General features: G+C 63.8%; 47 protein-coding genes and 1 pseudogene (2 of these 48 running past the window's edge). 36 read left to right on the top strand and 12 right to left on the bottom strand.

Going from position 1 to position 57,671, the window contains the following annotated elements; genetic code table 11:
* The 7 genes from glgX to HB634_RS14000 form a co-directional block, all read left to right on the top strand.
* Positions 1 to 758, top strand: the 3' end of a protein-coding gene (glgX, locus tag HB634_RS14030) for a glycogen debranching protein GlgX (RefSeq protein WP_213948990.1). It extends 1,345 nt beyond the left edge of the window; the window shows 758 of its 2,103 coding nt (coding positions 1,346-2,103); its start codon lies beyond the left edge, outside the window; it ends in the stop codon at positions 756 to 758.
* A gap of 76 nt (positions 759 to 834) precedes the next feature.
* Positions 835 to 1,581, top strand: a complete 747-nt coding sequence (gene modA / locus HB634_RS14025; RefSeq protein WP_213948989.1) for a molybdate ABC transporter substrate-binding protein — start codon at positions 835 to 837, stop codon at positions 1,579 to 1,581.
* A gap of 6 nt (positions 1,582 to 1,587) precedes the next feature.
* Positions 1,588 to 2,262: a molybdate ABC transporter permease subunit gene (gene modB / locus HB634_RS14020; RefSeq protein ID WP_213948988.1), complete on the top strand. Its 675-nt coding sequence runs from the start codon at positions 1,588 to 1,590 to the stop codon at positions 2,260 to 2,262.
* Positions 2,259 to 2,930: an ATP-binding cassette domain-containing protein gene (locus HB634_RS14015; RefSeq protein WP_063573652.1), complete on the top strand. Its 672-nt coding sequence runs from the start codon at positions 2,259 to 2,261 to the stop codon at positions 2,928 to 2,930. The genes modB and HB634_RS14015 overlap by 4 nt, the downstream gene beginning before the upstream one ends.
* A 45-nt stretch (positions 2,931 to 2,975) precedes the next feature.
* Positions 2,976 to 3,920 carry a YbhN family protein gene (locus HB634_RS14010; RefSeq protein ID WP_213948987.1) on the top strand — a complete coding sequence of 315 codons (945 nt, stop codon included), beginning with the start codon at positions 2,976 to 2,978 and terminating at the stop codon, positions 3,918 to 3,920.
* Positions 3,917 to 5,062: a serine hydrolase gene (locus HB634_RS14005; protein ID WP_213948986.1), complete on the top strand. Its 1,146-nt coding sequence runs from the start codon at positions 3,917 to 3,919 to the stop codon at positions 5,060 to 5,062. Before HB634_RS14010 ends, HB634_RS14005 begins: the two co-directional genes overlap by 4 nt.
* A gap of 69 nt (positions 5,063 to 5,131) precedes the next feature.
* On the top strand, positions 5,132 to 5,608 hold the full coding sequence (locus tag HB634_RS14000) for a T6SS immunity protein Tdi1 domain-containing protein (protein WP_063573661.1): 477 nt from the start codon (positions 5,132 to 5,134) through the stop codon (positions 5,606 to 5,608).
* A 6-nt stretch (positions 5,609 to 5,614) separates the two neighbouring features.
* Here the strand turns inward: HB634_RS14000 and HB634_RS13995 are convergent, their stop codons facing one another.
* The 7 genes from HB634_RS13995 to HB634_RS13965 all read right to left on the bottom strand — a co-directional run bounded on the left by HB634_RS13995 (position 5,615) and on the right by HB634_RS13965 (position 10,370).
* On the bottom strand, positions 5,615 to 5,914 hold the full coding sequence (locus HB634_RS13995) for a type II toxin-antitoxin system RelE/ParE family toxin (protein ID WP_213948985.1): 300 nt from the start codon (positions 5,912 to 5,914) through the stop codon (positions 5,615 to 5,617).
* Positions 5,914 to 6,186: a YlcI/YnfO family protein gene (locus HB634_RS13990; protein WP_213948984.1), complete on the bottom strand. Its 273-nt coding sequence runs from the start codon at positions 6,184 to 6,186 to the stop codon at positions 5,914 to 5,916. The genes HB634_RS13995 and HB634_RS13990 overlap by 1 nt, the downstream gene beginning before the upstream one ends.
* Positions 6,187 to 6,286: 100 nt before the next feature.
* The gene (locus HB634_RS13985; RefSeq protein ID WP_213948983.1) at positions 6,287 to 7,549 is read right to left on the bottom strand and encodes an RNA polymerase sigma factor; all 1,263 of its coding nucleotides are present in this window, start codon (positions 7,547 to 7,549) and stop codon (positions 6,287 to 6,289) included.
* A gap of 52 nt (positions 7,550 to 7,601) precedes the next feature.
* Positions 7,602 to 8,372 carry a YciI family protein gene (locus HB634_RS13980; protein WP_213948982.1) on the bottom strand — a complete coding sequence of 257 codons (771 nt, stop codon included), beginning with the start codon at positions 8,370 to 8,372 and terminating at the stop codon, positions 7,602 to 7,604.
* Positions 8,373 to 8,384: 12 nt separating this feature from the next.
* Entirely contained in the window at positions 8,385 to 8,816 is a 432-nt protein-coding gene (locus HB634_RS13975; RefSeq protein WP_063572269.1) for a VOC family protein, read from the bottom strand.
* Positions 8,817 to 8,841: 25 nt separating this feature from the next.
* Positions 8,842 to 9,273, bottom strand: a complete 432-nt coding sequence (locus tag HB634_RS13970; protein WP_213948981.1) for a YciI family protein — start codon at positions 9,271 to 9,273, stop codon at positions 8,842 to 8,844.
* Between the two features lie 62 nt (positions 9,274 to 9,335).
* Positions 9,336 to 10,370 carry an HWE histidine kinase domain-containing protein gene (locus HB634_RS13965; RefSeq protein ID WP_213948980.1) on the bottom strand — a complete coding sequence of 345 codons (1,035 nt, stop codon included), beginning with the start codon at positions 10,368 to 10,370 and terminating at the stop codon, positions 9,336 to 9,338.
* A gap of 418 nt (positions 10,371 to 10,788) precedes the next feature.
* On the opposite strand from HB634_RS13965, the gene HB634_RS13960 reads away from it, so the two are divergent.
* The 4 genes from HB634_RS13960 (at position 10,789) to HB634_RS13945 (ending at position 21,144) form a co-directional block, all read left to right on the top strand.
* Positions 10,789 to 16,812 (top strand): alpha-2-macroglobulin, encoded by a 6,024-nt coding sequence (locus HB634_RS13960; RefSeq protein ID WP_213948979.1) that lies wholly within the window; start codon positions 10,789 to 10,791, stop codon positions 16,810 to 16,812.
* Positions 16,813 to 16,850: 38 nt separating this feature from the next.
* On the top strand, positions 16,851 to 19,217 hold the full coding sequence (gene pbpC, locus HB634_RS13955) for a penicillin-binding protein 1C (protein WP_213948978.1): 2,367 nt from the start codon (positions 16,851 to 16,853) through the stop codon (positions 19,215 to 19,217).
* A 147-nt stretch (positions 19,218 to 19,364) separates the two neighbouring features.
* Positions 19,365 to 20,687 carry a methyl-accepting chemotaxis protein gene (locus HB634_RS13950; RefSeq protein ID WP_213948977.1) on the top strand — a complete coding sequence of 441 codons (1,323 nt, stop codon included), beginning with the start codon at positions 19,365 to 19,367 and terminating at the stop codon, positions 20,685 to 20,687.
* Positions 20,688 to 20,718: 31 nt separating this feature from the next.
* Complete coding sequence (locus HB634_RS13945) at positions 20,719 to 21,144, top strand: VOC family protein (RefSeq protein WP_063570743.1); 426 nt, start codon at positions 20,719 to 20,721, stop codon at positions 21,142 to 21,144.
* Here the strand turns inward: HB634_RS13945 and HB634_RS13940 are convergent.
* Positions 21,141 to 21,896 carry a helix-turn-helix domain-containing protein gene (locus HB634_RS13940; protein WP_063570744.1) on the bottom strand — a complete coding sequence of 252 codons (756 nt, stop codon included), beginning with the start codon at positions 21,894 to 21,896 and terminating at the stop codon, positions 21,141 to 21,143. The two genes, HB634_RS13945 and HB634_RS13940, sit on opposite strands and share 4 nt — an antisense overlap.
* 330 nt (positions 21,897 to 22,226) lie before the next feature.
* On the opposite strand from HB634_RS13940, the gene HB634_RS13935 reads away from it, so the two are divergent.
* Positions 22,227 to 23,621, top strand: coding sequence for a sugar porter family MFS transporter (locus HB634_RS13935; protein WP_213948976.1), 1,395 nt, complete (start codon positions 22,227 to 22,229; stop codon positions 23,619 to 23,621).
* Between the two features lie 9 nt (positions 23,622 to 23,630).
* On the opposite strand, the gene norR is transcribed toward HB634_RS13935, so the two are convergent.
* Entirely contained in the window at positions 23,631 to 25,181 is a 1,551-nt protein-coding gene (gene norR, locus HB634_RS13930) for a nitric oxide reductase transcriptional regulator NorR (protein ID WP_213948975.1), read from the bottom strand.
* Positions 25,182 to 25,326: 145 nt separating this feature from the next.
* Between norR and hmpA the strand changes: the two genes are divergently transcribed.
* The 16 genes and pseudogenes from hmpA (at position 25,327) to HB634_RS13850 (ending at position 43,013) form a co-directional block, all read left to right on the top strand.
* Entirely contained in the window at positions 25,327 to 26,508 is a 1,182-nt protein-coding gene (gene hmpA, locus HB634_RS13925) for an NO-inducible flavohemoprotein (RefSeq protein WP_063570746.1), read from the top strand.
* 255 nt (positions 26,509 to 26,763) lie between these two features.
* Positions 26,764 to 27,315, top strand: coding sequence for a fimbrial protein (locus tag HB634_RS13920; RefSeq protein ID WP_063570747.1), 552 nt, complete (start codon positions 26,764 to 26,766; stop codon positions 27,313 to 27,315).
* Positions 27,316 to 27,368: 53 nt separating this feature from the next.
* Positions 27,369 to 28,112, top strand: a complete 744-nt coding sequence (locus tag HB634_RS13915; RefSeq protein WP_063570748.1) for a fimbria/pilus periplasmic chaperone — start codon at positions 27,369 to 27,371, stop codon at positions 28,110 to 28,112.
* A gap of 18 nt (positions 28,113 to 28,130) precedes the next feature.
* Positions 28,131 to 30,794: a fimbria/pilus outer membrane usher protein gene (locus HB634_RS13910; RefSeq protein WP_213948974.1), complete on the top strand. Its 2,664-nt coding sequence runs from the start codon at positions 28,131 to 28,133 to the stop codon at positions 30,792 to 30,794.
* A gap of 102 nt (positions 30,795 to 30,896) precedes the next feature.
* Positions 30,897 to 31,865 (top strand): P-type conjugative transfer ATPase TrbB, encoded by a 969-nt coding sequence (gene trbB, locus HB634_RS13905; RefSeq protein ID WP_213948973.1) that lies wholly within the window; start codon positions 30,897 to 30,899, stop codon positions 31,863 to 31,865.
* Between the two features lie 17 nt (positions 31,866 to 31,882).
* A complete protein-coding gene (locus tag HB634_RS13900; protein WP_213948972.1) occupies positions 31,883 to 32,275 on the top strand; it encodes a TrbC/VirB2 family protein in 393 nt (130 codons plus the stop codon).
* The gene (locus HB634_RS13895; protein ID WP_063573802.1) at positions 32,275 to 32,586 is read left to right on the top strand and encodes a conjugal transfer protein TrbD; all 312 of its coding nucleotides are present in this window, start codon (positions 32,275 to 32,277) and stop codon (positions 32,584 to 32,586) included. The genes HB634_RS13900 and HB634_RS13895 overlap by 1 nt, the downstream gene beginning before the upstream one ends.
* Complete coding sequence (locus tag HB634_RS13890; protein WP_213949131.1) at positions 32,586 to 35,114, top strand: VirB4 family type IV secretion/conjugal transfer ATPase; 2,529 nt, start codon at positions 32,586 to 32,588, stop codon at positions 35,112 to 35,114. The genes HB634_RS13895 and HB634_RS13890 overlap by 1 nt, the downstream gene beginning before the upstream one ends.
* A 2-nt stretch (positions 35,115 to 35,116) precedes the next feature.
* Positions 35,117 to 35,836 (top strand): VirB8/TrbF family protein, encoded by a 720-nt coding sequence (locus HB634_RS13885; RefSeq protein WP_063573664.1) that lies wholly within the window; start codon positions 35,117 to 35,119, stop codon positions 35,834 to 35,836.
* 10 nt (positions 35,837 to 35,846) lie between these two features.
* Positions 35,847 to 36,746: a P-type conjugative transfer protein TrbG gene (trbG, locus tag HB634_RS13880; protein ID WP_213948971.1), complete on the top strand. Its 900-nt coding sequence runs from the start codon at positions 35,847 to 35,849 to the stop codon at positions 36,744 to 36,746.
* Positions 36,743 to 37,150, top strand: a complete 408-nt coding sequence (locus HB634_RS13875; protein ID WP_213948970.1) for a hypothetical protein — start codon at positions 36,743 to 36,745, stop codon at positions 37,148 to 37,150. The genes trbG and HB634_RS13875 overlap by 4 nt, the downstream gene beginning before the upstream one ends.
* Positions 37,151 to 37,155: 5 nt before the next feature.
* On the top strand, positions 37,156 to 38,391 hold the full coding sequence (locus HB634_RS13870; RefSeq protein WP_255548586.1) for a TrbI/VirB10 family protein: 1,236 nt from the start codon (positions 37,156 to 37,158) through the stop codon (positions 38,389 to 38,391).
* A gap of 26 nt (positions 38,392 to 38,417) precedes the next feature.
* Complete coding sequence (locus tag HB634_RS13865) at positions 38,418 to 39,209, top strand: hypothetical protein (RefSeq protein ID WP_213948968.1); 792 nt, start codon at positions 38,418 to 38,420, stop codon at positions 39,207 to 39,209.
* A 74-nt stretch (positions 39,210 to 39,283) separates the two neighbouring features.
* Complete coding sequence (trbL, locus tag HB634_RS13860) at positions 39,284 to 41,551, top strand: P-type conjugative transfer protein TrbL (protein WP_213948967.1); 2,268 nt, start codon at positions 39,284 to 39,286, stop codon at positions 41,549 to 41,551.
* Positions 41,548 to 41,991, top strand: a pseudogene (locus HB634_RS13855) (hypothetical protein); the annotation flags it as partial. The gene trbL and the pseudogene HB634_RS13855, both read left to right, overlap by 4 nt.
* Positions 41,992 to 42,026: 35 nt before the next feature.
* Entirely contained in the window at positions 42,027 to 43,013 is a 987-nt protein-coding gene (locus tag HB634_RS13850; RefSeq protein ID WP_213948965.1) for a fimbrial protein, read from the top strand.
* 2 nt (positions 43,014 to 43,015) lie between these two features.
* Here the strand turns inward: HB634_RS13850 and HB634_RS13845 are convergent, their stop codons facing one another.
* Positions 43,016 to 46,126, bottom strand: a complete 3,111-nt coding sequence (locus HB634_RS13845) for a discoidin domain-containing protein (RefSeq protein WP_213948964.1) — start codon at positions 46,124 to 46,126, stop codon at positions 43,016 to 43,018.
* 105 nt (positions 46,127 to 46,231) lie between these two features.
* Here HB634_RS13845 and HB634_RS13840 point away from each other — a divergent pair, with 105 nt between their 5' ends.
* The gene (locus HB634_RS13840) at positions 46,232 to 46,774 is read left to right on the top strand and encodes a DUF2058 domain-containing protein (RefSeq protein WP_213948963.1); all 543 of its coding nucleotides are present in this window, start codon (positions 46,232 to 46,234) and stop codon (positions 46,772 to 46,774) included.
* A gap of 13 nt (positions 46,775 to 46,787) precedes the next feature.
* A complete protein-coding gene (locus tag HB634_RS13835) occupies positions 46,788 to 47,774 on the top strand; it encodes an NAD(P)-dependent oxidoreductase (RefSeq protein ID WP_213948962.1) in 987 nt (328 codons plus the stop codon).
* A gap of 88 nt (positions 47,775 to 47,862) precedes the next feature.
* Here HB634_RS13835 and HB634_RS13830 read toward each other — a convergent pair whose 3' ends face one another.
* A complete protein-coding gene (locus HB634_RS13830; protein WP_213948961.1) occupies positions 47,863 to 49,215 on the bottom strand; it encodes an MFS transporter in 1,353 nt (450 codons plus the stop codon).
* A gap of 154 nt (positions 49,216 to 49,369) precedes the next feature.
* Here HB634_RS13830 and cyoA point away from each other — a divergent pair, with 154 nt between their 5' ends.
* The 6 genes from cyoA to HB634_RS13800 all read left to right on the top strand — a co-directional run bounded on the left by cyoA (position 49,370) and on the right by HB634_RS13800 (position 55,318).
* Entirely contained in the window at positions 49,370 to 50,431 is a 1,062-nt protein-coding gene (gene cyoA, locus HB634_RS13825) for a ubiquinol oxidase subunit II (protein ID WP_213948960.1), read from the top strand.
* A 67-nt stretch (positions 50,432 to 50,498) separates the two neighbouring features.
* Positions 50,499 to 52,472 carry a cytochrome o ubiquinol oxidase subunit I gene (cyoB, locus tag HB634_RS13820; RefSeq protein ID WP_213949130.1) on the top strand — a complete coding sequence of 658 codons (1,974 nt, stop codon included), beginning with the start codon at positions 50,499 to 50,501 and terminating at the stop codon, positions 52,470 to 52,472.
* Positions 52,465 to 53,103 carry a cytochrome o ubiquinol oxidase subunit III gene (cyoC, locus tag HB634_RS13815; RefSeq protein ID WP_063573885.1) on the top strand — a complete coding sequence of 213 codons (639 nt, stop codon included), beginning with the start codon at positions 52,465 to 52,467 and terminating at the stop codon, positions 53,101 to 53,103. Before cyoB ends, cyoC begins: the two co-directional genes overlap by 8 nt.
* A complete protein-coding gene (cyoD, locus tag HB634_RS13810; protein WP_063573884.1) occupies positions 53,100 to 53,507 on the top strand; it encodes a cytochrome o ubiquinol oxidase subunit IV in 408 nt (135 codons plus the stop codon). Before cyoC ends, cyoD begins: the two co-directional genes overlap by 4 nt.
* A 2-nt stretch (positions 53,508 to 53,509) precedes the next feature.
* The gene (locus tag HB634_RS13805; protein WP_063573883.1) at positions 53,510 to 54,286 is read left to right on the top strand and encodes an SURF1 family protein; all 777 of its coding nucleotides are present in this window, start codon (positions 53,510 to 53,512) and stop codon (positions 54,284 to 54,286) included.
* 102 nt (positions 54,287 to 54,388) lie between these two features.
* Positions 54,389 to 55,318 (top strand): DUF535 family protein, encoded by a 930-nt coding sequence (locus HB634_RS13800; RefSeq protein WP_213948959.1) that lies wholly within the window; start codon positions 54,389 to 54,391, stop codon positions 55,316 to 55,318.
* Here HB634_RS13800 and HB634_RS13795 read toward each other — a convergent pair.
* Positions 55,315 to 57,671 carry the 3' portion of a TonB-dependent receptor gene (locus HB634_RS13795; RefSeq protein ID WP_213948958.1) on the bottom strand. It continues 124 nt past the right edge of the window, so 2,357 of the gene's 2,481 nt are visible here — the last part of the coding sequence; its start codon lies beyond the right edge, outside the window; its stop codon occupies positions 55,315 to 55,317. The two genes, HB634_RS13800 and HB634_RS13795, sit on opposite strands and share 4 nt — an antisense overlap.

Genomic DNA, 57,671 nt, shown 5'->3' with positions numbered 1-57,671 from the left:
ACGCGTCGCTCAACTTCATCACCGCGCACGATGGCTTCACCCTGCGCGACCTGGTCAGCTACAACGAGAAGCACAACGAGGCGAACGGCGAAAACAACCAGGACGGCTCCAGCAACAATCATTCGTTCAACCACGGTGCCGAAGGCAACACGAAGGACGCCGGCATCCGCGCCATGCGCCAGCGGCAATCGCGCAACCTCCTGGCTACGTTGTTCCTCGCCCAGGGCACGCCGATGCTGCTGGCCGGCGATGAGCGCGGCAACACGCAGCAGGGCAACAACAACGCCTACTGCCAGGACAACGAGATCAGCTGGATCGACTGGAGCGACGACCCGACCCAGGGTGGGCTCGCCACGGCGGTGCGCGAGCTGGTCGCTCTGCGCGACCGCTTCCCGATTCTGCGTCGGGGACGCTTCCTCGACGGTCGCTATGACGACGTGGCCGAGGTGCGCGATATCGTCTGGCTGAACCCCGGTGGTGGCGAGATGCAGCCGGCGCATTGGGATGATCCGCGTGCGCGCTCCATCGGCATCCTGCTCGATGGCCGCAGCCAGGCGTCCGGCGTCAGGGAGCGCGGCAGCGACCAGACCGTGCTGATCCTGATCAACGCATTCGACGGCGGCGTGGAGTTCACCCTGCCCGAGGGCGCCTGGACGGTGGCCTTTTCCACCGATCTCGATCTGGCGACTGACACACAGGCGGAGGATGGCAAGCTGATCGCGCCACCGCGCAGCTTCGTGGTGCTTGCGGCCGGATAGGACCTCACGTGTCGTCGTTGACCCTGCGCGGCGTGCGTCCCTATATTGCGGAACCCGCCGCCAAGGACCGACTCCCATGCGCCTTCGTCCGCTCGTTGCGCTTATTTTCCTGGTCGGTTCCGGCAGCGCCGCGGCGGCCGACCTCGTCGTCTCCGCCGCCTCCAGCCTGACCGACGCCTTCCAGGCCGTCGGCAAGGCGTATGAGGCGAAACATCCGGGGACCCACGTCGTGCTCAATTTCGCGGCCTCCGATGTCCTGCTTCGCCAGATCGCCAGCGGCGCGCCGGCCGATGTCTTTGCCTCCGCGGACGAGACCGCCATGGACAAGGCCGTGGCCGCCAAGGCGGTCGACCCGGCCAGCCGCCAGGATTTCGCCAGCAATCGCCTGGTCCTGATCGTGCCGAAGGGAGGCAAGCTGAGGGTGACCTCGCCGGTCGACCTCAAGGCGGACACCGTGAAGCGGGTGGCCTATGGGGATCCCGCCTCGGTACCCGTGGGCCGCTACACCAAGGCGGCGCTCGAGCAGCAGGGCCTGTGGGATGTCATCTCGGCCAAGGGTGTGCTGGCGCAGAACGTTCGCCAGAGCCTCGACTATGTCGCCCGCGGTGAGGTCGATGCCGGATTCGTGTTCGCCACCGACGCGACCATCATGAAGGACAAGGTCGAGGTCGCCGCCACGGTGCCGACACCCAAGCCGATCACCTACCCGATCGCCGTGGTCGTCGACTCCAAACAGGCGAAGGAAGCCGCTTCGTTCGAAGCCTTCGTCCAGTCGCCCGAAGGGCGCGGCATTCTCGCCGGGTTCGGCTTCCAGGCGCCCTGACGCCTCGTGGGCGCGATCTGGGTACCGCTCGCGCTCTCGCTCAAGGTCGCGCTGTGGGCGACCGCCATCAACCTCGTGCTCGGCGTCGCGGTGGCCTTCGGGCTGTCGCGGTGGCGATCGCGTGCGCGCGAGGTCGTCGATTCGATCCTGACCCTGCCTCTTGTCCTGCCGCCGACGGTGCTCGGCTATTACCTGCTCGTGCTGCTGGGCCGGCGCGGCGTCTTCGGCGCCTGGCTGGACCGGCTCGGCATCGAACTGGTGTTTACCTGGCAAGGAGCGGTGATCGCCTCGACCCTGGTCGCCTTTCCGCTCGTGCAGAAGGCGGCTCGAGCGGCGTTCGAGGCCGTGGACCCGCAACTGGAAAGCGCTGCGCGCGTACTCGGGCTGCGCGAGGCAGCCGTGTTCTTCCGCGTCTCGTTGCCCCTCGCGGCTCGGGGCATCACGGCCGGTGCCTTGCTGGCGTTCGCCCGGGCGCTCGGTGAATTCGGTGCCACGCTGATGATCGCCGGCAACCTGCCGGGCCGCACCCAGACCCTGTCGGTGGCGATCTACGCCGCGGTGCAATCGGGCGACGACACCACGGCGGGCCTGATGGTCGCCGTGACCTCGGCGACCTGCGTCATCGCCTTGCTGCTTGCCGGCTGGCTGGCGCCAGATCACCTGCGGCGGTCGCGGCCGTGAGCGTCGATATCGCGGTATGCAAGACGCTGCGCTCGGACGATCGTCACTTCGAGCTCGAGGTGGCGATCGTCTCGCAACACCGACGCGTCGTGCTGTTCGGTCCGTCGGGTTCCGGCAAGAGCCTGACCCTCCGCGCCGTGGCTGGCCTGCTCACGCCGGATTCGGGTCACGTACGCATCGACGGCCGCGTTCTCTACGACTCGGTTGCCCGGGTCGACCTGCCCACCCGGATGCGCGGTGTGGCCTACGTGTACCAGGATTACGCGCTGTTCCCCCACCTCACTGTGGCCCAGAACATCGGGTTCGGACTGGACCGCGGTTGGCTGAACCCGCGACGCCGCCAGCGCGACGAGCGCGTTCATCACTGGATCGACAGCTTCGAACTCGGAAATGTCGCCGACAGCTACCCATCGCGCATCTCGGGTGGACAGCGGCAGCGTGTCGCCCTGGCGCGAGCTCTCGCGACCGAGCCACGCATCGTCGTGCTCGACGAGCCCTTCGCGGCGCTCGATCCCGCGTTACGTGGCCGCATGCGCGCCGAACTGCTGGCCCTTCAGGCACGCCTCGATCTCCAGCTGATGGTGATTACCCATGACCCCGCCGATGTCGACGCCCTCGACGGCCACACGTTCGAAATCCGCGACGGCCGGGTGGTGCACGTGGGATGATGCCCGCCTTTCGTGAGTGACTACCCGGCGAGACAGGCGACCGCAGTGACGGCAGGGCACGACAAACAGGGCGGCAGGGTCTTCGTGACACGCGCCATCAAGTACCTGCTCACCGCCGCCATCGTTGCTGGCGCGATCTTCCTGCTGCATCGCTATATCGCGCGGATGGCCTGGAACGACGTGCTTGCCGCCATCGAACGTATCCCACGTTGGCACGTCGGTGGCTCGATCCTGGCGACCCTGGTCAGCTGGGCCTGCCTGACGGCCTATGACGTGTTTGCCGTCGAGACCGTGGTTCCCGGCAAGGTGTCGATGCGGATGAAGATCTTCTCCGGCGTGACCACGCATGCCGTCTGTAATGCGCTCGGCTTTCATGCGATTACCGGCACTGCATTGCGCTATCGCATGCTTTCCACCCAGGGTGTCGGTGCACCCGATGTCGCACGTGTGGTCGGCCTGGTCGGCTTTGCGGTGGGTTTGGGATTCGCTGCCGTCACCGCCATCGCCATGATGCTGGAGCCGGCCATCGCCCATGGCTGGGGTCGGTGGCTCGGGCTGGCGTTGATCATCCTCTTTGTTCTCCTGCTTCGCTGGCTGGCCGGCAAGCACGACGAACTGAAGATCTGGAAATTCACCACACCCGTGCCCTCGGTCCGTTCGGCCGGCGCGCAGATCGTCATCGGCGTGGTCGAAATGGTTGCCGCGATCACCGCGATGTACCTGTTGCTGCCGACCGACATCGCGGGAAACTTCCTCGACTTCGCGCCGATCTACGTCGGCGCCATCCTGGCCGGCATCGTCAGCAACACGCCCGGCGGTATTGGCGCCTTCGAGGCGATCACGCTTGCCGCCTTTCCGCAGGAGCAACGCGCGCAGGTGCTCGCCGCGTTGCTGGCCTACCGCGCGATCTATGGCCTGGGGCCCTTCGTGCTGGCGTCGCTCGCGCTTGGCGCCTATGAAGTGCGCCGGCGCACCAGGAAGGCCGCATGAAGTGCGTGCGTTGGGTCAGCCTCGCCGCTGCGGCCCTGCTGGCCGCGTGCGCCACGCCACACGCCCGTCGTACCGACGTGCTGTTCTGGAATCAACCGCAGCGTGAAGCGGCCTTCCGCGCGATGGAGACGCACTACGCCAGCAACGTCGTACGTCATGGCATCGCACACCCACTCCCTGCGGGCCTACCCATCCAGCCCCACTTCGTCGAGGGCGATACGCTCGACACTTACATGGCGGCACATCACGTCGCCGGCATCATGGTCCTGCAGGACGGCCGCGTGCGCCTGGAACGCTACGGCCTCGGCGCCACACCGGAAACCCGCTGGACCTCATTCTCCGTGGCCAAGTCGTTCACCTCGACCCTGGTGGGCGCGGCGTTACGCGATGGATCCCTTCACAGCCTCGACGACAAGGTCACCCGCTACATCCCCGAACTCGCCGCCGGCGCGTACCGCGACGTAACCGTGCGGCAGTTGCTGACGATGACCTCGGGGGTTCGCTGGAACGAGGATTACGTCGATCCCAGATCCGATGTCGCCATGATGTACGAAGGCGCGCGCCAACCCGGCGTGCCACTGCTCGTGTCCTACATGGCTGGGCTCCCTCGTGAATTCGCACCGGGTGAGCGCTGGGTCTACAAGACCGGCGAGACCGACCTGATCGGCATCCTCGTCACCCGCGCCACCGGCAAGACACTGGCCGCGTATCTCTCCGAGAAGATCTGGAAGCCATACGGCATGGCCTCGGATGCGCTCTGGCTGAAGGACGAGGTCGACGGTACCGAAGCGGGTGGCTCGGGCGTATCGGCAACGCTGGCGGACTACGCCCGCCTTGGGCAGTTCCTGCTCGACGGAGGGATCGCCGCCGGAAAGCCCGTGGTGGCGGAAGGCTGGATAGCCGACGCGACCCACAAGCACGCCGATTTCGGCGTACCCGGTCGCGGTTACGGCTATCAGTGGTGGACGTACGACAACGGCGCCTTCGCGGGTATCGGTATCTTCGGGCAGCTGCTCTATGTCGATCCCGCCCGCCATCTGGTGATCGCGCAGTTGGCCGCATGGCCGGTGGCCACGAACGATGAACAGGCCAGGGCGCGCACCGCCTTCGTCGACGCCGTCATCGCCGGTCTCGACCGCTGAAAGTACGCCTCCGGGGGAATGGGCTTAAAATCCCCGGACCCTCCCCCGATACGTACGAAGGCCAGCCCCATGGCGCTTACCTGGAACGACCTCATCTGCACGCCGGACAAGGAAGCGATCGACGCGCTCGCCGACTCCTGGAACTGGCTCATCGGTGACGCCTTCACGCCGCTGCTGTTCACGGCACTCGGCGACATGTTCTTCGAAGCCGACGCCGGCGGCATCTTCTGGCTGAACACAGGCACCGCTGAGGTCGAGCGCGTGGCCGACAACGTGCCCGAGTTCAACAACCTGCTTCGCGAAGAAGCTGCGGACGACTGGCTCCTTCCGGGACTCATCGAAGCCCTGCTCGAAGCAGGTAAGACCCGCGCGGAAGGCGAGTGCTACAGCTATGTCACGCTGCCGATCTTCGTGGAAGGCGAGTACACGGTCGAGAACCTGAATCCGGTCCCGGCGAAAGAACACTTCGAGCTCACCGGTTCCATCCTGCAACAGCTTGATGACCTGCCCGACGGCGCCAATGTCGATATCGAGGTCAAGCACTGAGACTCGTCAGTAGAGGAAATCATCCTCCCGCTGGTGACGAAGCGCGACGATGGTGACCCGGTTGCCGGTGATGTCGAAGAGTGCGACGTAACCCGTCGCACCGAACGATACGACGAGTTCACGCAGAAAGGGGTTGTCGGGCGAGGCCTTGCGGCACGTGAAAGGAAATGATTCGAGCAACGCAGAGGCGCGGACAATCGCATCGAGCGCTCGGTCGGCCAACGTCGCGTCGAGCTCGTCGATGAAGTCCATGAGCCGACGAAGGTCCGTTAGCGCGGCATCGGTGTAACGGACCTCGTAGCTCATTATTTGCCTTTCGCTTTTCGGGACCGGGCCAATCGCTCGGCGATCTCCTTATGTACATCGGCGGCGGCGTGATAGACGCCTGTGCGTGCCGCTTCGTCTCGTGAGGCAATGCCGCGAGCGATAAATTCGCTCTGCATCCTGCGGCGATCGATGGCTTCGGACATGGCAGTTTCAACAAACGACGAAAGGGTTTCGTCATTGCGAAGCACGCTCTCGGCCTGTTCGCGGAATGCCGGCTCTACGCGGATGGATGGGATGGTGGCGGACTTCATGGCGCCTCTCCTGCATTGCATTTGCGATGCAGCATAGCGTCTGCCGGCGGGCACTGCCAGCCCGGCCAGCTTCGGGCGTTCAGGTGCCGCTACATCCCACTTATTCGACGCATGCAGCCGCGCGCGCTTCCAGCAAAGTGCGCTCACGGTCGTTACGCGTCATGGCGGCGGCACGCAGGAATGCCTCGCGTGCCGCTGCGTAGCGACCGAGTCGAAACAGCAGGTCGCCCTGAACGCTGGGCAGGAGGTGGTAGTCCTTCATCGAAGGTTCGTCCACCAGTGTTTCGACGATATCCAGCGCGACCTCGGGTCCTTCGGCCATCGATACCGCCACGGCCCGGTTGAGTTCGACAACGGGCGAGGGCACGACCTCGACGAGTGCCGCGTAGAGCGCCGCAATGCGCGCCCAGTCGGTGTCCTCAGCGCGTGCCGCTCGCGCGTGACAGGCGGTGATAGCGGCCTGCAGGGCGTAGGGCCCCTTCGCGCCGCCAAGGCGCTCCGCCCGTTCAAGCGCCTTCAGTCCGAGGCCGATCAGCAAGCGATCCCAGCGACCGCGGTCCTGTTCCAGCAAGAGGATCGGTTCGCCGTCGGGACGCGTCCGTGCGCCGGCACGCGACGCGTGGATTTCCATCAGGGCGACCAGTCCGTGTACTTCGGCTTCGGCCGGCATCAGGCCGGCAAGGATGCGGCCCAGTCGCTGTGCCTCGGCGCACAGCGCCGGACGCATCCAGTCGCCGCCCGTCGTCGCCGCATAGCCTTCGTTGAATACGAGATAGACCACGCGAAGCACCGAGGCGAGGCGCTCCTTCAGCTCGTCCCCTCGGGGAACTTCGTAAGTCACCGATGCGTCGGCAAGGCTGCGCTTCGCGCGAACGATGCGCTGCGCGACGGTCGCTTCGGGAACCAGGAAGGCGCGTGCGATCTCGTCCGTGGTCAGGCCACCGAGCAGGCGCAGGGTGAGAGCGACCTGGGCCTCGATGGAGAGCACGGGATGGCAGGCCGTGAAGATCAGCCGCAGCATGTCATCGCCGATATCGTCGTCCAGGGCGTCGATCAGCGCGTCATCGGCCGATTCGAGCATGCCTTCCATGTCCTTGCCCAGGGCTTCCAGCTTGCGTCCGGCCATGCGTTCACGGCGAATGCGATCGATCGCGCGATGCTTTGCCGTCTGGGTCAGCCACGCACCCGGATTGTCGGGTACGCCGGCGGTGGGCCACTGCTCGAGGGCCACGACCAGGGCATCCTGGGCCAGTTCCTCGGCCAGCCCGACATCGCGAACCATCCGTGCGATGGTCGCGATCAATCGTGGCGATTCGATCTTCCAGATCGCGTCGATCGCGCGGTGAGCATCGCGGAGGGTCATGACGACGGATCAAACCACCCGTCGTCATGACGGGGCAAGCTGCGACGCCGCATCAGCTCAACGTGGCGAGCAGCTCCCGCATGGCATACAGCGGTCGGATTTCCAGGCGGGCGTCGTCGCCGTCGGGGAAGGGATAGGTCTGCGTCCAGGCAATGACCTCGTCGAGTGAGGCCACGCGCAGTACCCAGAATCCTGCAACCATTTCCTTGATTTCGGCGAACGGCCCGTCCATCACGGTGGCATGTCCCTTGCTGAAACGAACCCGCTTCGCATGCCGGCTGGATGACAGGCCGAAGCCGGCGATGAGAAAACCAGCCTCGTGGCCAGCCTTGTTTGCTTCCATCATCTTGCCGAGGACGTCCGGGCCCGGATCGAAGTCCGTTTCGCTACGCTCGTTGGCCTTGAGCATGACCATGTAGCGCGGCAGCTCCGAGTCGCCCTCGGCCGGGTTGCCGAAGCCGGACAGGCCGCCCGGGCAACCGAGGGGGCGTACTTCAACCTCGGCTCCGCCATGGGCGTCCTCGGCGGGCCACCCCGATACCCAGGCCACGGCCTGCTCCATCGAGTCGGCTTCGATGATGCTGAAACCAGCGACCAGCTCCTTCGTTTCGGGGAATGGGCCGTCGACCATCACGGGTTTGCGGCCATCCGCGAAATGGATGCGCACCCCGTCGCGGCTGGGCTTAAGACCCTCTCCCGCGAGGAAGCGGCCATCCGCTGCAAGCGTGTCGAGATGCTCGGCCATGGCGTCGACCAGATCGCGGCTGGGTGACGCCCCGGCTTCGCTGTCGGTGTCGGCCTTACGTACGATCAGAAAGCGCATGGGCTGCTCCGCTCAAGGATTCGGATGTTTCTCGGCACCGTTGATCATCCAGCTGGTGCCGAACTTGTCGGTGAACATGCCGAAACGCTCGGCCCAGAACGTCTCGGCGATCGGCATATGAACGTTTCCGCCGGCGGACAAGGCGGCGAACACGCGGTCCGCGTCGGACGCCTGATCGAAACCCAGGGCGATCGAGACACCATGCATCCCTGGGAACGGCATATGGGGCGGACAGTCCGAGGCCATCAACCACTGGTCACCGATCTGTAACCGGGCATGCATGACTTTCTCTTCGAAGTCTTTGGGCAAGGCGGGCTGCCCGGGCTGCGGCGGCATATCCTTGTATCGGCCCATCATGATGATCTTCGCGCCGAGCACCTTCGCATAAAACTCGAAGGCTTCTTCGCAGTTGCCGTTGAAACTGAGGTAGGGGGTAACGGTCATGGTGGTGTTCCTTCAGGAGGAGGGATCAGGACTTCGAGGCGACTTCCGCGTGCATGCGTTCCACCGTGGCGCGGGCTTCGGGTGTCAACGACTCTTCGCCGAAATCATCCATCTCGAACATGCGACGAATCTCAATCTCCGACTCGTCTCCTTCCATCGGGTTGGGGGCCCGTTTCATCCATTCGATGGCCTCGTCGAGTGAACGCGTCTGGATCAGCCAGTAACCGGCGACCAGTTCACGGGTCTCGGCAAAGGGGCCGTCGGTGACATCCCGCCGGTCGCCGGCGAAGCGGATGCGAGCACCGTCGCTGCTCGGGCGCAGCCCATCGGCGGCGAGGAGCACGCCCGCCTTAACCAGTTCCTCGTTGAACTTGATCATCGCCGTCATCAATGCCTCGCTGGGCATCTCGCCGGCTTCCGACGCCTTCGTCGCCTTGAGGATCACCATGAAACGCATGTGCCTTCTCCGTTGCCATGGCCGGGTCGCTCCCGGCCTTCATGACTACGTCGATTGTGCCCTCAGGGAATCGACACGGGCGTACGATTATTTTCAGCGGCGTGTCGCCAGGACCGCGCCGGCGCCTCGAAACAGCAACGGACACCGTCCTCCTCGAAGGCGATCGTCGCTTCCCCGCCCGCCTGGCAGGCCAGTACCCGCTCGATAAAGCGAATCCCGAAGCCCCGGTGGGCAGGGATGACCACGGGCGGGCCACCGCTCTCCTTCCAGGTCATACGCAGGCGTTCGGATGCGGCGTCGAATTGCCAGCACAGGTCCACCCGACCGGATGCGGTCGTCAGCGCCCCATATTTGGCCGCGTTGGTCAGCAACTCGTGCACGGCCATGGCAACGGCCACGGCGGTGGCTGAGGCGAGCATGAGGGGAGGGCCACCGATGGCGATGCGTGCGTTGCCCGGGTCGTGGGGAGCGATGGTGGCTTCCACGACACCGCGTAGCGCCACCTCCTCCCAGGCGTGGGTGACCAGCAGGTCGTGCGCCCCCGCCAGGGCCCGCAGCCGGCTCTCGAACGCAGCAAGGCATTCGGCCATCGGCCGGCCGCCGGTGAAGGTCTGCGTGGCCATGGCCTGGACCACGGCGAGCGTGTTCTTCACCCGGTGGCTCAGCTCGTTGACGAGGATCCGCTGAGCGCGTGCGGCATCGCGATGAGCCGTCACATCGATGCAGCTTCCCCAGTACCCGGCAAAGCGATCGTCCCGATAGAAGGGTTTGCCAGTGTCGAGGAGCCAGCGGTACTCGCCGTCGTATCGGCGAAGCCGGTATTCCATCGAGAACGGCTCACGTGCCTGGAAGGCGCCTCCATAGATGGACAGGCAACGTTGCAGGTCTTCAGGATGTACGCCTCCGGCCCATCCATCGCCCACTTCGTCGATCATCGGGCGGCCGGTGTACGTCAGCCAGGGCGTATTGAACCAGTCGCAGAGCTGGTCCGTACCCGCACGCCAGATCATGACGGGTGCAAAATCGGCGAGCTCGCGAAACTCGCCGTCGCTCGTGCTGAGGGCCCTCTCATAAGGACTCTTGGCCTCGTCGTACATCCCTTTTCCCCTTCGCTCGTCCCCGTGCAGGTCAACCATATCGCAAGTCGCAGGCGCGATGAATGTCTTTGGGCCGAACGCGTGAGATCGATCACGGCGCGGCAAATTCGGGGGAATTTTCCGATTTCTTCTATTGCGCATAGGCTCATACGTATCGGTTCCAGAGATCTCCCGACGGTCCGGTTGTCGGTTCCGGGCGTCCGTCTAAGTAGTCCTACTTAGTAACGCCCGCAAAACTCCCGAAGTCTGGCGCCGCCATGTCAGAATCCGGACGTCGCCGCGACAGGGGTCGCGCGCAACATCTCCTTGGGGACCAACGTCACACTGCCGGAACACCGCCTCGGGCGCGTGGCCGGCGTTGATGTATCCGCGGGCACGGCTTCGCGCCGTCACACGAATCAAAGGATCGGAAGGGAACATGGATCTGCTTCGTTTCATCGCGTCGTTACCCGTGCGCCTGCTGCGCGGCCTGCTCTGGCTGCTCGCGGGCGTCCTCCGGCCCATCTTCGGCAACATGTCCTGGTCCGCGCCCTCCTGGGTACCCGCGACCGGGCGAGCCGCTCGCCAGCATCCCCTGAAGTTCACGGGAACGATCGCCGGCGTGCTCATCGTCGCCGCAGCCGGGTGGTTCGGCTGGCACTGGTGGGAGAACCGACCCAAGCCGGTCGAGCCGAACCGGATCACTTTCGAGGCGCCGGCGCCGGACATCAGCGACTACGACCGTGCCCCCGTGAGCGTTCATCCCCTCACGGTGACGTTCTCCGCCTCGGCGGCAAAGCTCGAGTCGCTGGGCAAGCCCGTCACCGACGGCATCGCCATGGACCCGAAGCTTGCCGGTCAGTGGAGCTGGGAAAGCGACCGTGTGCTGAAGTTCGTCCCGGCCGCCGACTGGCCCGTGGGACGGAAGATCGAGGTCCGTTTCGACAAAGCCAAGGTGTTCGCGCCACACGTGCTGCTGGCGGACGATCACTTCGACGTTGCCACGGCACCCTTCACGGCGCGCGTGGTCAACGGCGAGTTCTACCAGGATCCACAGGATCCGACCAAGAAGAAGACCATCGTCCAGTTGGGCTTCAACTACCCGGTGGACCCGGCGCAACTGGAGAAGCGCCTGGCGCTCGATCTGCGCAATCGTGACGAGAAGCGCGGCGCGGAACTCAAGTTCAGCGTCACCTACGACGAGCATCACCTCAACGCTTTCGTTCACTCGCAGCCCCTGCAGCTCCCACGCGACGATGGCTCGGTGGGTCTCAAGATGGATGATGGCGTGCGCAGCAGCCGTGGGGGCGATGGCACCGAAAAGGCTCTCGAGACCGCGGTACGCGTGCCCGGCCTGTACAGCCTTACGCTCGATGAGGTCTCAGCCACGCTGGTCGACAACGCACGCTTCGAGCCGGAACAGGTCGTGGTGATGAACTTCGGCGGTCCGGTCAGCGATGCCGAGCTGACCAAGCATCTCCGCGCCTGGGTCGTTCCGCAGGACAACAAGCGCAGCTGGTCGACAAGCACCATCAGCGACAGCGATCTTCGTTCCTTTACCCAGCTCAAGCCGGAAGTCGTACCTACCGAGAACGACTGGTCGGCCGCGCAGAGCTTCCGCTATCACGCGCAGCCGGGCCAGCGCATCTACGTGCGGGTCGAGAAGGGCATGACCTCGTTCGGCGGCTATGTCATGGCCAAGCCGCGGGTGGACATCCTCAGCGTGCCCGACTATCCGCGCCTGCTTCGCTTCATGGCGGACGGCTCCCTGCTTTCGCTGAGCGGTGACAAGCGCATCTCCGTCGTCTCCCGGAACATGCCGGGGATGCGCGTCGAGGTCGGCCGGGTTCTTCCCGATCAGCTGCAACACCTGGTGTCGCTCAATTCGGGCAGCTACACCAAGCCCGAGATGTATGGGTTCACGTCTGACCATATCGTCGATCGTTTCGTGAAGAAGGTTTCCTTTCCAGACGAAGGCGCGGGCAAGGCCCACTACGAAGGCTTCGACCTCGGCCAGTACCTTGCTGCCGGCAAGCGCGGTGTGTTCCTGCTCAAGCTGTCCGGTTACGACGAAAAGGTCGATCAGGAAGCACGCGATCGCCGGGTCAAGGCGGCACGCGAAGCGGCAGCCCGTGACGCGGGTGCCGATGCCGACGCCGCAGCGGCTGATGCAGCGAAAGACGATGACGATACCGACCGCGTGCCATACGACTGGCCGAAGGACGAACGCCTCGTCGTGATCACCGATCTTGGCGTGATTGCCAAGAAGTCGATGGACGGTAGCCAGGACATCTTCGTGCAGTCCATTCGCACGGGCTCACCGGTGTCGGGTGCATCCGTTGCGGTGATCGCGAAGAACGGCAGCACACTGTTCACCCAGAACACCGGGGCGGACGGCAAGGCGCACTTCGCTAACCTCAAGGGCTTCACCCAGGAGAAGGCCCCGGCCATGTACGTCGTACGCCAGGGGGAGGATCTCTCCTTCCTGCCCGTGACCTCGTACGACCGCACGCTCGATTTCTCCCGTTTCGACATCGGCGGCGAACCCAACGCGCACAGCCAGGGTCAGCTGTCCGGCTACCTGTTCTCCGATCGTGGCATCTATCGGCCGGGCGACCTTTTCCACATTGGCATGATCGTGCGCGCGAACAGCTGGACGCGCAGCGTCGCCGGCATGCCCCTGATCGCCGAGGTGGTCGATCCCCGCGGCACGACGGTACGCCAGCAGACCATATCGATGGACGCCGCAGGTTTCGCCGAGCTCGACCACACCACGGCCGAGACCTCGCCGACCGGCAACTGGACCGTGAACCTATACATCGCCAAGGACGGCAAGCCGTACTCGCAGATCGGTAGTACCACGGTCCAGGTCAAGGAATTCCAGCCCGACCGCATGAAGGTGTCGGCGAAGCTCTCCACCGCGGTGACTGAGGGTTGGGTGAAGCCCGCGCAGCTGAAGGCGCTGGTCGACGTCCAGAATCTGTTCGGGACGCCCGCCGCGGACCGGCGCGTCGAGGGTTCGCTCACCTTGCGCCCGGCGTTCCCCTCTTTCCCCAGCTACAAGGACTATCACTTCTACGACGTGCGTCGTGCGAAGGAAGGCTTCGAGGAGAAGCTCGCCGACGCGAAGACCGACGACAAGGGGCACGCGGAGTTTGCACTAGACCTGTCCAAGTATGCCGACGCTACGTACCAGCTCTACTTCCTGGCCAAGGCCTATGAAGCCGAAGGCGGACGCAGCGTGGCCGCGGCTACGCAGGGCATGGTGTCGTCAAACGACTGGCTCGTCGGCTACAAGGCGGTCGACAACCTCGACTATGTGAGCCGAGACGCGAAACGCATCGTCAACCTGGTCGCCATCGATCCCACCGCGAAACGCATCGACTTAAAGGGTCTCAAGCAGGCTATCGTCGAAACGCGCTTCGTCTCCGTGCTGACCAAGCAGGACTCCGGGGTCTTCAAGTACGAGTCCAAAGCCCGTGAGACCACGGTATCGGAGACGCCACTGACCCTCCCGGCAGCGGGCCTCGACGTAACGCTTCCGACGGACAAGCCGGGCAATTTCGCGCTGGTACTGAAGAACGCCGAAGGCAAGGAAATCAATCGCGTCGCCTGGTCGGTGGCCGGCGAAGGCAACGTGTCGCGTTCGCTTGAACGCAATGCCGAGCTCCAGCTCACGCTGTCGAAGAAGGACTACGCACCGGGCGAGGCAGTGGATATCGCCATCCGCGCGCCGTATGCCGGTAGCGGCCTGATCACCATCGAGCGCGACAAGGTCTACGCTCACGCCTGGTTCCATGCCGATTCGACCAGCACCGTCCAGCACATCACGGTGCCGGCGGACTTCGAAGGCAACGGATACATCAACGTGCAGTACGTGCGCGACCCCTCCTCGGACGAGATTTTCATGAGCCCGCTGTCGTTCGGCGTGGTCCCGTTCTCGGTGAACATGGATGCCAGGCGCAACGTGCTGGCCGTCGAGTCGCCGCAGCTGGTCAAGCCTGGCGATACCGTCACCTTCCACGTGACCTCCACGACACCGACGCGCGCGGTTGTATTCGCCGTCGACGAGGGCATCCTGCAGGTGGCGCATTACAAGCTGGGCGATCCGCTGCAGTACTTCTTCCGCAAGCGCATGCTGGAAGTGTCCACGTCGCAGATCCTCGACCTGATCATCCCGGACTTCCAGAAGTTGATGACGATGGCCGCCCCCGGAGGCGATGCGGACGGTGCCATCGGCCGCCAACTCAATCCGTTCCGGCGAAAGCGGGACAAGCCGGTGGCGTACTGGTCCGGTATCGTCGACATCGACGGCTCGCGCGACCTCACATACAAGGTTCCCGACTACTTCAATGGCAAGCTGCGCGTCATGGCGGTCAGCGTCTCGCCGGAGAAAATCGGTACCTTCGAGGGAGCGACCACGGTACGTGGTGACTTCGTGCTCTCGCCCAATGTGCCGACGACGCTCGCGCCGGGTGACGAGGCAGAGATCAGTGTGGGTGTGGCCAACAACCTCACTGGCCTCGGTGGCAAGGACGTACCGGTCGGAGTGACCCTGAAGCTCGGCGCGCCATTGCAGATCGTCGGCGATGCGACGAAGACGCTGAGCCTCGGCGAGATGCGCGAAGGTGTGGCGATCTTCCGCGTGCGGGCCACGGACAAGCTGGGTTCGGGCAACATGACGTTCACTGCCGCCTTCAACGGTAAATCCGCGAAGCAGAGTGTGGACCTGTCCGTACGCCCCGCGTCGCCCCTGCGGACGGACCTCGCCTTCGGTCGGGTCGACGCGCACGGACGCGCCGACGTGACATCGCTACGCGACATGCACGATGAATACGCCAAGCGTGACGCTTCGTTTTCGACCGTACCTGTGGTGCTGGCGCGCGGCCTCGCCACGTATCTCGTCGACTTCCCGCATTACTGCACCGAGCAGGTGATCAGTGCCGCGATGCCGGCCCTGATCCTCGGCAAGCGAACGGAGTTCGGCGACGTCAAGCCGGCGCGCATGTCGGGTGACGAGACCGCACCAGCGGATCCGGTCGCTGCCCTGTTCGACGTGCTTCGTGCTCGTCAGAACGGCCAGGGTGGTTTCGGACTCTGGACGGCGACGCCAGACACACATGTGTTCGCGACGGACTACGCAGTTCATTACCTCATCGAAGCAGGCGACCACGGCGTGGCCGTGCCGGCGGATCTGCTGGCGTCGGCGGACAACGCCCTCCGCCAGATCGCTGCCGATGACAGTGGCGACACGCTGGTGGAAATGCGCCAGCGCGCTTACGCGATCTACCTGCTGACACGCCAGGGCAACGTCACCACGAATGACCTCGCCTCGGTGCAGCGTCGCCTGGAAGAGGTCTACCCGAAGCAGTGGCACGACGATCTCGCCGCCGCGTGGCTGGCCGCGTCCTACCAGATGCTTCATCAGGACAAGCTGGCCAACGACCTGATGTCGCGCCCGCGCAAGCTGCTCTCGCGCAAGCCGGCCGATGAGACCTACGACTACAGCGATTACTACGACACGCCCATCCGGGACGCATCGGTCCTTTACCTGCTTGCCAAGCACTTCCCGGAGCAGGCGAAGACCCTACCGCCGGAGACGATCGAGAACCTCGTACGCCCGCTGGCCAAGGGCCACTACAACACGCTTTCCTCCGGCATGATCATCATCGCGCTGGATGCCTGGGCCTCGCAGGCAGGCGGCGACGTGAGCAAGCTCTCGATCGGTGCGGTGGCGGCCAACGGCACGGTGACACCCATCGGCGTCGTGAAGGGGTCTTTGGTGGACGGCCACTGGTCGACCGGGGCGCAGCGCCTGCGTCTGGTCAATGACGCCGAAGCGACGGCCTGGTATGGCGTCGCGCAGACAGGATTCGATCGCAAGCCGTCCACGGATACGCGCAAGGATGGTCTGGAGATTACCCGCACGTATACGGACACCAAGGGCAAATCCGTCGACACGGTCAATACCGGCGACGAGATCGACGTGCACGTGAGGGTGCGCTCCACGACCGATCACGATGTGTTCGACGTCGCGATCGTCGACCTGCTGCCCGGTGGCTTCGAACCGGTGCTGGACACCGCGCCACCTGCCGATGCTGCGGAGGCGGCACCGTCTTCGGACGAGGCAACGTCGGACGCATCGGGCAACGGCGATGCCGATAGCGATGCCGAAGGCAATGGTGGCGCGGCCGATGGCGCCGATGACAACACACCTGCCTGGCATTCACCTATCGGCAACCCCGAGTCCACCTGGAAGCCCGAGTACGCGGATGTCCGCGAGGATCGCGTGGTGGTCTACGGCACGGCCAGTACCGACGTGCAGGAGTTCATCTACCGCATCAAGGCGACCAATGCCGGTAAGTTCGTGATTCCGCCCGCTCTGATCGAATCGCTCTACGACCGCGGCGTCCAGGCACGCGCCCCGGGCGGCGGCGCGATAACCGTCCAACGTAAACCGTAACGGGCCGACACGAAACCAAAGGCGTTTCCGTCGCACCGATGAACAGTCTTCACCGCTTCCGTCGCATCAAATGGCACAACGCCCTTGTGGCGTTGCTGCTGTTTGCCGCTTTACCCGTGGTGCTCAGATGCTGGCCACACGAACCGCTGCGCGCCTGGTTTCCCTCGTCCACGGCGGTCTACGATGCAGACGGACGCCTGCTCCGTCTTACGCTCGCCAGCGACGATCGTTACCGACTCTGGGTCCCGCTCGAAGACATGTCACCCGCCTTCGTCGATGGCGTGCTGCTGCATGAGGATCGCTGGTTCCGTTGGCATCCTGGCGTGAGTGCGTGGGGTCTCGTGCGCGGTGCCTGGGTGACGTATGCCAGGCATGGCAGTCGGCAGGGGGGCTCCACGATCACCATGCAGCTTGCCCGGCTGATCTGGCATCTCGACACGCGGAGTCCTCGAGGCAAACTGGTGCAGGCGATGCACGCCGTCCAGCTGGAGGCCCGCTATTCCAAACACGATATCCTCGAGGCCTACCTCAACGCCGCCCCCTATGGACGCAACGTGGAAGGCGTGGGCGCGGCCAGCCTTGCGTACTTCGGCAAGGCCCCGGCAAGACTAAGCCTGCCGGAAGCGTTGACGCTGGCGGTGATTCCGCAGGATCCGTCCCGGGGACTTCCGGGTGATGTCAACGGCAGCGCCGTCATCGGGACGGCGCTGAAGGCATCGCGCGATCGTCTCTTTAGCCGCTGGATCACGAAGCACCCAGCCGATGCCAACGCCGGACCTCTGTTCGACCTGCCGTTACGGCTACGCCCGCTATCGCGCCTGCCTTTCGAGGCGCCGCACTTCGTCGAGCAGGTACTTGCCGAGCGCCGTCTCGATGGCGACGACGACATGCGGATCACGACCACGCTCGATCTCGGGCTGCAACACAGTCTGGAACGACAGGTGCGCCAGTACGTGCAGCGCAGTGGCGACCGCGGCATCCGCAATGCCGCGGCGATCCTGATCGACACGCGCGACATGGGCGTCAAGGCGATGGTCGGTTCGGCCGACTACTTCGACTCATCAATCTTCGGGCAGGTGAACGGCACGCAGGCTAAGCGTTCGCCGGGCTCGACGTTGAAGCCCTTCATCTACGCCCTTGGCTTCGACCAGGGCCTTCTTCATCCCGAAACCGTACTCCGCGATGTGCCATCGGCGTTCGGCCCGTACACGCCGGAGAATTTTGACGGTCACTTCCTCGGCCCTGTAACGGCGACGCAGGCCCTGGTCCGTAGTCGCAACATTCCCGCGGTGCAGATCGCTGCCAGGCTCGCTAACCCGAATCTGTACCAGTTCCTGCACGACGCCGGCGTCTCACGCATGGCCAGCGAGAAACATTACGGACTGGCCCTCGTCCTCGGCGGCGGGGAAGTCACCATGCAGGAGCTCGGTGGCCTGTACGCCATGCTCGCCAACCGCGGCGAACTGCGCCCGCTGCGTACGCTTGCAGCCCAGCCGCGCACGAAGGGCACGAGGATGCTCAGCGAAGAAGCGAGTTTCATGGTCATGGACATGTTGCGCCAGAATCCGCGGCCGGATGACGCGGTGGCGGCCCAGCCTTCCCGGTTGCCGCTTTACTGGAAGACCGGCACGTCGTGGAGTTTCCGGGATGCGTGGACAGCCGGTAGCTTCGGTCCGTATGTCCTGGTGGTCTGGATAGGCAATTTCGACGGCAGCGGCAACCCCGCGTTCGTCGGCGTGGATGCGGCCGCGCCGCTGTTCTTCCGCATCGCCGACGCCCTGCGTGCCGAACGGCCGGGGCTGGCGGAACCGATCCGACGAAATCCGCCCAACCTCCGCCGTGTGCCGATTTGCCTGGCTAGCGGCGAACTTCCGAATGCATGGTGCCCCCAGGTGGGCAGTACCTGGTTCATTCCAGGCAAGTCGCCGATCCGCGTGAGCAACATCCATCGTCCCGTGGTGGTGGACAAGGACAGCGGGAAACCGGCCTGTCCACCCTACGATCCCGAACGTACGCGGACGGAGGTGTACGAGTACTGGCCGTCCGACCTGGCGCGCGTCTTCGCGCAGGCGGGCATGGCACGCCGCACGCCGCCACCGTTGCCGGATTGCCAGGGCGGTGGTCAGCTGGCCGGCGATCCGCCGAAGATCACGTCCCCGCTGAAGGGCAGTACCTATCAGATTCGCGTTTCCCGCCTGGGCAGCGAACGCATTACTTTCGCTGCGACGACGGATGCCGGCTCCCGGACGCTCTACTGGTTTGCCGACGACGCTTACCTGGGGAGCGTGGCGAGCGGCCAGCCGCTTATGTGGGCGCCCGAACGCACAGGACGTTTCCTCATTCGCGTCGTTGACGACCACGGGCGCACGGATTCACGTGACCTGACGATTGGCGCCGTCGAATAAACCAGATTCGTCAAAACCGCGATTTGTAGGAGCCGATTCATCGGCGATAGCCAGCAATCCGTACGCGAAATCGGCATCTCACTTACAGCTCTTCCCCGCAGGTGTCGATAACAATGATCGAACACCGTCATCGGGCAGGCAACGATCATGCGCATCGACATCGTCACACGTCTTCGCACGCTCTTCGGACATTCGCGAACGGATATGCGCGGAAAGATCGCTGCGATCGATCGCACCCAGGCCGTGATCGAGTTCGCGCTCGACGGCACCATCCTCGATGCGAACGCCAACTTCCTGGCAGCGCTCGGCTATGCGCGCGAGGACATCATCGGCAGGCATCACCGCATGTTCGTCGATCCATCGGAAGCAGGGAGCGCGGCCTATGCCGATTTCTGGGCGCGTCTCGGCAAGGGGGAGCCCGACGTCGGTCTCTATCGGCGGTTCGGGGCGAACGGGCGCGAGGTCTGGATCCAGGCGAGCTATAACCCGGTGCTCGATGGTCGCGGACGCCCGCTCAAGGTCGTGAAGTTCGCCACCGACGTGACCGAGCAGCGTCTGCGTGCCGCCGACATGGAAGGACGCCTCGCTGCCATCGACAAAGCCCAGGCCGTCATCAGTTTCAGTCTCGACGGCATCATCCTCGACGCCAACGACAACTTCCTTGCCACCATGGGCTACACGCGTGACGAAGTGATCGGCCAGCACCACCGGATGTTCGTCGATCGCGTGGACCGCGAAGGCGCCGAGTACCGGGCGTTCTGGGAGAAGCTCGGACGCGGCGAATACGATTCGTCGCTGTATCGCCGCGTCGATAGGCAAGGCCGCGAAGTGTGGATCCAGGGTAGCTACAACCCGATCCTCGACATGGCCGGGCGGCCGTTCAAGGTGGTGAAGTACGCCACCGACGTGTCGGCGCAGACGCGCGCCACGCGCGCACTTCATGCCTCTCTCACGGAGTTGGCCGACACCGTGCCAGCCATCGCCGAGCAAGCACGCGTGACGAATGCGCTGGCCAACGACGCGAGTCGTTCTGCCGCCGATGGCGGCGCCATGGTCGAAGCGGTCATCGCTACCATGGCGGCCATACAGGGCGGTGCACAGGACATCGCGGAGATCGTCAGCCTGATCGATTCGATCGCGTTCCAGACGAATATCCTGGCCCTGAACGCCGCCATCGAGGCGGCGCGCTCCGGAACCCATGGCAAGGGTTTCGCCGTCGTGGCCCAGGAGGTGCGCATGCTCTCGCAACGCAGTGCTGCGTCCGCTCGGGAGATCCGCAGCCTGATCGAGAGCACGCTCGACCGCGTTCGCGAAGGCAGTGAGCGAAGCGGGGAGGCCGGGGCCGCCATGGGTGACATCCTGACCGCGGTCAGCGCCTTGCTCGACCGCGTGTCGGACGTGGCGCAGGCAACGAACACACAGGCCCATGGTATCGACTCGGTTCGGCGCGCCGTGGCCGAACTGGCGTAACGTAGGGGCTCCCCGACGAGGAGCTCACGCCATGAACAGCACGATCGTTCCCTGCCTGCGATACCGGGACGCCCTGGAGGCTATCGATTTCCTCTGTTCCGCTTTCGGTTTCGAAAAACATGCCGTGTACGTCAACGCGGAGCATCAGCACATCGTCGATCATGCTCAGCTGACCTTCGGCGGCGGCATGATCATGCTCGGCTCGGCCCGCGACGACACGCCTTTCAGCCAGCACATGGTTCAGCCCGATGAAGTCGGCGGCCGCGAAACGCAGTGTCCCTGCGTCTTCGTGAGCGACGTGCGAGCGCACTATGAGACCGCCAGGTCCCGCGGTGCGCGTATCGTCGACGACTACGAAGAGAAGGAATACGGCGGCGCCGGTTACTCCGCCCGCGATCCCGAGGGTCACCTGTGGTACTTCGGCAGCTACGACCCGTGGGCTCCTCTGCCTGGTTAACCCCAGCGGCGGCCGTGTTCCACCATATACAGGCGGATTTCATCTTCGGCGATATCCGCCAACGCGCGCAGGCCTTCTTTCTGCGAGTCGTCGAGTCGTCGCGGCATGCGGTCGACAACGCACAGGGTCCCCAGGGCATGGCCGTCCGGACCCCGCAGGGGGCAACCCGCGTAGAAGCGGATATGCGGCTCACCGGCAAGCAGCGGGCTCGCGTTGAAGCGCGCGTCCTGCCGCGTATCTTCGACGGTGACCATGTCCTCGCCGAGAATGGCGTGGCTGCAGAACGCCAGGGCGCGAGGTGTTTCCCGCAGTTTCGTTCCCTGCGCCGACTTGAACCACTGACGCTTCGCGGTGAGCAGCGAAATAAACGAGACCGGGGTGCCTGCGATCAATAAGGCCAGCCGCGTGATGCGATCGAATGCCGGATCGGCGGGCGTGTCCAGCAAGCCCGTACGGCCGACCATACGTAGTCGCGCGGCTTCGTCGTGCGGTACCGGATAGTTCGGAGAGCGCTCGGCTCGTAACTCCTGCGGCATGCATTGGAGGGAGTCCGCGGACATCGCCGTGCGTTCCTCGAGCAGCGCGATGACCGCGCTCTGGCGCATACGGCGATGGCCGCCGGGCGTCTTCCAGGATTCGAGCGCGCCGCTTTCGATCCACTTCTGTGCGGTGCTTACGGAGATGCCAAGCAGGCGCGCGGCGTCGCGCGTGGTGAGGGTGGGATCGTCAATCGGGGAGCGGGAGGAAGACATGAGCAAGGCGGTTATGTGCGTAAGGATTAACAGATCGACGCTAACACAGGCCAATGCTTGTCACGCTTGGCAACGCTCGCGTGTTTCGGTGGTCAACGTCGGAAAATACACGCGGCGACGCGGCAATGACGCATGGTGAACAGGCCAGCGCGTTGAGGTTGCATCCATCATGAAGGCAGTCGCCGATCGCGATAGCCACTCTCAACGACTTTGCCGTTTTCGCGCATTTTCTTGCGGACTCACCCCGTGCCGACACATCGCATACGGGTCCGATACATGTCGAGGCATTCAATGCCTGGCATCTGCCTTTTCGTATAAGGAACCGATCCCATGGATGCCACCGTAAAACAGGAAGCGAAGGCCGCCCACCCGAAGGCGGCCATAGTCACCACGTGTATCCTCGCCGCCCTCGCCGGGCTGATGTTCGGCCTTGATATCGGTGTGATCTCGGGCGCGACCCAGTTCATCCAGGCCGACTTCAAGGTGTCGGACAGCATGGTGGAGTGGATCGTCAGTTCGATGATGTTGGGCGCGTGCGTCGGCGCGCTGGCCGCTGGTTGGATGTCCGCCACACTGGGCCGTAAGCGCTCACTGATGTTCGCTGGCGTGGTGTTCATCGGTGGCTCGCTGTTCTGCGCGGTCGCCGGGTCGCCAACGATTCTCATCGTGGCGCGCTGCGTACTGGGCGTGGCTATCGGCGTGGCGACGTTTACCGCGCCGTTGTACCTTGCCGAAGTGGCTCCGGAGAAAATTCGCGGTGCCATGATCTCCACCTACCAGCTGATGATCACCACGGGCATCCTTCTCGCCTTTCTCTCGGACACGGCCTTCAGCTCGACCGGTAACTGGCGCTGGATGCTCGGCATCATCGCCGCTCCGGGCGTACTTTTCCTGATCGGCCTGTTCTTCCTTCCCGACAGTCCGCGCTGGTTGCTCATGCGTGGCCGTCGCGAGGAAGCCCAGGTGGTGCTTGCGAAGCTGCGCGGCGACGAGGCGGTGGTAAAGCAGGAAATCGCCGCCATCGACGAACAGCTGAAGACCAAGCAGCACGGCTGGAGCATGTTCCGGGACAACGGCAACTTCCGTCGCTCGGTGGGCCTCGGCGTGCTGCTGCAGGCCATGCAGCAATTTACCGGCATGAACGTCGTGATGTACTACGCGCCGCGCATCTTCAAGGACATGGGTTACGACACCCACGCCCAGATGTGGTTCACCGCGGCGGTCGGCCTGACGAACGTGCTGGCAACCCTGATCGCCTTCGGTCTCGTCGATCGCCTGGGCCGCAAGCCGATCCTGTACGCCGGGTTCACCATCATGGCGATCGGCCTCGGTGTCGTCGGCACGATGATGGGACTCGGTATCCACTCGCGCGGCGAGCAGTTCTTTACGGTCGGCATGCTGCTGCTCTTCATCGTCGGCTTCGCGATGTCGGCCGGTCCGTTGATCTGGACACTGTGTTCGGAGGTTCAGCCACTTAAGGGGCGCGATTTCGGTATCGCTGCCTCCACGTTTACGAACTGGGCCACCAACTGGGTGGTCGGCGTGACCTTCCTCAGTCTGCTCAGCGGCATCGGCAATGCGCAGACCTTCTGGCTCTATGGCGGACTCAACGCGCTGTTCATCGTTTTCACTTTCTTGCTGGTGCCGGAGACGAAGGGCGTGACGCTGGAGCAGATCGAGAGCAACCTGATGAGCGGCAAACCGCTGCGCCGGATCGGTCGGTAAACCTGGGGCCTATCTCGGGATGCCGAGCCGGGCTGCGGATCGTCGCAGGTTGGCACGGTCCATCCCGAGCTCTCGCGCCGTGGCCGCCCAGTTGTTGTCGTTCCGACGGAGACTGCGTTCGATGACCGAGCGCTCGTAGCGATCGAGATCGGCGCGGAGTGACAGGCCGGTGATCTGATCGGTGCTCTCGGGTACCGCGACCGGCACAGTCTTCGCTACGGGCAAGTCGAGGTCGGACGCCGACAACGTCAGCGCACGTGCCTTGCTCCCTTGCCGCGACAGCGCCTTCAGTGCGCTACGGCCGATGGTGTGTTCGAGCTCACGCACGTTTCCCGGCCACGTCCAGGCGAGCAGGGCGGCTTGCGCGTCACTGGCCAGCCGGAGGCCTGTCAGACCGAGTCGGCCTCGATTCTCTTCGAGAAACGTACCGGCCAGAAGCAACACGTCGTTACCACGCTCCCGCAACGCTGGCACACGTAGTGGATAGACGCTGATGCGGTGGTAGAAGTCCGCACGGCAGCGGCCGGCCCGCACTTCATCGGCAAGATCGCGGTTGCTCGCGGCAATGATTCGTACGTTTACCCGGTGCTCGCGATCGGACCCGACCCGCTGCAGCTGGCCGCTCTGCATCACGCGAAGCAGTGTGGCCTGCGCCGCGAGGGAGAGGTCGGCGACTTCGTCGAGAAACAACGTGCCGTGGTCGGCGAGCTCGAACTTGCCGCGGCGGTCGGTCGTTGCGCCGGAGAAGGCACCGCGCACGTGCCCGAACAACTCGCTCTCCACCAGATGCTCGGGAAGCGCAGCGCAGTTGACCGCTATCAGCGGCCGGTCGGCGCGCGGCGAGGCCGCATGGATGGCCTGCGCCACCAGTTCCTTGCCGACGCCCGTCTCGCCGCGGATCAGTACGGTGAGGTCGCTGCCGGCGACGGTGGCGATGTCGTCGACCAGCCGCCGAAAGGCCGGGCTGCGGCCAGCAAGCGCGCGGCCGGGCACTTGCCCGGCCGCTAGCCGGAAACCTTCGGCGCGGGCACGCTCGTGCTCGGCGGAGCGCTGCAGGCCGCGCATCCGCTCAGCCACCGAAACCGTGGCAGCGGCAAGACTGGCAAAGGCGCGCACGGTAGTGAGGTCGGACGGTCCGAAGCGACCTGCCTCCAGCGCATCGACGGTCACCAGACCCCAGGGCTTACCGTCGATCACCAGGGGGCAGCCCATGCAGTCATGCACGTCGAGCGGCAAATGAGCCTCCACCAGGCCGTCGTAAGGATCGGGCAGGGGGCTATCGGGCGGGAACAGGGTCGGACCTTCCTGCGCGAGCAAGGCGGCGAACCGGGGATGGTCCGCCACGACGAAGCGACGGCCGAGCGTGTCCTCGGTGAGTCCGTCGACCGCCAGGGGTACGAGCTCGCGACCCTCGAGACGGAGCAGGGCGCTGGCGTCGCAAGGCACGAGTAAGCGCAAGGTATCGAGAAGTCGCCGGTAGCGCTCGGCCTCGGGAATCTCCCTGGAGAGATCGTCGACCAGCGGCAGCAGGGCATCGAGTTCAGGACGAGCTGCAGTCATATCGACCTCGCAAGGGTCGAAGTGACCCGGTCTCGGAGCGGGTCACTTCGACCCTTCGCTATTCTAACTCTATGAACTTTAAACAATGTCAGAACTGGCATGGGATGTGAATAAAGAGGACATACCCAAAACCAGAGGCAGTCCCATGATTTCCGCCGAACACCGCGCCATCGTCCGCTCCACCGTGCCCCTGCTCGAGCAGGGCGGCGAGGCGCTCACGACGCACTTCTATCGCATCCTCCTCGACGAGCATCCGGAGGTGCGTCCCTTCTTCAACCAGGCCAACCAGGCCACAGGCGAGCAGCCGCGCGCGCTGGCCAACGGCGTGCTGATGTACGCACGGCACATCGACAAGCTCGAAGCCCTCGGCGACCTCGTCGGCGCGATCATCAGCAAGCACGTGTCGCTGAGGATTCGCCGCGAGCACTATCCGGTCGTCGGTGCCTCCTTGCTGCGTGCCATCCGCGAGGTATTGGGCGCCGACATCGCCACGGACGCGGTGCTCGAGGCCTGGGGCGTCGCCTACCAGCAGCTGGCCGATATCCTCGGCGATGCCGAAGAAGTCATCTATGACCGCGTGGCGTCGAGCCCGGGTGGCTGGCGCGACGGGCGGACCTTCGTCGTCGCGCACAAGGTGCAGGAGAGCGACGAAATCACCTCGTTCCACTTCGTTCCGGAAGACGGCGGTGCTGTCATCGCTCATGCGCCGGGCCAGTACATCGGCCTGCGCGTCCTCGTGGGCAACCAGGATGCGCGCCGTAACTACTCGTTGTCGGCCGCGTCGAATGAAAAGGGCTACCGGATAAGCGTCAAGCGGGTAACCGGTGGCCTGGTGTCCAACCACCTGCATGACCACATCCAGGTAGGCGACACGGTTGAACTCTTTCCGCCCTCGGGCCACTTCGTGCTCGAGCATAACGACCGCGCACTCGTGCTCATCAGCGGTGGTGTCGGCATCACGCCGACGTTGGCCATGCTGCAGGCCGCGCTGGCGACGGAACGCCCGATTCACTTCATCCATTCGGCGCGTCATGGCGGCGTGCATGCCTTTCGAGATGTCATCGACAACCTCGCGGCGGAGCATTCCAGGCTTCGCCGGTACTACTGCTACGAGGCGCCGCGCAAGGGTGACGCCGAACCCGACGCGACCGGTTTCCTCGACAAGGACCTTCTCGCTGCGTGGCTGCCGGCCATCGACACGATGGACGCCTACTACCTGGGGCCGAAGCCTTTCATGAAGGCCGTGCGGCGGGCACTGCGCGACCTGGGCGTGCCCGATGCCCGGGCGAAGTACGAGTTCTTCGGGCCGGCCTCTTCGCTCGACTGACGCTTACCACGTGAGTGCCGCCGCGTCTTGAGAACGATCCCCAAACGGACGCGGTGGCGCCCTCACTCAACGTAAGAAAACCTTACTTTTGAGTAATCTTCCATATGGATCGAAGGGTAACTCCTACAAACTTCTACTGGCGCTCGCGTTGGTCGAGCTCGGCTGCGTGATGCGCGGGGATGACCCCGTGTCTCCCTGACGCCGGCGGCCGCTTCGGCCGTCGATCAACACAAAAAACAGTAAAAGGTTAATTGGATGAACCTCAAGGCAACACTTTCCGCCCTGCTCTTCGCGGGTCTGGCCGCACCGTCGGCCTTCGCCGCTTCGGACGGTACGATCACCTTCGACGGTGAGATCACCAACGTCTCCTGCAGCGTCAGTGGTGAGGGCGGCGTCGGTCCGGACTTCACCGTCTCCCTGGCCGGCGTAGACGGTTCGAAGTTCACGGGCATCGGCACGCGCGTCGGTGAGACCGGTTTCCGTATCTATATCGGCAAGACCGGTGAAACAACCTGCACCGATACCACCAAGGTGTGGGCCTCGTTCGATCCGGACAGCACGCTGACCGACATCAACACGGGCATGGTGAAAGTCACCAGTGGTACGGCGACGGGCGTGCAGTTCCGCCTCCTTAATGAAAACCTGGCACCCATCGACATCTGGGGCGACCAGCAGGTCGTGAAGAAGGTCGTCGACAACAATCAGGCGATTCTCGCCCACGTCGTGGCCTTCGAGCAGATCGCCGCATCGGTCGGCCCGGGTAAGGCGGGTGGTTCGGTGAAGTACACGATCCGCTTCGAACCGTAAGCAAGACGTCGGTCGCCGTGCTCGATTGGCGACCGACCTGCCCAGAGAACGTTATGAAAAAACACTTCCATCACCGCTCGCGGTGGCTTTGCCTTGCCCTGGTGTTACTCGGCGTCGCCATGAATAGCGCGCCGGCCTTGGCCAGCGTGGTCATGAGTGGCACCCGTTTCGTTTATCGCGAAGGCGAAAAGGAGATCACCATCAAAGTGAGCAACGTGGGCAAGCTCCCCGCGCTCACCCAGGCCTGGCTCGATGACGGCGACGCCAATGCGAAGCCGGAGACGGTGGATGTGCCATTCAACGTGACGCCGCCGATCGCGCGTGTCGAAGCAGGAAAGTCGCAGACCTTACGTCTGGCCTACACCGGCGGCGAACTTGCCGCCGATCGGGAGTCGCAGTTCTGGCTCAACATCCTCGAGGTGCCACCGAAGGCGGAAGAAGTCGATGAGGGCGGTCAGATGCAGCTCGCCTTTCGTTACCGTCTGAAACTCTTCTACCGGCCGAAGGGCCTGGCGGGTTCGCCCGATTCAGCGGCGGCCGGGCTGGTCTGGAAGGCTCCCGGTAGTGGCGGAATCTCCGTCGGCAACGACAGTGCGTTCCACGTCACCGTCAACGACCTGAAGCTCACGATCGACGGGAAAGTGGTGGAAGCAGAACCCTTCGCCCTCGAGCCGCACGGTGTCTACACCGTACCGATGAAAGCAGCTGTCGAGAAAGGGAGTCGTGTCGAGATCGCTTTCCAGACGATCAACGACTACGGCGGATTCGTGAAACACACGGCCACGCTCGGCCACTGATCAGACGCGGGAAGGATCATGAACGAACTCTCAAGGACAACCCCTCGCGTCACGGGGACTCGCCCGTTCGTCCGCCATCCCTTGGTGCTGGCGCTCGCGCTGGCGCTTCCGAGCGCTGCCGACGCAGCCATCGATCCGGTCGGTCCCGACCCTCTTCCCGCGTCGCTTGAGCCGCAGGCCGTGTTCAACGCCGATTTCATTCACTCCTTGTCGTCCGACGTGGACCTTTCGCGCTTCGAGCGCGGCAATGTCACTCTCGCTGGTATCTATCGACCGCAGATCCAGGTGAACGGCCAGCCGGTGCCGGGATCGCGTAATGTCATCTTCCGTCAGGTCGCGGACAGCACCAGTGCGCAGCCTTGCCTGAATCGGGAGATGCTTGTCGCCTTTGGTCTGGATATCGACAAGCTGCGGGCCCGCAGCGAAAACACGGCCCTTCGGCCACTCGACGACACCCTTCTCTGCGGCAATCTGGACGCCGCGGTCCCCGATGCCACCGTGGACTTCGACGATGCGGAGCAGATCCTGCACATCACCGTACCGCAGGTGTTCATGGCAAGCCATGCGCGCGGCTACGTGAGTCCCGACCTGTGGGATGCGGGAGAGGCGGCGTTGATGATCGGTTACAACGCAAATACCTTCCAGCTGCGCTCGAATGGCAGGCGATCGACGTCGACCTTCGTCGGCGTGAACGCCGGAGCAAACGTCGCTGGCTGGCGCCTGCGTCACAACGGTTCGATGAGCGTGACCGAGGGCAAGCGGAGCTGGCAGAACACGCTGACCTACGCGCAGCACGACCTGACGGACGCGCGTGCCCAGTTGACCGTGGGTGAGAGCTACACCAGCGGGGAGATCCTCGACAGCGTCCGCATTCGCGGTGTTTCGATCGCGAGCGATCAGCGCATGTTGCCCGCCTCCCAACGAGGGTACGCGCCGGTCATCCGCGGTGTCGCCGAGAGCAACGCACAGGTGACGGTGCGCCAGAATGGCTACGTCATTGCCAGCACCACGGTCGCTCCGGGTGCGTTCCAGCTCGACGATCTGTATCCCACGGGGTACGGCAGCGATCTCGAGGTGGTGATTACCGAAGCTGATGGCCGCACCAAGACCATCGTGGTGCCGTACACGTCCGTGCCACAGATGCTCCGCGAAGGCACGACGCGATTCGCCGTTGCCGCCGGCCAGGTGTCGGAGACGAGTCTCGTCGCCACACCGTTCGTTTTTCAGGCGACGGTCCAGCGCGGCGTTACGACGAACAGCACGCTATACGGCGGCACAACCGCGTCGAACAGCTACGTCGCCGGACTGCTCGGGGCTGCGGTCAATCTGCCTTTCGGTGCTGTCTCCCTGGATGTCACCGGGTCACGCGCCGCGTTCCGCGCGGCGGGCGTGCGTCGGGGCATCAGTACACGCGTTCGCTACAGTCGGAGCGTCAACACCACCGGGACAAACATCGGCGTCTCTGCCTACCGTTTCTCCACTCGCGACTTCCTCGGGGTCACCGACGCAGCCACCTTGCGCGAGCGCTTTCGTCGCGGCGAGAACGGAACGCGGATCGGGGGCGAGCGTAGCCGCTTCGATCTGACGGTGGCCCAGGCGCTGGGTGAAGGTCGTCTGGTCGCCACTGGGTCGCTGGTCGATTACTGGGGGGATCGCTCGCGCGGCCTCAACTTCTCGCTCGGTTATGGCAACAGCTGGCGCGCGGTGTCTTACAACGTATCGGTTCAACGCTCCCGCGTCGGCGACGCGTTCGGGGGCCGCATCGATGGCCGCCGCAGCGATGGAACCGACACGACGATCTATCTGTCGCTCTCGGTCCCCCTGGGTAGTCAGTCGCGCTCGCCGAATCTCAACGTCAGCCACAACCGTTCCGATGACGGACGTCGCACGACGCTGGCTTCGGTCAATGGCGTGATCGACAACGCGCGTGACCTTACCTACAACCTGTCCGGCAGCCGCTCAGAGCTTCCGGGGCGGGGTGCCAACCAGGGTGGCAACGCCAGTCTTTCCTACCGTGCACCCGCCGGTGTCTACCGCGTTGGCGTGGGTCACAGCGGCAGCACGTCCCAGTACTCGCTCGGCGCCACGGGCGCACTTGTGGCCCATCGCGATGGGATCACCCTTGCGCAGGAGCTCGGCGAGACGAACGCGATCGTCCACGCCCCGGGAGCGGCCGGTGCGCGCATCGACAATCACGGCGGCGCCCGCCTCGATCGGCGCGGCAATGCCGTGGTGCGCGGCCTGCAGCCCTACCAGCTGAACACGGTCTCCATCAATCCGGCCGGCGCCTCGCAGGACGTCGAGCTCGAGAGCACGAGCGAGAGCGTCGCGCCGCGCGCGGGCGCATTTGCGCGACTCGACTACCGCACGACCGTCTCGCAGGCCCTGCTGATCCGGGCATCGCGCGTGAGCGGAGAGCCGCTTCCCTTTGGCGCATCGGTGACCGATAGCCATGGCCAGGTGGTTGGCGTCGTCGGGCAGGGAAGCAAGATATTCACGCGGGGTGTCGCGGCAGGATCGCGCCTCACCGTGCGCTGGGGCGAGGGTCCGCCCACCGCCTGCTACGTCGACGTGCCGCAGTCGCTGGAGAGCACGACCTTGCACGGGATGCATCGCTCTCTTCGTACCACATGCATCGGTGCCGACTCTGCAGCGGCTGTCCCACTGAAGAAGGCCGCCTAGGCCTCGATAGCACCAAGTACGGGTCGCGGAGGCGCCCGTTGTCGACGTATCGCCGGTAGGGACCATGACGGTCGCGCCGGTGCCGGAGTGATCGCAATACACATGGAACAGGGACCCCCTTCCGGCGTATCCGCCGTGGTGAAGGAGCGCGCGCGAGAGAAACTAATGCGCGATCTCGGCGACGCCTTCCTGGATGCCTTCAATGATCCGAAGACCGTCGAGATCATGCTCAATGCGGACACCCGCCTGTGGCAAGAGCGGCTGGGTGAGGGCATGCGTTGCATCGGCAGCATGCGCCCGAGCCAGTCAGAAGCGGTGATCAAGACGACGGCCGGCTATTACGGCAAGGAAATAACCCGCGCGAACCCGGTGCTGGAGTCGGAGTTTCCCTTGGATGGATCGCGTTTTGCTGCGCAGCTTCCGCCCATCGTAAGTGGGCCGACCTTCGCCTTGCGGAAGAAGGCGGTGTCGATCTTCACGCTGGCGGACTACGTGGCGGCGGGTGTGATTAGCGAAGAGCACCGCGACGTGCTCATGAACGCTGTTCTCGGACACCGGAACATTCTTGTTATCGGCGGTACCGGATCGGGCAAGACCACGCTTATCAACGCGCTCATCCGCGAGATGGTCGAGGCGGATGCCAGCGAGCGCGTCTTCATTATCGAAGACACGGGAGAGATCCAGTGTTCGGCTGAGAACTTCGTGCAGTACCGGACCTCGTTCGAAGTCAGCATGACGCAGCTGTTACGCACGTCGTTACGCATGCGGCCGGATCGCATTCTCGTCGGTGAGGTGCGTGGGCCGGAAGCGCTGGATCTCCTCATGGCGTGGAATACCGGCCATGAAGGTGGCGCGGCGACGCTTCATGCCAACGACGCGCGGGCAGGGCTGTCACGGCTGTCGATGCTTATCAGCATGCATCGCGATGCGCCACGGCCCATAGAGCCGTTGATCGGCGAGGCCGTGCATTTGCTTGTCCATATTTCGCGAACCCCCAATGGCCGCCGCGTCCAGGAAGTCGTAGCCGTCGAAGGTTATGAGGATGGGCGGTATGTGCTTCGTAATCTTTGAAGGCTTAGGAAATGTCTATGAAAACTGCAATTCGATCCTTCGGCTGGGTGAAGGGTCTTTCTCAGTCGCTGCGCCTGATCGTGCTCGCCGTCGCCGTAACCCTCTTTCCAGATTCGGCCCTCGCTGTCGGCGAGGCGCTTCCATATGAAGCTGGAATCAACGTCCTTATAGTGTCTCTGCAGGGCCCAGTTCCCTTCATCATTTCGCTGGTCGGTATCGTGGCCTGCGGGGCGATGCTCATCTTTGGAGGAGAGATCAGCGGCTTCATGCGAACGATGGTCTTCATCGTGCTTGTCGTATCGGTCATCGTTCAGGCATCCACGCTCATTTCTATCCTCGGTCTTAAGTGGAAGCCGGTAAGCGGGACGGTGGTCGTCACGTCGCGCCCATTCACTGGAAAGTCGAACTGATGGCAATCCGTACCATTCCAGTCAGACGCGCCGGCAACCGAGACAATCTCGTCCTGGGTGGTGATCGAGAGATGGTGATGTTCGCCGGGTTACTGGCAGGCACACTTATCTTCTCCGCGCACGACATGAAAGCAGCAATCTTTGGCGCTGCCGTTTGGATTGGCGCTGTCCAGCTGTTTCGAGTCATGGCCAAAGCGGATCCAAAGATGCGCTTCGTCTATCTCCGCCAGCGCCGCTACCGTCAGTACTACGCGCCACGTTCGACGCCGTTCCGCACGAATGGCCCGGCTGAGGAGGCGCAGTACCGATGATGCTCGCGATCATCACGGGGATGGTGTCGATTGTCGCCATCCTCGTTGTCCTTCTTTTGTTCCGTATCCGTCGTCTGGATGCGGAGCCGAAGCTCGATCATCGGCGTCCCCACGGCCAGGCCGTGGCGGACCTGCTGAACTATGCCGCCGTCGTGGAGGACGGGGTGATCGTGTGCAAGAACGGTGCGTTCATGGCGGCGTGGATCTTCGAAGGTGATGACGCGGCCAGCAGCACGGATGAGCAGCGCGAGACGGCGTCCATGCGCGTCAACCAGGCGCTGTCGCGCCTGGGAAATGGGTGGATGATCCATGTCGATGCCGTTCGTCGGCCGGCGCACGACTACGCGCCGGCCGCCAGCTCGCATTTCCCCGACCGTGTTTCTGCCGCGATGGATGAAGAGCGTCGGCGGATGTTCCATCGTCTTGGCACGACGTACGAGGGCTACCTCGTCATGACGCTTACATGGTTCCCGCCTCAGCTCGCGCAGAGGAAGTTCGTCGAGTTGATGTTCGACGATGACGCCGAGGTGGCAGGGAAGACCGAACGGACGACAACGCTTATCGCCGACTTTGAGCGGGAGTGCCGTTCCTTCGAGGGTCGTCTTTCTAGCGTTTTCCGTATGACGCGACTGAAAGGCCACAATAGCGTTACCGAGCAGGGGCGTGAGGTTACTCACGACGACTTTCTCCAGTGGCTGCAGTTCTGCGTGACCGGGCTGGACCATCCCATCCAGCTGCCGGACAACCCGGTCTACATCGACGCTCTGGTGGGCGGCCAGGAAATCTGGGCCGGCGTGGCGCCGCGTATCGGTCGCCGGTTCGTGCACGTAGTGGCCATCGAAGGCTTTCCGATGGAGTCGTATCCCGGGATCCTCGCTTCGCTCGCTGAGCTACCGAGTCAATACCGCTGGTCGAATCGCTTCATCTTCATGGATCCGCACCAGGCCCTGAAGGAGATGGAGAAGTTCCGCAAGAAGTGGAGGCAGAAGGTCCGTGGCTTCTTCGACCAGATCTTCCAGACCAACACAGGCTCGGTGAACTACGACGCGCTCTCGATGATGCAGGACGCGGAGGCAGCGATCGCGGAGATCAACAGCGGTGTGGTGGCACAGGGTTACTACACCAGTGTCGTCATCGTCTCGGACGAGGATCGTTCGCGGCTGGATCGCTCCGTGCGGCAGATCGAGAAGGCCATCAATGCCCGTGGCTTCGCCGCGCGCATTGAAACGATCAACACGATGGATGCCTTGCTCGGAAGCATGCCCGGACATGGCGTAGAGAACGTTCGCCGGCCGCAGATCAATACCCTGAACCTGGCGGACCTGCTTCCAAGTTCGACCATCTGGACGGGTCTGGCAGAGGCGCCATGTCCGATGTATCCGCCCAATTCGCCTGCATTGATGCAGTGCGTGACCCAGGGTGCGACTCCCTTTCGTCTCAATCTGCACGTGGATGACCTGGGGCACACCTTCATCTTCGGCCCCACGGGTGCGGGTAAGTCGACGCACCTTGGCATGCTGGCCGCGCAGCTTCGTCGCTACCCGGATATGTCGCTGTACTGCTTCGACAAGGGGCGGTCGCTGTATCCCCTGGTCAAGGCGTGCGGCGGACTGCACTTCGACGTGGGTGGTGATGACGAGACCCTGGCGTTCTGCCCGTTGCAGTTCCTCGATGGAAAGTCCGATCGCGCCTGGGCAATGGAGTGGATCGACGCCATGCTGGCCCTGAACGGCGTGCAGACCACGCCGGCGCAGCGCAATGAGATAGGCAATGCGATTCTCTCGATGCATAGCTCGGGAGCGACCACGCTTTCGGAGTTCGTCCTCATGATCCAGGACGAGTCGATCCGTGAAGCCTTGAAGGTCTATACGGCGGATGGCGCCATGGGGCACCTGCTCGATGCCTCGATCGATGGGTTGCGTCTTTCAGACTTTGCCGTCTTTGAGATCGAGGATCTATTGAATCTCGGCGACAAGTTCGTGTTGCCGGTGCTGCTGTATCTGTTCCGCCGCATCGAGACCGCGCTGAAGGGCCAGCCAGCAGCGATCATCCTCGACGAGGCATGGCTGATGCTCGGCCACCCGGTGTTCCGGGCGAAGATCCGTGAATGGCTGAAGGTGCTTCGCAAGTCGAACTGCCTGGTGATCATGGCGACGCAGAGCCTGTCCGATGCGGCGAACTCCGGGATCCTCGATGTCATCGTCGAATCCACCGCGACGAAGATATTTCTTCCCAATCCCTTCGCCCGCGACGATGACGCGATGGTGCTCTACCGACGCATGGGCCTGAACTCGCGGCAGATCGAGATCCTCGCGACCGCCGTGCAGAAACGCCACTACTACTACATGTCGGACAAGGGGCGACGCCTGTACGACCTCGCGCTGGGGCCGCTGGCCCTCGCCTTCATCGGCAGCACCGACAAGGAATCCCTCGCCACCATTCGCACCCTCGAGGCCCGCCATGGCAACGCATGGGTGGACGAGTGGCTCGCACTCAAGGGGCTACGACTTGCGGACTACGGAGTTTGAACATGAAACCGAAGAAGAGGCGGGCCGGCGCGCCGCGCCCGTTTCCCCATCAGGGGCAGCAGCATCCTTACCTCAACGCCCGGCGATCCTGGAACTCGCACGTAGGTAGTCTCATCGCGTCGCGTACGTTGTGGCAGGCGGTGGCGCTCCTCAGTCTTCTGATCGTCTTTGCTGCCGTCGGTGGCGTTGTCTACATCGGTAGCCAGTCCAAGTTCGTTCCCTATGTGGTCGAGGTCAACAAGCTGGGCGAAGCGATGGCCGTCGCACCGGCATCGCAGGCGGACAAGGTGGACCAACGCGTGGTTCGTGCGGCCGTGGCCGAGTTTATCGTTAACGCGAGGACGGTGACGCCCGACATCGCCATGCAGCGCCGCGTCATCTTCAAGGTATACGCCTTGATGTCGTCGGGCAGCGTAGCCGTGCGCAAGATGACCGCCTACCTCAACGGCTCGCCCGAGACCAATCCGTTCAAGCGCGCGGAGAAGCAGACGGTCGGCATCGAAATTGCCTCCGCCATTCCGCAGACGGCGACGACCTGGCAGGTGGACTGGATTGAGACCCAGCGTACGCGCCGGGGTGAGATCCAGGGCAAGCCTTATCGCATGCGCGCCCTGATCAACATCGAGGCGCGGCCGCTCCCCGCCGAAGTGAATGAAGAACAGCTCCGTCTCAACCCGATGGGCATCTATATCTCCGACTACTCCTGGTCGAAGCAGTTTTGACAGGCACGACATGACAAAGACATCTCTCTTCGCCGTGCTGGCGATGCTCGCTCCGGGCGTCGTCGCGGCCACCACCGAGACGGATCTCGCCAATCAGTTCTTCTCCGCCGACAACCCAAAGCTCACGCCGCAGGAGAAGGCGGGCCTCGATATCTCGCGTAAATGGATTGCCAGCACATCGGCATCGGTAAAGCCGGTGCCCGGCCCCGACGGCACGATCCGTTTCCTATTCGGCCAATCGCAGCCGAGCATCGTCTGTGCGGTGATGCAGGTCTGTGATGTCGAGCTACAGCCCGGCGAGCAAGTGAGCTCGGTGAACCTGGGTGACGCCGTGCGTTGGCTGGTCGAACCCGCCCTGTCGGGTTCGGGCGAGGACGCTATCCAGCACCTGGTCATCAAGCCGCTCGACGTCGGCCTTGAAACCTCACTCATGGTGACGACGGATCGCCGTACCTATCACCTACGTCTTCGGTCTCACCGCACGGAGTACATGCCGCGCGTCGCATTCTCGTACTCCGAGTCCGTCGACGCGAAATGGGTGGCGGTGAAGAAGAAGGTCGCTGCCGATAAGGCCCGCAGCGCTGCGACGGGCGGGTCGAAGAACGAATACCTAGGCAACCTCGACTTCGCGTACCGGGTGTCGGGTAATGCGCCCTTCAAGCCGTCCCGTGTCTACAACGATGGCGTCAAGACCATCATCGAGATGCCGTCCACGTTCTCGCAGGGTGAGGCGCCGACCCTGCTCGTCGTGAGGGACAGTGGCAGTGTCTTCAAGAAGAACGAAGAGGTGATGGTCAACTATCGCCTTCAGGATGGTCGCTACATCGTGGACACGTTGTTCGAGAAGGCGGTGCTCGTTGCGGGCGTCGGGATGGGCCAGCGCAAGATCACGATCGAGAGGCGTCGATGAGGGCCGTGCGTCTCTATCCGTGGCTCATCACGCTCTTGCTCACAGGATGCGCGCCGGTCCCGGTCAGCCCTTCGGTTGCCGACGTGGATCCGTTGCGCCGGGCTGTCGTCGAGGACGTCGTGCTCGGCATGAGCGACGTATTTACGCCGTCCGCCACGGTTCTGGCACCGATGCGCGCGCCGGCGGGTGCGTTTGACAGCGCGTTGCTTGCCGCGCTTCGGGCCAAGGGATACACCGTTTCGCCCGTTGGCGGACGAGGCGCAGCCTTTGACTGCGTCGTCGATTCGATCGGCGGGGGCCTGTATCGCCTCAAGGTCCGCGTAGGGACGTCCACGATGTCGCGCCTGTGGATGAACGCAAGCGGCGGCGTCTCGACGGGCGGTGCATGGACCAGGCGGGAATGAGTGACATGGGCAAGACGAGTCCGGAAACCGATGATGTGGCGCTGGGCGGCGACATCCTCCCGAAGGCCGGCGACTCGGTCACGGGGGTGCGCCGCGTCAACAACATGCCTCTTCTGATCATCGGCGCCGTTCTGGTGGTCTTTATCATCCTCGTGGCGATGGTTGCTGCCCGGCGTGGTGAAAAGAAGTCGGCTATCGAGCCCTCGTCGACAAGTCTGCCCGAGAGCAGTCAGGTGCTGGACCAGATGCTGGCGAGTACCGCAGTGGGCGGGCTGGTTGGCGATCCCGATGACAAGGCAGCGTCCTTCCCGGTTGCACGGGTCTCCAATATGGATGCGCCGCCGATGCCTGGTCGCTCCGGCGGCGGCGGGGACCGCGCTGACGATCCCGTGGCGAACGAAAGGATGAAGCTTTTCCAGACCGCCATGCATGCGAAGACTGGCCTGGCGAAGGCAGTCGACGCGGGCGGGTCACCGTCGGCCACCGCTCCGTCGGCGCCGGAGGATCCCATGGAGCCAGCGCTTCCTGAAGTGCCTGACACGCGGATACCCGTGCACGCGGATGGCGACTATGGACAGTTCGCTGGAGCTGAGGAACGGGACAAGGGCGCCGACCGTTGGTTGCTCGGCAATGGCATCGAGGCACCGCGAACGGCATACGAGGTGCGTGCGGGTTCGGTGATTCCGGCGACCATGATCTCCGGCATCAACTCGGACTTGCCGGGGCAGATCATCGCGCAGGTGAGTCAGGACGTGTTCGATACGCCGACCGGCAAGTATCGCCTGGTCCCACAAGGCTCGCGGCTCATCGGTCGATATAACCACAACATCGTAGACGGCCAGTCGCGTGTACTGGTCGCGTGGCAGCGGATCGTGTTTCCCGACGGCAAGGCGCTGGATATCGGTGCCATGGAAGGTGTGGACTCGGCAGGCTATGCAGGGTTCGAAGACAAGGTGAACCGTCACTACCTGCGCCTGTTTAGCCAGGCCATCCTGATGTCCGGGATTACCGCAGGTCTCACATCATCGAGTATTCGCCCCGAGGACGACCCGTTCGGTACGTCCAACTCCGTCCAGATGAGTCAGGCGCTTGCTCAGCAGGTCGGCGAGGTCGCTACTCAGATGATCAAGCGAAACATGAGCTACGCACCAACGCTGAAGATCCGACCCGGCTATCGCTTCAACGTGATGGCTATTAAGGACCTGACGTTTAAGAGCCCGTATCGGGCGTTCGACTATTAAACATGCGAAACAAGGAGAGAAGAAGGATGAAAGCATCAGCAAGGAATAACGCGTTGACCGTCCTCCTATTGAGCGGACTGACTTGCGCAGGAAATGCACATGCCATTGTCCCGGTCATCGACGTTGTGAACGCCACATCCAACATCATTCAGAACTTCCAGCTAAAGGCTATTAAGCATTCTTTGACCAATACCGGTGATGGAACGATCAATAACTACACAAACAACATAGATAGGTCGACGACGAACATTGACAAATCGATTGTTGAGAATACGGAAATCTCAAATGAGTTCACCTGGATCATTAGCAAGGGTAGTGAGGACGAAGTTGTGCCGATCCCTAGGGAGGTCGCCGAGAAGCTCAAAGCTGTTTTAGGAGAGCACACAAATGATGGTTACGCGGCGCAGTTCCAGTCAGCAAAGTACTACGTCGACCAAGAGAGCCGCGAGGAGTTTACGGAGGTAGGATTCGAGGGTTCGCGTGCTCGGAAGGCGGCCAATGACGCCCTGATAAAGTCTATTGAGATGGATCAGGAAGCGCTTGAGAAAGAGGCCGAATCACTCACTCTTTTCGCGGACAAGAGCAAGGATGCTAAGGGTCGCGGACGACAACAACAGGTGGCCAATGTGCTTGCTGGTACACAGGTCACCCAGTTGATGAAGCTACGGTCAATGATGCTCGTGTCTGAAGCCGCTCGCGCAGCAGAGGCCCAAGCCTCCGCCGACAAAGATGCGCGCGCTATCGCCACCGGCAAGGCCATGCGAGCGGGTCTGTCGGACCAGCGCTATCAGATGGTTGCGAAGCAGCCAGTGTTCTGAAGTCGGGGGCGACGACATTTTCGTCGCCTTTCCTCCTGATGGCGTGTCTACGCCATCCCGTTCCACGGTGATTAATGCAGTTAAGCATTCAAGTTCGCGTCGCGCTGGGTGTCGCCCTCAGCCTGATAGCGTCCGCGGCGGTCGCAGATAAAGTCGACCTCAGCAACCTCCTGACCGAGATTGAATCGGATTTCTCGGGGAGGCTGACTGGCGACGAAGTCATTCTCGACGCTGCCAAAAACCTGTTTGCGGCTCTTGCGACGATCAGCCTTGTCTGGACGATGGGCCTTCTGATCCTGCGCCAGGATATCGGGGAGGTGGTAATGGAGCTCCTTCGCTTCATGGTCGTGACTGGAACGCTTTACTGGCTTTTGATCAACGCTAGCGACCACGCGGGTGGCGAAGACTTCGTGCAGCGCATTGTGGGCTCCTTCTACCAACTGGACCCAGGTGGTTCCAAGGCAGCGTTTCTTACGGGCGGAAACGGTGCGATGCGACGTGCGTTGCACGTCTACCTTCGGGTGATCGAAGACACATCGCAGGGTGATGAAGGCGACCGCATTGTTGGTGGGGTGATGGGTATCATCGTGTTGATCGCGCTGACGCTTCTCGCCGCACAATTTCTACTTGCCTTAGTGATGGCGTGGTTTCTGGGATACGGCGGAATCTTCCTGCTCGGCTTCGGAGGCTCTCGCTGGACGTCGCAGATCGCAATCAACTACTACAAGCACGTTGTCGCGTTGGGCATCTCTATCCTCGCTTTGGGTATCATCGGTGCGGTGAGTGAGAGCGTGTTCGGACGTATCACTCCGGCAAGTAGCTTACGGGCTGAACTTCCTTACGGAAGCCTCGGAGAGATTCTCGTAGTCTCAGTACTCATGCTCGTGCTTGGGTTACGCGTGCCGCAACTCCTCTACACGCTAGTGACCGGTTCTTCACTCGGCATGTTCGCTGGCACGGCAGGCATGGTCGGTTCTGCGATTGCGACGGGCGGTGGCGCGGCCTTTGCGGCGGTCGGCGGTAGAACTCCCGCGGCGGAGGGCGGCGGCGCTCCTGTTGGGTCCGTGGCTCGAACGAGTTCCGCCATGGAAGCGATTGAGCGTTCGGCGGTCTCGGTAGGCGGCATGGCCGACCCTTTTAACGTTAACGGTGGCTCTGACCCATTCGGTGTGCCGCGCAAGCCGGACCCATATCGCAGTTCAACTGGCGGCAGTGTGTTCGGTAGTACTGGCGGGCAGGGCGCGGCGGCAAGGCTGGCATCGTCTAGTGCGCAGGCCGCGACCGAAGATCGTTCGCATAGTTCGGACTACGGTCATCCGTCCGCTCAGGTCGATCCTGGTGCGTACGCGCACGTCGATACTGCGAGTCAGCCGAGTTCGCGTTCGGATGATTCGCAGGATACCGGCGTGAGCACAGCCGGGCTTCAGGACGTGAAGAAGGTTTACGACACGTCTCGGCCCGATTATTTGGAAGAAATGTCTGCCATCACGGCAGCGTGGGGCGAGGATGGTAGGCAGCATCCGGCGTTGATCGGCCGTGGCGCAGCAGCACACGAGTCATTGCAAGCCGATGTAACCTCCGCGATCAGCCGGCCGAGCGACGTTGCCGCGGCTGATGCCACTCACTCGTTTCAGGACGCAACACAAAGCGCGACCCATGCGTCCGGTGATATCTATAGTGGACAGCGTATGGAGGCAACAGGTCACGAGGCATCTATCCTCAATTCGTCGGCATCTGGAGATACTGCCGCCGCGAGCGGCGTGACGGCGAACGAGGTTGGATCCTTGGAATTGACTACGGCAGTCCCACCCGCCGACGGCAGTCCACAGATGGTCGTGCGTGTCGAAGATGATCCGATCGGTGCCTCAACCGACCTCAGCCAGTTCATCGGCACGCCCTCAGTGGGCGTCGGTATCACAGGCCACGCCTCCGCTATCGCGCTGGCCGCCGGTCACATTGTCGGTAGCCCGGAGGGCGCGGTTGCAGGCGAGCACGACGCTCCAGTACAGGTCGACGCACGGCTTGACAACCCTGGCGTCGATTCGTCACCGCAACTGCCCTTGGTTCTCGGTCAGGAACCTACTGTGCCGCAAGGGCCTGACGCGCATCCCTTGCAAGTAGCTAGCACCGATAGCAGCGCACCCCCACCGCAATTCGGCGATGCGAAAACGACAATCGAAGACATCGAGAGCAGCAGGGTATATGCCGAGAGTGAGGCAGTAGCGCAGGTGACACTTGAGATCGTTCGCACGAAAGCGGATGTCGCCGCGTCGCCAGCGCCCCCCGAAGCCGCGGCTCTCCCTCCGGGCAACGGCGAGCCCGACGAAGGCAGATCGCCATGATCGACACCCTCCCAGACATCCCCGCGAAACAACAAGAACTCGTCAGCTGCTCCCTCGGTGCCTCCCTTGCCTACGACGTCCCCGCCAACATCCTCCTGGCGATCGCAGAAAAAGAAGCGGGCAAACCCGGCCAGTGGGTACGCAACACCAACGGAACCTTCGACGTCGGCGCACTACAGTTCAACACCAGCTACCTGCGCGAGCTCTCTCGATACCGCATATCGGCCGCCGATGTAGCCGCGCCAGGTTGCTACCCTTTTCTGCTCGCAGCCTGGCGCATCCGCGGACATCTTCAGAACGACACCGGCGACGTGTGGAAGCGTGCCGCGAACTACCACTCGCGAACGGCTCGCTTCAACGCCGTCTATCGCGCGGATTTGATGCGTCGGGCGGCGCGGTGGACCATTTGGCTCGACACTTACTTCCCCACCCACGATGCGGTGGTGGACGCCAACCCTTAAGGAACGAGGCAAAGATGACATCGATAAAGCTATTGCCGGCCTGCGGATTTATCGCACTGTTGGCAGCGACACAGGCCGGAGATGCTCTGGCAGCGGATGGGTGCGTGCATAGCGCCAATACGAACTACCAGATCGGTCAGACCGCCGAGATCGAAGTGTCCAACGACATCGCACCGGGTACGGTCGTTCGCGAAGGAAAGGCCCGTGGCGACGGGAGCGTCGTAGCGAGCTGCAAGGGCGATGTGACGCTCGATGGCGCATACACGGCGACTCGACCGGATGGCCTGATTCCGCTCACCGTCGGTGGCCAGCCTTCCGGCTTCGGGATCGAGGTCTATCTGGAAGAGGATGCCGGCGCGGGTCGGACTTACGAGTTTCCGCATCAGTACCAGCGCAGCTTCGGAAAAGGCGGCTTTATTCGCAGCAACGACATCAACGTTGGCTACCGCGTCAGGCGTATGCCGGGGAATATTGTCTTCGGTCGGGTTGACCAGACGAAGATCGCCGAACAACGCGCGAGCTCCATCATCGGCGGGTTCACGACGCCGTTCCGTCACATGCAGATCTACGAGATGTGGTTCAAGCGTCCAAGTTGCAGTATCAGCGCCGAAACGCTTAACCAGACGGTCCCCATGGGCAGCTATTCGCTGGCCGATTTCAAAAACCCGGACCGGGCTACGACGTGGGTCAATTTTCAGCTCAAGGTGAAAGATTGCAAGGAGCCCGCCGGACAGATCGCGCAGTTCATCTTCGGTACGCCAGCGGACGCCGACACCAACGCGCCGCAGCTCTTCCGCATGCTCGGCAGCGCACCGGCGCACGTCGGCCTGGAAATCGCCGACGAAACAAAGCACACGATCGAGCCCGGGAAACCCTACCAGGCGAACGCGCTGGCCACTGGCGAGGATTTCGACTTCTACGTGCGCCTGCGTGAGTCGCGCTACAGCGTGGGCGGTGGCGCGTTCACTCGCCCGGTCACGATTCGCGTCGACTTCCTGTGAGGTCAGTAGTCGGCGACGAGCGTATGGAATGGCTTACCCAGCCGGACGCCATCGGCGTCGTAACCCGATACGGTTTTCCCGTCCACAGTGACCTTCCGCGGCTTCATCCGATCTGGCCAGAACACGCGTACGGGCGTCCCCGGTCGGATGCCGTTATCGAGCGTGATGGTCAGTCGTTCGCCGTCGCGTCTCGCCGTCATGCTCAACGACCCATAAGCCACCGGCAGATTTGTCACCGACAATCCCTTCCCGGCGACCCACGAAGGCGGTGCCCCCGGCAACAGATAAAGCCCATCATCCGCCTCCCGCATCAACATCCCGAAGATCGTTCGCGCATACTCCGAGCCGATCCAGGTATGCGGCATGTCTCCGAGGTACCCTGGGTGCCGCGGCCGTGAATGAACCACCTCCGCCCACATGTTCCACTCTGGCGGGCGGCGGTCGCGGACGATGTCAGCAAGTAGCTCGGCGGCATCCTTCGGGCGATCGAGGTAAACATAGGTGAGCACGTTACGCAGCTCATACGGCGTATAGGCGAACAATTCCCCTGGCGCCTCACGCTTGCGCACATCGGCAAGATAGCGATCGAAGGTGCGACGTAGCGCCTCAGCCGGCAGTACGTCCATCTGTCCCGCCGGGTCGAGCGCAATGGACACGCCCGTCGGATCGCCGTCGCCCAGGTCCGCCGCTGCGGGAATCATATCGATGCCCTTCCACGCCATCGTTGCAACGATCGACTTGCGCAAGGATTCGCGCAGCGCGGCGTACTGGGCACGTGCGTAAGCGGCTAGCTCCTTGTCGCCCCACTGCTCGGCAAGCCATGCACCATCGTGCCAGCCCTTCAGTGCCCAGTAGTCATCCCAGTAGCTATGCGTGGGACTCGAATAACCTTCATGACTGATCGACGGTGCGATGATGCCGTGGAATCGCTCGGGTGCCGGAAGATCGCCGAGATAGCCGGGAGCCATGGTCCGTTCGCGTAACTCCTGCATGAAATGCATTGCCGCACGTACCTTCGGTTCGTACGCCTTCACGCTGGCGGGACCACCACCGAAACGCGCCACGTCCCCCACCAGGTTGATGAACTCACCCTGGCTGTCGTACTCGATGTCGGAACCGAAGCCGCGATTGACGCTGCCGTCGGCGTTGAGGATGGGCGAGACCAGGCCGTTCTCGTGCACAGCGTGGGTGGCATACCAGTCGAGGTAGTCGCGTGCGGTCTTCGTCTCACCCATGCGCAGCAGGATCGATGCCGTCGCCGCACCGTCCCGAATGAAGGAGCGGTTGTAGTTGCGAGGGCCCGCCTGCATCGCGTGACCGGTCTGGTTGACAAGCATATAGGCGGCTTGCGAGCGGAGAAGGTTCACGAGCGATTCGTCGGGCAAGGAAATGCCGACGCCGCCGAGGCGCTTTTGCCATTCGTCCGAGACGCGGTCGGACAGCGTGTCGAATGTCTCGGCTTGCAGCGCATCCCGATTGATCGCGGGCGGTTCGGGGAGATGGCCGTTCGTATCCGCCGCGGCATCACCCAGAGGAAACGCCAGCACGATGTCGAGCGTCTCGCCAGGCGCCAAATGCACACGGTAGTCGAGCGCCGCTGCGGCGAGGCCGTCATCGTCGTGCGCTTCACGCACGGGCGGAACCTTGCCCGCGGCAACCGTGCCGGTGATCTCGGTTTCGCCGTGTGCACCGAACGCTGCGGCCCCTGAGGCATCTACCGGTGTGAGCGAGGCCAGCAAGGTGCGCCCCTCGACGCGCACGCTCGTGTGGGATGCATCGCCAACCAGGGCGATGTCATGAATCGGCGAGGCACCACCGTTCTGCCAGGGCGGGTTGACCTGAATCGGCCTTACGACGAGCGACAACGTTCCGTCCACCGTCGTGTTGCCCGTATTTTTCAATCGATGACGAAGCATCACGACGGGCTGCGAACCCTCCTGCTTGGCAAAGGCTTCGCTGCTGACAGCAAGGCCGGGCTGCGCCACCCAGCCTACCGACGGCATCGGCTTCCACCCATCGCGCAGTGCATGCGTCCGTTCCGAACCATCCGAGACGCTGGTGTGCCCGGAAACATCGCGCCAGATGGCCTGCACCAGAGGGCCGCCCTTGTACGGCTCGATATTTCCATACTCGTCGAAGATGGATTTCTGCAAGCCCGCCGGCACGCCGACCGCCGTCCAGTACACCTGCTGCATATGTAGCGAAGAGGGAAACAGGGCCGCATTCATCCGGGAGGCGATTACCTGGTAGCGCTTCATGGCGGTCATCACGCGCAGCGGGCCGAGGAGTCGCAGGCGCTTCACTGGAGGCGCTACGCCTTCCTTCAATCCGACGACCAGACGCAGCGCCTCGATAACGATTGGCTCGCGCGCGGCGAGATACGAGCTGTCCCCCGCACTGCCGGGGTCACTGTCGATCGTGGCCCATCGGCCCTTTGTGTCTCGTCCCTCCAGCGAGGCACCGTTGCGCGGTCCAGCCCACTCGATCTCGAGCCCAGCGATGTTCACCGGCCGTGGCAGGGCGATATCCAGCTGCCGCGTGCCCTTGGGCCCCTTCCCGACGATGGTCCGGGTGGTTCCGTCAGCCCAAAGCGAGGCACCATCGTCCTTGCCGTCGAGTCCGCCAATACGCGCCACATCGCTGGCTGCGAAGGGCTCGAACTCGAACACCGAGACACCCCAGTCGGCCGTCCGCTCCGGCGCGGCCAGCCGCACGTAGCGCGCCTCAGCCGCCGGAAAGACGAGGTATTCCGTGCCGCCCGGCGAATCGGTCACGGCATACACGGGTCGGAACGTGGTGCCGTCGGTCGAGACCTGGATCGAGTACGAAGCCGCAAAGCCACTGTCCCAATGGATGCGAACGCCGCCGATGCTCGCGATCCTGCCCAGGTCCACCTGGAACCATTGCCCCGGGCTGAAGCTGCCGCCCCAGCGCGTGGTCTCGTCGGTGTCGATGGCATGGGCGGGCGCCAGCGCCGGCACCTGCTGCGATGAGCTTGTGGCCTTCCATTCGCTTCGGGGCGGCACCCCATCGGCAGCGAAGGTCGGGGTGGCCAGCAGCCCGAGCAGGGCGAGCGTCAGGCGCTTGGCGCGCCGGGTGTGGCGATCGGACATGGGTGCGTACCTCCGGGGAGGTCACCAAGCCTAGGCACGTAACGCCATGTAACCAAGCCTTCGGCGCTAGAATCGGTGGTCTCGCGACCTTACGAATGCCCCGATATGCGTAATCCACTGCAGGAACAGTTGCTCAAGGCCGGTCTGGTCAAGAAGGACAAGATCGCCAAGGTCGTGCGCGAGCAGGCCAAGCAGCGCCAGGGCAAAGCGCCCGTCGTTGCCGACGAAGCCCAGGTCGACGCACGCAAGCTCCAGGCCGAGCGCGTCGAACGCGATCGCGCCATTGCTGCCGAGCGCAACGCCGAGGCGCGGAAGAAGGAAATTCGCGCCCAGGTACGCCAGATCGTCGAAACCACCCGGGTGAAGCGCGACGGCGAGATTGCGTATCGCTTCACCGATGGCGAAAAGATCACCAGCCTGCTGGTGAGCGAGCCGCTTCGCGCCCAGCTGGCTGGCGGCGTGCTGGCGATTGCAAAACTCGATGACCGCTACGAGCTGATCCCGCGCGCGGCGGCGGACAAGATCCACATGCGTGTCTCGGACGTGGTCGTCTCCGACCATGGCCGTACGGACAGCGCGCCGCTCCCCGCCGACGACGATGACGACTATTACAAGCAGTTCGTCGTCCCGGATGACCTGATCTGGTAAGGAGCGGTTGCCGATGAGCGTTCTGGTCACCGGCAGCGCCGGACACCTGGGTGAGGCGATCGTCCGCCGGCTTCGCGCCGAGGGCCGCGAGGTCCGCGGCATCGACATCAAGGCGTCGCCGTTTACCGATCACGTGGGCTCGATCGCGGACGAGGCCTTCGTCCGCGACGCCATGTCCGGCGCCACGGCCGTGATCCACAGCGCCACCCTGCACAAGCCGCACATCGCCACGCATTCCAGGCGCGAGTTCGTCGATACCAACGTGGCGGGCACCGTGGCGCTGCTCGAGTCCGCCGTGGCGCACGGCGTGAAGGCTTTCGTTTTTACCAGCACAACGAGTGCCTTCGGCGCGGCGCTCTCGCCGCGACCGGGCGCACCGGCGACCTGGATCGACGAGGACGTGGTTCCCATCCCGAAGAACATCTACGGGGCGACCAAGATCGCCGCCGAGGGCATGTGCGAACTGGTGGCGCGCAACGACGGCCTCGCTGTCATCGTGCTGCGAACGTCGCGCTTCTTCCCCGAAGATGACGACAATGCAGGCGTACGTGCCGAGTACGGCACACTGAACATGCAGGCTAACGAGCTTCTCTATCGCAGGGCGGATATCGAAGACATCGTCGAGGCGCATCTGCGGGCGGTCGCCCGCGCACCGGACATCGGTTTCGGGCGATACATCGTCTCGGCCCCGCCCCCGTTCACCCGAAACGACGTGGCGGCCTTGCGCGCGGATGCGGCCGCCGTTGTGCGTAAGCTGTTTCCCGACGTGGATGCGCTTTACGCCGCGCGTGGCTGGAGGCTGCTGCCGAGCCTGGATCGTGTCTACGACAGCGGTCGGGCGTCACGGGAGCTGGGCTGGAAGCCCCGGCGGGACTTCGCCTTTGCGCTCGAGTGCTTACGTCGCGGGGAGGACTTCCGCAGCGACATGGCCCGGGCAATCGGGGTGAAGGGGTATCACGACGTCGCGTTTGATGAAGGCCCGTATCCGGTTATCGGTTGAGGGCCGCCATCGCCGCTGAAGCGGCTCCCACCAGGCAAGGCGCGCCCCGCTCGGCAGGAGCCGATGCATCGGCGATGCTCTCGACCTATCAGGCGACCGGCTTGGACCGATCCGTCTCCAGCGCCTTATTGATCCGCAGCGCCAGCAGCGTGCAGGCCGCGCCCGAAAGCAGGTAAACGCTCACCGCGCCCAGGCCGAAGCGGGTCGAAAGCCCCAGGGCCACCAGCGGGGCGAAGGCCGCGCCGAACAGCCAGGCGAAGTCGGAGGTCAGGGCGGCGCCGGTGTAACGGTAACGCTTGGCGAAATTCGCCGTGACCGTGCCGGCGGCCTGACCATAAGACAGGCCCAGCAAGGCGAAGCCGATCAGCAGGAAGGCATCCTGCGCGACCTTGCCGCCGCCGAGCAGCCAGGGCGACGCAATGGCGAACAGGGCGATCAGCACGGCCATGCTGCCCAGGGTGTTGCGGCGACCGAACTTGTCGGCGATGACGCCCGAGGCCATGGTGCCCAGGATCGCCAGAAACGCCCCGATCAGCTGCACCACCAGGACGTCGTTGATGTCCTGCGAGCGGTTCAGTGCGATCCAGGAAAGCGGGAAGATGGTGACCAGGTGGAACAGGGCGTAGCTGGCCAGGGCGGCGAAGGCGCCGATAAACAGGTTGTAACCCTGGGCCGTCACCATTTCGATGATGCCGATGGGCTCGAGTTCGCGCTCTTCCAGCAGCTGGGTGTATTCCTCGGTCACGACCAGGCGCAGGCGGGCGAACAGGGCCACCACGTTGATCGCGAAGGCGACGAAGAAGGGGTAGCGCCAGCCCCAGCTGAGGAAGTCTTCGGGGGAGAGCTGGGTGTGCAGGAACAGGAACAGCGACGCCGCGATCAGGAAGCCTACCGGCGCGCCGAGCTGGCCGAGCATGGAATACCAGCCGCGACGGCCCTTGGGCGCATTGAGCGAGAGCAGGGAGGGCAGGCCATCCCAGGAGCCGCCGAGCGCAATGCCCTGCAAGAAGCGCAGCACCGAGAGAATCACAATGACGGCGTACCCGTGCGACGTGTTCGCCGGCAGGAAAGCAATGCACACCGTTGACGTGCCCAGCAGGAACAATGCCGCCGTGAGCTTGGTGCTCCGGCTCCAGTTGCGCTGGATGGCCATGAACAATGTGGTGCCGAGCGGCCGGGCGATGAACGCGAGCGAGAAGATGGCGAAAGCGGCAAGGATGCCGTCCAGCTGGCTCAGGAACGGAAAGAACACCGACGGAAAGACGAGGACGGACGCGATGCCGTACGTGAAGAAGTCGAAGTATTCGGAGGCACGGCCGATGACGACGCCGACCGCGATTTCGCCTGGGGCGACGGCGGCGTGGCTGGTCTCGTGCTGGCGGCGGACATCCTGTTCGGCGCCTTCCGCGGCATTGTGATGGGCGTGTGAAATGCTCGACATCGTATTCGGCCCGGTCTTGGGAATTGAGTGCAGGATAGCGAAGGATCGCACCACTCGGCTTGTAGGGCCATGGGACAAAGTGTCCTATGGCCTTGAAAGGCGGTTAGGCGTATTTTTTCGTGTCCCCACGGTTGCCTCCATCATGCGAATGTCCATGAAGATGATGCGCGGATTGCTGATCCCCGCTTTGGTCCTGCTCTTGTCGGGCTGCGACGCCGTGCTGTTTTCGCCCTCCGGCGACATCGCTCGGCAGCAGCGCGATCTCATCATTATTTCCGTGGTGCTGATGTTGATCATCATCATCCCGGTGATCGCGATGACGTTCATGTTCGCCTGGAAATATCGGGAATCGAACAAGAACCACGACGACTATGCCCCGGACTGGAACCATTCCACGGTCCTGGAACTGCTGATCTGGTCGGCTCCGCTGCTGATCATCATCGCGCTGGGCGCCATCACATGGACCAGCACGCACAAGCTGGACCCCTACCGCCCGCTGGACAAGATCGACGCTTCCCGCCCGGTCGCCGAAGGCACCAAGCCGCTCGTGGTCGAAGTCGTCGCGCTGGACTGGAAGTGGCTGTTCCTCTACCCGGAGCAGGGCATTGCCACGGTGAACGAGATGGCGGCCCCGGTCGATCGCCCGATCGAGTTCCATATCACCGCCTCGAACGTCATGAACGCGTTCTTCGTCCCTTCGATGGCAGGCATGATCTATGCCATGCCGGGCATGGAGACCAAGCTCCACGCGGTGATGAACAAAACGGGCGACTTCGAAGGACTTTCGGCCAACTACAGCGGCGCCGGCTTCTCCGACATGCGCTTCCGCTTCCATAGCCTGTCCGACGGCGACTTCAATACCTGGGTGGCCAAGGCCCGCGCCGATGGCAATACCCTGAGCCGCGAGGACTACCTCAAGCTCGAGCAACCCAGCGAGCGCGAACCGGTGCACTACTACAAAACCGTCGCGCCTGGCTTGTACAGCGCGATCCTCAACCGTTGTGTCGAATCGAACCGCATGTGCATGAGCGACATGATGGCGATCGACCAGCAGGGCGGACAGGGCGTGGTGGGCGCGTACAACGTCACCTCGCTCGACGCTGGTACCCGCTCGCGCCTGGGTGTCGCCGACGATGGCAAGCGCTACGTGGGTGCCCTGTGCACCGCCCGCGGCGCTACCGGTGCGCCGGTGACACCTGCCGGACGTCCGCTCTGAGCGGCCGCCTTTTCCGATTCAAGCCTCGCCGAGTCCGGTAATGAACACACCCGATCTAGTCACACTGATCTTCGGACGCCTCACCATCGAGGCGATCCCGTACCACGAGCCGATTCTCATCGGCACGTTTGCCGCGGTCGCCCTCGGAGGCATCGCCCTGCTGGCGGTGCTGACCAAGTACAAGCTCTGGGGTTACCTCTGGAGCGAGTGGTTCACCAGCATCGATCACAAGAAGATCGGCATCATGTACATGGTGCTCGGCGTGGTCATGCTGCTGCGCGGCTTCTCCGACGCCATCATGATGCGCGCCCAGCAGGCCATGGCCTTCAACGGCAACCCCGGCTTTCTGCCGCCGCATCACTACGACCAGGTCTTCACCGCCCATGGCGTGATCATGATCTTCTTCGTGGCGATGCCCTTCGTCACCGGTCTGATGAACTTCGTGGTGCCGCTGCAGATCGGCGCACGCGATGTCGCGTTCCCGTTCCTCAACAACTTCAGCTTCTGGATGACCGTGGCCGGCGGCATGCTGGTCATGGCCTCCCTGTTCGTCGGTGAGTTCGCCCGCACGGGTTGGCTGGCCTATCCGCCGCTTTCCGGGTTGGCGGCCAGTCCGGATGTCGGGGTCGACTACTACATATGGTCGCTACAGGTGGCCGGTGTGGGAACGACCCTCTCCGGCATCAACCTGCTTGCCACCATAATCAAGATGCGGGCCCCGGGCATGACCATGATGAAGATGCCCGTCTTCACCTGGACCTCGCTGTGCACCAACGTGCTGATCGTCGCCGCCTTCCCGGTGCTGACGGCCGTACTCGCGCTGCTCTCGCTCGACCGCTACGCCGGCACCAACTTCTTCACGAACGACTTCGGCGGCAACGCCATGATGTACGTGAACCTGATCTGGATCTGGGGCCATCCCGAGGTCTACATCCTGGTGCTGCCGCTGTTCGGCGTGTTCTCCGAAGTGGTCGCCACGTTCAGCCGCAAGCGTCTGTTCGGCTATGCGTCCATGGTCTACGCCACCGTCGTGATCACGGTGCTGTCGTACCTGGTATGGCTGCATCACTTCTTCACCATGGGGTCCGGTGCGAGCGTCAACTCGTTCTTCGGTATCACCACGATGATCATCTCGATCCCCACAGGCGCGAAGATCTTCAACTGGCTGTTCACGATGTACCGTGGCCGCATCCAGTTCGAAGTGCCGATGCTGTGGACGATGGGCTTCATGGTCACCTTCGTGATCGGCGGCATGACCGGCGTCATGCTCGCCGTGCCCCCGGCGGACTTCCTGCTGCACAACAGCCTGTTCCTGATCGCGCATTTCCATAACGTGATCATCGGCGGCGTGATCTTCGGTGTCTTCGCCGGCATCAACTACTGGTTCCCGAAGGCCTTCGGCTTCAAGCTCGATTCGTACTGGGGCAAGTGGTCGTTCTGGCTGTGGCTGACCGGCTTCTATTTCGCCTTCATGCCGCTCTACGTGCTGGGCTTCATGGGCGTCACCCGCCGCATGAACCACTTCGAAGACCCGTCCCTGCAGATCTGGTTCATCATCGCCGCCTTCGGCGCCCTGCTCATCGCTGGTGGCATCGCAGCGTTTCTCATCCAGATCTTCGTCAGCATCAAGCGTCGTGAGGCCCTGCGCGATGTGACGGGCGATCCGTGGCACGGGCGCACGCTGGAGTGGTCGACCTCGTCGCCGCCGCCGTCCTACAACTTCGCCTTCACCCCGGTCATCCACGAACAGGATGCCTGGTGGCAGATGAAGGAGCGCAACGCCGCGCGTCGTACCGAAGGCTACCTGCCGATCCACATGCCGAAGAACACCGCGGCCGGTGTCTACATCGCAGCCTTCGCCTTCGTCATCGGCTTCGCCATGATCTGGCACATGTTCCTCATCGCCGGCGTCGCCTTCCTCGGTCTGCTGGTGACCGCGATCGGCCACACCTTCAATTACAAACGCGACTACTACATCCCCGCCGACGTCGTGGCCCGGACCGAGGCCGCCCGCACGGAAGAGCTTGCCGCCCATGTCTGATATCCAAGCCACGCCTTCCGCGGTCGTCGCGGACCAGCAGGACCTTCAGTTCTGGATGAAGGAAGACCATCACCCGGAAAACGGCACGTTGCTCGGGTTCTGGATCTACCTGATGAGCGATTGCCTCATCTTCGCCTGCCTGTTCGCCACCTACGGTGTCCTCGGCCGCAGCTACGCGGGTGGCCCTTCGGGCGCCGACCTGTTCGAGCTGCCGCTGGTGGCCGTCAACACCACGATGCTCCTGCTGTCCTCCATCACGTACGGCTTCGCCGTGCTGGAGATGCAGAAGAACCGCCGTGGCACGATGATGGCCTGGCTGATCGTCACCGGACTGTTCGGTGCGACCTTCCTCGGCATCGAGCTGTACGAATTCGCCAACCTCATCCATGAGGGCGCGGGTCCGCAGCGCAGCGCGTTCCTGTCGTCGTTCTTCACCCTGGTCGGCACCCACGGGTTGCATGTGACCTTCGGCATCGTCTGGCTGATCACGCTGTTGGTGCAGGTGGGTCGCTTCGGCCTCACCCCGGCCAACAAGCGTCGCATCATGTGCCTGTCGATGTTCTGGCACTTCCTCGACGTGGTCTGGATCGGCGTGTTCACCTTTGTCTACCTGATGGGAGTGCTGCCGTGAGCGCGCACATCGACTCGCACGACCACCACGACGACCATGGTCACGGTGAAGAGGAAGTCAGCCACAGCACCCTGAAGGGCTACATGATGGGGTTCTTCCTCGCCGTGGTGCTGACGGCGATCCCGTTCTGGCTGGTCATGGGCAAGGTCATTCCGAACCCGCAGACGCTGGCGATCGTGATCCTTACCTTTGCGGCGATCCAGATCGTGGTCCACATGATCTACTTCCTGCACATGGACACGAAGTCACAGGGCGGCTGGAACATGCTGGCGCTGATGTTCACCCTCATCCTGGTGGTCATCACGCTGACCGGTTCCATCTGGGTCATGTTCCACCTCAATTCGAACATGATGCCGGGCATGTCCCACGACATGACCGAGCAGCAGGTGAAGAACCTCCCTTGAGCGTGGGCGCGACAAACGAGCCAAGGACGCCGCGCCCTCCGCGCGGCGTCTTCGTTCTGGGCGTGCTGGCCGTACTCGGCGTACTGGTCTTTGTCGGCTTCATCGCTCTGGGCACCTGGCAGGTGCATCGCCGCGCCTGGAAACACGATCTGATCGCCCGCGTCGACACACGCGTCCATGCCCAGCCGGTCGATGCTCCCGGCCGTGGCCAGTGGCCGCAGGTCAGTGCGGCGAACGATGAATACCGCCGCGTGAAACTCACCGGTACCTTCCTGCAGGACAAGAGCGTCCGTGTCCGCGCGAGCACCGAGCTCGGCATGGGCTCGTGGTTGCTCACTCCCTTGCGCACGCCGTCGGGCGATATCGTGATCGTGAACCGCGGCTTCGTGTCGCCCACCTGGTGTGCGGGCAAGGCCGGCTGCGCGCCGGGTCCGTCCGGGTCGACGACAGTGTCGGGGCTGTTGCGGATCAGCGAACCCAAGGGCGCCTTCCTGCAGAAGAACGATCCGGCCAGGGAGAAGTGGTTCTCACGTGATGTCGCGGCGATTGCGTCGGCGAGGGGGTTGAGCGATGTCGCGCCCTACTTCGTGGATGCCGACGCGGCGTCGTCGCCGGGTCGTGGCGAAGGAAATGACGGCCCGGTCGGCGGCCTGACCGTGATCGCATTCCCGGACAACCACCTGAGCTATGCCATCACCTGGTACGCGCTGGCGCTATTGACCCTGGTGGGCGCGTGGGTAGCGTGGAAGTCTGGCGGCATGGGCAGCGATCGCCGATAAATCGGTTCCTACCGAGCAGGGGGAGCTTGTTCCGCGACGGGCCGACCCGCCGGGGCATGCCGAAGGGATTTCAATTTTTCGGCCCCGGAACGTCTTAAGGGTATGCATCCGCATTACCCCGATCCCACCTCGCTCCCCGACGCCAAGCTTGGCTGGGCTTCCGCCCGGCCCGCACGAGGCGCACTGGCCCTCCTTGTCGATCACGCCCGCCGGCGTGCCGCCTTGCGGCGGCAGGGAACGGTTCGGGAACGCCGGCTGCCTTACCTGCTGCGCACGGTGATGGCCTTCCGTCGTCAGGCCGCCTGGCTCGGGCTGGTCGGGGGATCGCGGGCCATGCGCGACGCGGCCGAATTGAACCCCCGGGTCTACGAGCGCTGGCAGACCCATTACATCTCGCGCAAGTTCGACATGGTGATGCGCGCGCGGGTGATCGACGCCCATTACCGCTTCGTCGCGCGCGAGTTTCCGGAGCGCCTGCGGAATCGACTGCTCAAGGGTCACGACGTCCGTCTTGCCACGCTTCCCCTCGGCGGTGGTGAGGTCGCATATCTCCACGCGCGCACGCCGGAGAACGAATCCACCGGCGAGCTGGGGCTTTACCTGCTCAACGCGGACAAGGAAGTGATCTCCTCCTGCGCGATCACCTTCGCCGGTACGGAAGGCGTGCTGGTGGGGGCGATGCGCGGCTCGTGGGCTTACCTCGGCCGCGGGGCCATCGCGCGCTTCAGTCGCGCCACGGGCGGGTTGCGTCCACGCGACCTGCTGCTGGCCGTGGTTCGCGCGCTGGCCACGTACTACGGCATCGACAGGGTCCGGGGCGTATCGCGCAGCGCTCATCCGCTCGATCGTCGTGCCGGGGTGACCACCGCGTCGTACGACCGGTTCTGGCGGCGTCACGGTGGCGTTGCCGGCGAAGGTGGCTGCTACGAAATTCCCTGCCTGGGGGTATCCAGCGGCCGCGCGGAGCGCGACGCCTTCCGGCGCGAGGCGTGCGAAGTCACCCTGAAGTCGTTCGCGCGCGCGGCCGCCTAGAAGTTGTAAGTGCCGGTGAGCAGCACGACACGGCCTTGCCGTATCGGGACGAAGGTTTCGTCGAAGTTCACGGCGTACAGCGTGCGCGCAAAGAGGTTCTTCACCCCCAGTGTCACCCGCCAGTTTTCGCCGTAACGCGACACATTGGTCTCGACGCTGGCCTGTCCGGGAATGCCGAAGTACTGCCCGTCGTTCGTCGTGCGGCCCTCGCTGCGACTGCGCGCGACGACACCGGCGGCGACGCCCCAGGGTTTGAGCGACCCCTCGCCGAAGCGATAGCTGCCCCACGCCGCCGCCTGATGCTTCGGTGCACCGGTGGGCCGGGTGTCATCGTGATTGCGGATACGCGATTCGGTCAGGCTGGCCAGCACATCGAAGCCCGGCGCGACGCGACCGGTGAATTCGAGTTCGAGGCCGCGATTGGTCTGCCCGGGGCCCGGGGTGGCGAAGAAGGGCGGCTCCGGCGACACCAGGTCCACGCTGTGGTCGACACGGATGCGATAGACCGCCGCGGTCAGGCGCGCTTGCTGGTCGAAGAGATCGACTTTCGTGCCCAATTCGATCTGTCGTGAGGTGGCGACAGGCAGCGGCTGGCCATCCTTGCCCAGTGCTGGATCGGGCTGGAACCCGGTGGATGTGTCCGCGTACAGGGATACCTCCGGCGTCAACTTGTAGACCACGCCGACCTTGGGTATCCAGCGATCCTTGCGCACCGTTCGCGGCGAACCGTCGGACCATCGCGTATCGAGTTCATAGCTGGCGCGGCGTACGGCGGCGAGCACGTTCCAGCGATCGCCCAGGGCGATCTGGTCCTGGAAGTAAACGCCCGCATTGGTCTGCCACGAGCCGCCCAGGGTCTGCACGGTGGTGCTTACCGGCCTGATCAGCGCGTTGTACTTCGCCGACACCGTGCTTCCGGTGCGCAGGTCGTAGGCAAGCGGCCGCGTCACGATGACGGCGCTGCGATCGGCCTCGTCGGTCGTGGTTCCCTCGGTGATGCTGCCACCGCCGCTGTCGCCCGCATGGGTCCGGGCGAGGTCCACGCCGACCAACACGGTATGCGTGACATCGCCCGTGCGAAAGGTGCGGGTGAGGTCGTTCTGCCAGGTCCAGTAGGTACCGGAGTAGCGAAAGCTTCGCGCTACCGCCGACGAAGCCCCCCCGAAGACGAAAGCCGGGCCGGAGGAAAGATACGACCAGCTGTTGCCGTCGCTGTGCTGGCGCACGTACTGCCCGCGGCTGTGGAACGTCCAGTCGTCCGCGAAGTCGTGATCGACTTCGAAGACCCCACGAAGGGTGCGATAGGTGGAGATATCGCCCGGATTCCCCGGCACGGAACGCACGGGCGACGCCGAGGACAGCGACGGCCCGAGCAGCACCGTGTGTTCCGGACCGGGCACGCGGTTGTCGACGAACTCCACGCCGCCCATGACACGGGTGTGCTCGCCCTGCCACGCCAGCGATGGCGCGAGATACGCGCCGCGGCCACCGCCGTCGCCCTCCGGCGTCTTCTCGCCACGCTGTCCCGAGGCGACCAGGCGGTAGGTCAGCGATCCATCTTTCGATGCGCTGCCTGCGAGGTCGACGCCGAGCCGGGCGCCATCGTACTTGCCGACCGTGTAGTCGATCGTGCGTACGGTCTCGGCCTGCGGTCGCTTCATGACGACGTTGATCGAACCGCCAAAGTTGTTGTTCTGCGACGCGTCGCCGAGGATCGCTTCGGGGCCACGCAGGACTTCCACGCGTTCGATGCCGATCAGCGGGGGCAGGTCTTCCGTCCGCGCGATGCCGTTGGGCATGCCATCGGTCATGCCATGGCCGGCATCGAAGCCGCGAATCAGGAACAACGGCGATCCGCCGTAGCCGTCCACGTACTGCACGCCTGCCACATACCGCGCCACATCGCCGATATCGACGGCCTGCTGCGCTTCGATCACGTCACGGGTCACCACCGTGACCGATTGGGGCACATCGGTGAGCCGCGCGTCCGTACGCGTTACCGTGCGGGTGGTGTCCGCCTTGAATCCGTTGTCCTGGACCATGCCCTGGACATCCACGGTGGCCAGCGGCACGACGCTGCCCGGATCGAACGCGACGGCGGGGTCCAGTGGCAGCGGCGTCGCGTTGTCGGGCTTCTGCCGCTGGCGCACGACCACCGTGCGTGCATCGTAGGCTTCGCTTTCGAGATCGGTCCCGGCGAGCAGTTCGTTCAGTGCTGCGTTCGGCGTAAGCGTGCCGCTGGCACCGGACGATCGCCAGTTGGCGATCGAGCCGGACGCGGTCAGTACCTGCACGTTGCTTTGCTTACCCCAGGCGAGCAGGGCGGTCGCCAGGGGTTGCGGGGCGATGTCGA

Source organism: Luteibacter sp. dw_328, from assembly GCF_018449605.1.
GTDB lineage: Bacteria > Pseudomonadota > Gammaproteobacteria > Xanthomonadales > Rhodanobacteraceae > Luteibacter.
The sequence above is the reverse complement of the archived record's forward strand: the minus strand, read 5'-3'. Positions and strand labels throughout refer to the sequence as shown.

What these genes read in the sequence shown, in the direction of transcription:
- HB634_RS13985 (WP_213948983.1), bottom strand. Translation starts at nt 7,549, where the DNA reads ATGACCCTCCGCGATGCTCACCGCGCGATCGACGCGATCTGGAAGATC.
- cyoC (WP_063573885.1), top strand. Translation starts at nt 52,465, where the DNA reads ATGTCTGATATCCAAGCCACGCCTTCCGCGGTCGTCGCGGACCAGCAG.
- HB634_RS13835 (WP_213948962.1), top strand. Translation starts at nt 46,788, where the DNA reads ATGAGCGTTCTGGTCACCGGCAGCGCCGGACACCTGGGTGAGGCGATC.
- HB634_RS14000 (WP_063573661.1), top strand. Translation starts at nt 5,132, where the DNA reads ATGGCGCTTACCTGGAACGACCTCATCTGCACGCCGGACAAGGAAGCG.
- HB634_RS13895 (WP_063573802.1), top strand. Translation starts at nt 32,275, where the DNA reads ATGGCAATCCGTACCATTCCAGTCAGACGCGCCGGCAACCGAGACAAT.
- HB634_RS13910 (WP_213948974.1), top strand. Translation starts at nt 28,131, where the DNA reads ATGAACGAACTCTCAAGGACAACCCCTCGCGTCACGGGGACTCGCCCG.
- HB634_RS13875 (WP_213948970.1), top strand. Translation starts at nt 36,743, where the DNA reads ATGAGGGCCGTGCGTCTCTATCCGTGGCTCATCACGCTCTTGCTCACA.
- trbL (WP_213948967.1), top strand. Translation starts at nt 39,284, where the DNA reads ATGCAGTTAAGCATTCAAGTTCGCGTCGCGCTGGGTGTCGCCCTCAGC.
- modA (WP_213948989.1), top strand. Translation starts at nt 835, where the DNA reads ATGCGCCTTCGTCCGCTCGTTGCGCTTATTTTCCTGGTCGGTTCCGGC.
- HB634_RS13870 (WP_255548586.1), top strand. Translation starts at nt 37,156, where the DNA reads ATGGGCAAGACGAGTCCGGAAACCGATGATGTGGCGCTGGGCGGCGAC.
- HB634_RS13960 (WP_213948979.1), top strand. Translation starts at nt 10,789, where the DNA reads ATGGATCTGCTTCGTTTCATCGCGTCGTTACCCGTGCGCCTGCTGCGC.
- HB634_RS13840 (WP_213948963.1), top strand. Translation starts at nt 46,232, where the DNA reads ATGCGTAATCCACTGCAGGAACAGTTGCTCAAGGCCGGTCTGGTCAAG.
- HB634_RS13885 (WP_063573664.1), top strand. Translation starts at nt 35,117, where the DNA reads ATGAAACCGAAGAAGAGGCGGGCCGGCGCGCCGCGCCCGTTTCCCCAT.
- HB634_RS13830 (WP_213948961.1), bottom strand. Translation starts at nt 49,215, where the DNA reads ATGTCGAGCATTTCACACGCCCATCACAATGCCGCGGAAGGCGCCGAA.
- HB634_RS13950 (WP_213948977.1), top strand. Translation starts at nt 19,365, where the DNA reads ATGCGCATCGACATCGTCACACGTCTTCGCACGCTCTTCGGACATTCG.
- HB634_RS13865 (WP_213948968.1), top strand. Translation starts at nt 38,418, where the DNA reads ATGAAAGCATCAGCAAGGAATAACGCGTTGACCGTCCTCCTATTGAGC.
- HB634_RS13915 (WP_063570748.1), top strand. Translation starts at nt 27,369, where the DNA reads ATGAAAAAACACTTCCATCACCGCTCGCGGTGGCTTTGCCTTGCCCTG.
- trbB (WP_213948973.1), top strand. Translation starts at nt 30,897, where the DNA reads ATGGAACAGGGACCCCCTTCCGGCGTATCCGCCGTGGTGAAGGAGCGC.
- cyoA (WP_213948960.1), top strand. Translation starts at nt 49,370, where the DNA reads ATGAAGATGATGCGCGGATTGCTGATCCCCGCTTTGGTCCTGCTCTTG.
- HB634_RS13845 (WP_213948964.1), bottom strand. Translation starts at nt 46,126, where the DNA reads ATGTCCGATCGCCACACCCGGCGCGCCAAGCGCCTGACGCTCGCCCTG.
- HB634_RS13975 (WP_063572269.1), bottom strand. Translation starts at nt 8,816, where the DNA reads ATGACCGTTACCCCCTACCTCAGTTTCAACGGCAACTGCGAAGAAGCC.
- HB634_RS13850 (WP_213948965.1), top strand. Translation starts at nt 42,027, where the DNA reads ATGACATCGATAAAGCTATTGCCGGCCTGCGGATTTATCGCACTGTTG.
- HB634_RS13990 (WP_213948984.1), bottom strand. Translation starts at nt 6,186, where the DNA reads ATGAAGTCCGCCACCATCCCATCCATCCGCGTAGAGCCGGCATTCCGC.
- HB634_RS13965 (WP_213948980.1), bottom strand. Translation starts at nt 10,370, where the DNA reads ATGTACGACGAGGCCAAGAGTCCTTATGAGAGGGCCCTCAGCACGAGC.
- HB634_RS13945 (WP_063570743.1), top strand. Translation starts at nt 20,719, where the DNA reads ATGAACAGCACGATCGTTCCCTGCCTGCGATACCGGGACGCCCTGGAG.
- norR (WP_213948975.1), bottom strand. Translation starts at nt 25,181, where the DNA reads ATGACTGCAGCTCGTCCTGAACTCGATGCCCTGCTGCCGCTGGTCGAC.
- HB634_RS14005 (WP_213948986.1), top strand. Translation starts at nt 3,917, where the DNA reads ATGAAGTGCGTGCGTTGGGTCAGCCTCGCCGCTGCGGCCCTGCTGGCC.
- HB634_RS13890 (WP_213949131.1), top strand. Translation starts at nt 32,586, where the DNA reads ATGCTCGCGATCATCACGGGGATGGTGTCGATTGTCGCCATCCTCGTT.
- HB634_RS13935 (WP_213948976.1), top strand. Translation starts at nt 22,227, where the DNA reads ATGGATGCCACCGTAAAACAGGAAGCGAAGGCCGCCCACCCGAAGGCG.
- HB634_RS13800 (WP_213948959.1), top strand. Translation starts at nt 54,389, where the DNA reads ATGCATCCGCATTACCCCGATCCCACCTCGCTCCCCGACGCCAAGCTT.
- HB634_RS13900 (WP_213948972.1), top strand. Translation starts at nt 31,883, where the DNA reads ATGAAAACTGCAATTCGATCCTTCGGCTGGGTGAAGGGTCTTTCTCAG.
- HB634_RS13980 (WP_213948982.1), bottom strand. Translation starts at nt 8,372, where the DNA reads ATGCGCTTTCTGATCGTACGTAAGGCCGACACCGACAGCGAAGCCGGG.
- pbpC (WP_213948978.1), top strand. Translation starts at nt 16,851, where the DNA reads ATGAACAGTCTTCACCGCTTCCGTCGCATCAAATGGCACAACGCCCTT.
- trbG (WP_213948971.1), top strand. Translation starts at nt 35,847, where the DNA reads ATGACAAAGACATCTCTCTTCGCCGTGCTGGCGATGCTCGCTCCGGGC.
- HB634_RS13920 (WP_063570747.1), top strand. Translation starts at nt 26,764, where the DNA reads ATGAACCTCAAGGCAACACTTTCCGCCCTGCTCTTCGCGGGTCTGGCC.
- hmpA (WP_063570746.1), top strand. Translation starts at nt 25,327, where the DNA reads ATGATTTCCGCCGAACACCGCGCCATCGTCCGCTCCACCGTGCCCCTG.
- HB634_RS13970 (WP_213948981.1), bottom strand. Translation starts at nt 9,273, where the DNA reads ATGCGTTTCATGGTGATCCTCAAGGCGACGAAGGCGTCGGAAGCCGGC.
- HB634_RS13940 (WP_063570744.1), bottom strand. Translation starts at nt 21,896, where the DNA reads ATGTCTTCCTCCCGCTCCCCGATTGACGATCCCACCCTCACCACGCGC.
- HB634_RS13995 (WP_213948985.1), bottom strand. Translation starts at nt 5,914, where the DNA reads ATGAGCTACGAGGTCCGTTACACCGATGCCGCGCTAACGGACCTTCGT.